This window comes from Halogranum gelatinilyticum, assembly GCF_900103715.1.
GTDB classification, from domain to species: Archaea; Halobacteriota; Halobacteria; order Halobacteriales; family Haloferacaceae; genus Halogranum; species Halogranum gelatinilyticum.
The window spans coordinates 55,163-110,850 of the sequence record NZ_FNHL01000002.1; the positions used below are offsets into that span (position 1 = coordinate 55,163).

Sequence of the window (55,688 nt, forward strand, 5' to 3'; positions counted from 1 at the left end):
GGCCATCGAGGGCGTCCCGGAGGAGACCCGCGGTGCCAACGACGACGCGACGACGCGCTACCTCCGACCGCTGCCCGGCGCGGCGCGGATGTATCCCGAGACGGACGTGCCGCCCGTCGAACCCGACCCCTCGGAGGTCGAGATTCCGGAACTCCTCACCGAGCGCGTCGAGCGGTATCAAGAGGAGTTCGGTCTCGGTGCCGGTCTGGCGGAGCAGGTCGCCTTCGGCCGTCGGATGCCGCTGTTCGAGACGGCCGTCGCCGAGGGTATCGACGCGACGCTCGCCGCCGGAACCCTGGAGTCGACGACGACGGAACTCCGCCGGGACGACGTGGCCGTCGAGAACCTCACCGACGACCATCTGCTCGGCGTGCTGCGACTCGTCGATGACGGCGACCTCGCAAAGGAGGGCGTCGTCGACGTGCTGACCGTCCTCGCGGAGAACCCCGGCCTGACAGCCGAGGAAGCCGTCGAGGAGGCCGGTCTCTCCGGCGTCGACGAGGCCGAGGTCCGCGCTGCGGTCCAGGAGGTCGTCGACCGCAACGAGGAACAGGTCGAAGAACAGGGCATGGGCGCGTTCTCGGCACTCATGGGCGAGGCGATGGGCGCGCTCCGCGGGAAGGCCGACGGCGAGATCGTCAGTTCGACCCTCCGCGAAGAGATCCAGAAGCGCGCCTGAGTAGCGGCGAGGAATTTTCTTCACCCCTGCGCCCGACTGCCCAGCCATGGCAATCTTCTACGAGGACCTGGCGGTCGGAGAGGTCGAGGAGTTCGGCGCGTACGACGTCACCGAAGCGGAGTTACTGGCGTTCGCCGAACAGTACGACCCCCAGTGGTTCCACGTCGACAAGGAGCGCGCCGAGGCGGAGTCGATGTACGGCGGTCTCATCACGAGCGGCTGGCACACTGCGTCGATGACGATGCGGATGCTCGTCGACCACCACTTCTCGGAGGCCGTCTCGCTCGGTGCGAAGGGCATACACGAAATCCGTTGGCGTGTGCCGGTCCGCGCTGGCGACACGCTCTCCGTCCGCACCGAGATTCTGGAGAAAGAAGTCGAGACACCGAGTCGCGGTGTGGTCGTCACCAAGGCGGAGACGCTGAATCAGGCCGACGAGGTCGTGATGCGACAGGTCTCGGAAGTGATGTACGCCCGGCGCGACGGGGAGTGACCGGGAGCAAAGAAGGGGCGGGATACGACGGAGAACCAGACTGGACCGGACTGGACCGGACCGCGTCAGTGGTTCCAGCGGTCCTCTCGGTCCAGTTCGTCCAGCAGTTCGCCGCGCTCTTCCAGCTGCTCGTTCGCCCGGCGGAACAGTCCGAGCAGGGTGTTGATCTCGCGGTCGGTCGGATGCGCGCGGCCGACGAGCCGACGCATCATCAGCCTCGTCCGGTCGCGCTGGTGCTCGGGGAAATGTGAGTTCTCGAGGAACTGCTCGAAGAAGTCGTAGAACCGTTCGATGTCTTGCTCCGGTGCGCGAGCGTGCTCGACGTCTGGCAGCTGCGTCTCCTCGACGGTCAGGTCACGGAGTTCGTAGAGGGTGACTGTCGCGGCCTGTCCGAGATTGAGAATCGGATACCGGCCGTCGGCGGGAATCGAGGCTACCTCGTCCAGTCGGCGGAGTTCGTCGTTGTTCAGGCCCTTCCCCTCGCGGCCGAAGACGAGTGCCGTCTGCGTGTCGACGCGCTTCAGGTCCTCTTTCAGTTCGACGGGCGTCTTGAACGGGAAGCGGTCGTGGCTGTAGCTCGACTCGTTGGTGATGCCGGTAAAGCCCACCGTGTGGTAGTTCTCGACGACCTCGTCGAACGTGACCGTCTCGGCGTTGGGGAGGACGTCCTCGCGGGCGTGGCCGGCGAAGCCGTAGGCCTCGCCGTCGGGGTCGAACTCCGGGGGGTCGACCAGCTTGAGGTCGTACAGCCCGAAGTTCTTCATCGCCCGAGCGATGGTGCCGACGTTGCCGGGCGTCTCGGGTTCGACAACGACGACGACGGGCTTGTGCTGTCGTGGCCCGTGTCCGTTTTCGTTCTCCGGTTGCTCCTCGTCGCTCATTTCGTCGGATACTCGGTGTCGAGGTCGAGGTCGTCCGTGTCCACCGCTTGGGACTCCTGTCGCATCGCCTCACGTTCCTCTTTCGGGATGATCTCGATGCGCCGCCCCTCGAAGTTCTCGTTCAGCCGCTGGTGGAGTTCGTTCGCGTCCGGCGGCGTCGGGAGCTCGTCGGGGTCGGTCTCGACGTACTCCATGCCGACGTAGTCCTCCGGCGCGCGGCCGCCGTCGGCGAACCACAGATGGAACTCGTCGCGGAACTCCTCTTCACCGGCGAGTTCGTCGCCGCCCTCCTCGCGGAACCAGTAGAGGAAGTGGGGTTCGTGGCGGTCACAGAGGAGCAGTTCGTCGCCCGGTTCGCCGTAGACGATGGTCGCCTGGTTACACCGTTTCTTGTCGGCTTCGCCGTGAACCAGATAGCAGGCGTCACACGGCTCCTCGACGAGATACGAGAGCCGGATCAGTCGCTTCCGCTGATCCTCGGGGATGTCGTCGAGCGGTTTGAACTCGCCCGCCTCGTCGAAGATGTCGGCCTCATCGAACCGCCAGCCGCGGAGCCCGACGCTGACTTTTGCCATACTGCGAGGCTAGCGGGTCGGCGGATAAAAAGAGCGTGTCTTCACTGTCTGTCCGGCCGGGACTGTCGACACCGGCCACACGCGGGGTTCGCCGCCCGATCTCCTCGCCAAACGTTCCGTTTATCGTGGTCTCAAACCGTCTAACCGCCGCCGACGCTGTCGGACGTCTCGTTACCCGGCGTAAAACTATTCGGCGAATCGTCGTCGGTCAGACCGGGATTTCCATGCAGAGTCGCTCAGCCGAGGGGACGCGAGACGGACAGTCGAGCGGTGACCGACAGACGGAGGTCGCCGTCGGCCGACGGACCGCACTGAAACTGACCGGCGTACTCGGTGCCACTGTCGTCGGTGGGCTCGGGACCGGGACCGGGGTGGCGAGTGCTCAGTCCGCGGCGTGGACTGTGGTCGTCGTCCCGGACACACAGAAGTACGCCCGACGTTCGTCGTTAGTCTCCTACGCGCAGGACCAGACCGACTGGATCGCGGCCAACCTCGCGACGGAGAACATCGTCTTCGTGACGCACGAGGGCGACTGGGTCGACGACGGAAGCAACCGCACCGAGTGGGAGCGGATGGATACGGTCTGGAACGCCATCGAGGGCGACGTCCCCTACGCCGCCGCCATCGGCGACCACGACTACGCCGTCGAGGAGGACCGAAGCTCGTCGACCGCGAACTACCGCGAGTTCTTCGGCGAGGCCCGCTACGGGGGCTACAGCTGGTTCGGCGGGTCGGCACCGAACGACCTCAGCCACTACCAGTACTTCTCGGCCGGGGGGTACGACTTCCTCCACATCGACCTGGAGTGGGAGGCTCCGGGCGACCCGACCGACGCGACGTCGGCCGTCGGTTGGGCGCAGGGCGTCCTCGATGCCCACCCCGACACTCCGACCATCATCACGACACACTCCTATCTGTGGGACGAGCCCGGCGAAGAGGGTCGGACCACGTTCGTCCAGGAGAACAGCAACGACGGCAACTCCGGCGAGCAGCTCTTTCGGAAGCTCGTCGAGCCCAACCCACAGGTGTTCATGACCTTCAACGGTAACTTCCACGAGGCCGGGGGCAGCGACAACGGCGAGTGGACACAGGTCTCGCAGAACGCTGCGGGCCGTGACGTGTACGAACTGCTGGCGTGTTACCAGGACTATCCCAACGGCGGCGACGGCTGGCTACGACTCGTCCGCTTCGTCCCCGGCGGCGGCACCGACGGGCTCGACCGTATCGCGGTCCAGACGTACTCTCCCTCGCTCGACGCGTTTCAGACCGACGGCCGCAGCGAGTTCTCGTTCGACCTCGACTTCACCGAACGGTTCGGCGCGTCGGACGGCGGGACCGAGACGGTGACGTTCGAGACCGGCCTCGACGGCTACGACGGGACCGTCGACACCTACCTGCAGGAGGCACAGCCCGACGCGGACAACGCGACTGCACCGACACTGAACGTCGACACGAACGACCCGCAGGGGACGGGGCAGGCCGTCCAGGCACTTCTCCGGTTCGATGGCGTCGTCGGGACCGATGGTGGGATCCCCCTCGGGGCGACGGTGACCTCGGCCACTCTCACGCTGCAGACGACGGGCGACGGCGACGGCGCAGGGCTCTACCCCATGCTCGTCGGCTGGAGCGACCACGACAGTTGGGACTCGCTCGGCGGCGGGGTACAGGTCGACGGGGCTCAGGCGGCCGCCACGCCCGACGTGACCACGGGTTCGGTGGCACTCGGTACGACGACGGTCGACGTCACGGCCAGTGTCGAGCGGTGGGTCGGCGGCGACCCGAACTACGGCTGGCTGTTCCGCGCCACGGGCAGCGACGGCTGGGACTTCTCGTCGGCGGAGGGGACGACGCCACCGAGACTGCGCGTCACGTTCGAGTCCGGGTCGGGCGACCCGACGCTCCTGACGGTCCCGCAGGCGGTGGCGCGGGCGAACCCCGACGACGACGATTCGGTCATCGATCAAATCGAGCTACAGTTGGCCATCAACTGGTGGGCGACGGAGACGGCAGTCCCGAACACCGGCGGACAGACGCTCACCACGGCCGAACTGCAACAGCTCACCAATATGTGGGCGACCGGGGCGACGGTCGCGTAGCACTGCCTTCTCAGACGGCCGCTTCCGGTCGGCATTTGTATACTCCGTCCTCAGAGTAGCGCATGCGAAACGTGGACGCCGCCGGTCTCGGCATCGGCGACGACTATCCCCCGCGAATCATGGGCGTACTGAACGTCTCGAAAGAGTCGCCGTACAAGCCGAGCGTCTTCAACGACCCCGGCGAGGCGGCCGAGTACGTCGACCGCGAACTCATCGACGAGGGGGCCGACATCGTCGACGTCGGTCTCGAATCCGCCAACAAGAAGTTCGAGGTCCTCTCCGCGGAGGACGAACTCGACCGACTCGAAACCGCAATCGAGGTCGTCGAGAGCGTCTCCGGCGACGCGGTCTTCTCCATCGAGACGCGCTACCACGAGGTCGCGGAGGCCGCCCTCGACGCCAACTTCGACATGGTCAACGACATCTGTGGCTTCGCCGACCCGAAGATGCCGGAGGTCTGTGACGCTCGCGACGCCGCCGTCGCCAAGATGGCTTCCCCACCGGACCTCGAACGGCCCGGCGCGGTCGAGGAGGTCGACGACATCTACGAGGCACTCTCGCTCAACGGGCTGACGGACAAGACCATCGTCGACCCGGCCTTCGGCGGCTGGAGCGAGGCCAAGACGCTGGAACACGACCGCGAGACCTTCCACCGGCTGCGGGAGTTCCGCGGCTACGGCCAGCCCATCCTCGTCTCCATCAACCGCAAGAACTTCCTCCGCTCCGTCGCCGACCGCGACACCGAGGGCGCGCTGCCCGTCAGCCTCGCGGCGACGTCGATGGCGGTCGAACGCGGTGCCCACGTCGTCCGCACCCACGACGTCGCCGAGACGCGCGACGCGGCACTCATCGGCACGGAGTTCGCCCGCCGTCGCGTTCGTGAAGCAGGCGACGTCGACGTCGAAGAACTGGACGTGACGACTGTCCGCGAGGCCCAGCGACACGTCGACCGCATCGGCGGCGACACGGATGCTGCTCGACAGGCCGTCGTCCACGTCTTCGAACTCACCGGTCTCGGTCCCGAGGAGCGCGGCGCGCTCCGGGCCGCCGCGACCGAGACGGGATTGGCACTCGTCGAGGGCGACGACGGGACGAACGTCCTGCTGGTCGGGACGCCCGTCGCCTTCGAGAACGCAGCCGCCGCAGCCGGTGGCGTCTCCGGCGCGCTGGACGCCGCGCTGGAACGCCTCGCCGGCGTCGTACAATAAGTCAACGGCCGATACGTCGAAGAGAAAACTTATGGCACCACAGAAGGAACCGGACACGTGGACGCCGGAAGGGCACACGGGTAGGGGTACTTGGTGCCATTCCGGCCCATACAGTTACAATCGCCAGCGACAGCTATGAACTTCACAGAATGGGAACCCGTCTACGAGGCCATCCTCGCCGACTTCGGTTTCGGCCGCGAGGCCGACGAGAACGCCCGTGACGTGCTCTCTCCGTTCGCGACGCCCTTCGATCTGACCCGCTTCGATTCTTTCTCCGATGCGACCGTCGCCGTCGCCGGTGCCGGTCCCTCGCTCGATGCTGACCTCGACCGCGCGGCCGCCGCCGACGTCGTCGTCGCCGCCTCGACCGCCGCCGACGTGCTTCGCGATGCCGACATCGCTGTCGACCTGATGGTCACGGATTTGGACAAGAACCCCGAGACGGCGGTCGAGCTGACCCACGAGGGCGTCCCGGTCGCGGCCCACGCCCACGGCGACAACGTCCCCGCCGTCCGCGAGTGGCTCCCGCGGTTCGATGCCGACCACGTGCTCGCGACGACGCAGGCAGCTCCCGTCGACGCCGTCGTCAACTACGGCGGCTTCACCGACGGCGACCGGGCTGCGTTCCTCGCCGACGAGTTCGGCGCGGGCGAACTAGTCTTCGTCGGCTGGGACTTCGACGACCCGCAGGTCGACGAAATGAAAGCACAGAAACTGCGCTGGGCGGAGCGGCTGCTCCGGTGGCTGGAAGTCAGACGAGAAGAGCAGTTCGACGTGCTGGACGGGCGACGCGACGGGATTCCGCCGCTGCCCTGAGTCCCCTATTTTCGGCTCACGCTGTCGACGACGAGTCAGTCGTCGGCTCGGACGTCGAGGTCTGAGTCGGTTCCGGGGTTGGTTCCGGCGTCGGCTCCGGCGTTGGCTCTGGAGTTGGCTCCGGTGTTGGCTCCGGTGTTGGTTCCGCGGTGGTCGTCGGCTCTGATGTCGTTGTCGCAGTCGGCTCCGCAGTCGTCTCACTGTCAGCGGTCGTTGTCGGTTCTGAGGCCGTTGTTGTCGGTTCCGCTGTCGTGATTGGCTCCGATGTCGTTGTCTCGTCTGCCGCCTCCGGAGTCGTCTCATCGTCAGTCGCCGTGGTAATCTCGTCGACCGGCTCCGATGTCGTCGTCTCACCGTCAGCCGTGGTGGTCTCGTCGGACGGCTCCGTGGTTGTTGTTTCATCGCCAGCGGTCGAGGTCGGCTCGGTAGTTGTTGTCCCGTCGGTCGACTCCGTAGTCGCCTTCTCACCGTCAGTCGACGTGGTGGTCTCGTCGGTCGGCTCCGATATCGTCGTCTCACCGTCAGTCGACGTGGTGGTCTCGTCGGAGGAGTCGGGTAACTTCGTCCCGTCGGTAGGCTCGTCACCGCTCGTCGACTCGTTGCCGTCGGTCAGGGTTTCGTTTCCGGTCGCGCTGGTCGCGAACGTGGTGTTGTTCCCGGCGAAGCCCGCGGCCGCGATGGGAATCACTTCGGGCTGGTAGGCCGCTTCGTCCCACTGGTCGGCACCGAAACTCCCGGCGACGCTCTCGTCGTCGAAGATGACGGCGAGCGTGCCCGAGGTTCCCACGACGACCGAGAGGGTGAGGACGGCCACGACGGCCATCGCGAGATACTGGTGGTAGTTACCGCCGAGCATCAGTGCTCACCTCCCTCGTCGACGCCGCCGTCGGTCGCGGCCGCGGCCGGTTCGGACTCCGACGAGCGGAAGCCGAACAGCCGCACGCCGAGACCGAGCAGGAGTGCCGTCACCGTTGCGACGGCGACACCGAGCGTCAACGTTCCGCGGTAGGTGTAGGCGACGTAAGCCGCGTAGCCTGCAAACAGCGCGAACGAGAGCAGCGCGAGGTTCAGGTCGTTTGCCGTCAACACGAACCCCTCGGGTTCGTCCGTCTCGGCCGTCTCGGCCGACCCGGCTGCATTCGTCGTCTCGGCTGCGGTCGGGACCGCTGCCGCCGACGCGGCGGCCGTCTCGCCCTCGTCGCCGCGACCGCTGCGGACGAACGCCGCGATCTCCGTGAGGATAAGCAGTGCGAACGGGGTGACGACGAGCAGCAGGAAGCCGTTCGTCGAGTTACCGAACTCGATGACGTGACCGATGTACGGGAACGTCACGAGCACGCGGCCGACGAGTTGGTTCGGGTAGACGAGCGAGGTGTCGGGGTCCTCGTTGGCGTCACCCTTCGTCACGTAGGCCGGGCCGTTCTCGGTCTGGACCACCTCGATGACGCGGTGGGTCACGGGTGGGTTGTTCGCCGCGCGCTCGAACGTGACGACGTCGCCGACGGCGATGGTGGCCGGGTCGACGCTGTCGACGATGACCACGTCACCCGGCGCGATGGCGGGCGTCATGCTCCCGGTGAGGACGACGTAGCTCTGGTCCGCGCCAGCGAGGTCCGGCACCGCGTAGACGGCGAACGGGACCACGAGCGCGATGAGGAGCGCGATACCGACGACGTTGAGCACGGTTCGGCCGAGCGAGCGCTTCGGAGCGGCTGGCTCCGTCGCCGTCGCCGTCGCTCCAGCGGCTGCTGGCGACCGCGCCGTCTCCTGGCTGTCGTCGTCGGTGTCCGCCGATTCACCGAAGACGTCCGCAGAGGGGACGACGGCGGCACGCTCGCCACCGTCGGTCGCCGGGGTAGGAGCCGAGGCCGTTGTCGACTCGCGTCGGCTGTCCACGGACTGTTGGGGTTCGGCCGCGTCGCTCGTTCGAGTCGTACGTGCCTGTCGGCGCGCTTTGGCCGCCCGGCGGAGTGCGAGTCGGTTCGAGAGCTTCCCGCGGAGCGTCACCTTCGCGTGGGGCGCGCCGCTCCGGCGAGCCTCGCGGGCGTTCCGGCGGGCCTTCGCGGCACGACGGAGAGCCAACCGGTTCGCGAGCTTACCCCGCGTGCTGTTCGTCTGCTTCGATGGAGGTAGTGTCATTGTTGGCCCCTGTTGTCGTTCTGGCCGTTCGTACTGCCGCCGCCGTTCGGTCCGACTCGTCCGGCCGCGTTACATTCGATGGCACCGAACTGGAAGCTGAACTCGACGCTGTCGGTCTGTAGCTCGTTGCCGCCGTCGGGAATCGACCACGCGATGCCGATACAGCGGCTCACACCCGCCGGGAGGCAGGCTTCCCCGCCGTCACCGAGGCTGAGCCGCAGGCCGTGGTCGGGGTCGACCTCGGTGTCCGCGTAGTCGCCCGCGGGAACCAGTGAGGCGAGCGAGCCGGTGAACACGAGCGGTTCGGCGATGCCGAGGACGTCGGTTCGCGTCCCGTCACACCGGCCGACTCCGCCGACACCGCTGTCGTGAAACACCTCGACCGCGACGGCGTCGGCGAGTTCGCCGCCGTTACCGTCGCTGTTCGCGTCGGTCGTCGTGTCGCCTGCGGCGACCTCGGGTTCGGTGAGACCGTTCTCGAGCGACGACGTGAGCGTCGGCTTCAGCCACACGGCGAGGTCGCGCTGGACCGCGGAGAGACCGACGACGATGGCTCCGGTGTCGCCGGGCTGTACGTCGGGGAGGGTCACGACCGGTCCGGCGAAGCTCGTGTACGACTCGAGGTCGTCGGGGTTCCACTCCTCCGGTGTCGTCGTCGTCGAGTCGCCGAGGTTGCTCTCTTGGAACTCGCCGTTGTAGGTCTCGAACCACGCGACGCGGAGGGCGGTACCTCCCGGTGTCGCGGCGTACGTGTAGCGTGTGTACGGTGGCTCTCTGGCGAGGACTCGCCGTCCGAGCCCGGCCCCCAGTGTGAGGGCCCCCACACCGGCGAGAAGTTGCCGACGCGAGGGAGCAGGAGTGGATGTCATGGCTTTAGTGAAGGTAAACGGTCCCGCTATCCACGGGACCCGAAACTAACCGGTGCTTAGCCGGTTGTCACGGGAGAGGTAAGGGGACAAACGGGCATAGGTATGCGCGGGATACGGGAATCGCTCTGAACCGTTGCGCACCGAGAACGGGCGGTATGGTGTGCTTACCCCCCATTTTAGCGTCGAATCACTCACCTCAGACTGACCGTGATTTCCACGGCCGCCTGCCGGTACGCTTGGCTTGCCGAACCCCTCTCTCTCGCGTCTCTCTGGCCCACCAGCGACGCCCTGATTTGTGTGTGTGTATGTGTGAGTGGGTCACTCACACTCTGTCGACGTCTGCCCGGACGCGACGCCGACGCAGCCGCGAGATGTGAGAGGTCAGGGCCGGCGGTGCCAACATGGACCGTCGCGTCGGAGATGAGGCCGAGAGAACTGGAATGGAACGCGGGCCGTCACGACGTGGCGACTGTGTTGAGACGGCCCGACCGCCTGCGCCGAACTGCCGAGGTCGTCGAACGAGACCGCCGCGACGACGCTGGCTTCGTGGCGGACCGACCGCCACGACGACCTGCCTTCGCGACGAACCGTCCGTCACGACGTGGCGACCACACTGTCGAGGGACTAGGATCGGAGCGGGGACACCGAGCAGTCGCTCGGTTGAACAGAGGGAGAAAAAGAGAGACCCACCGACGGAGTCGAACCGTCGTCTCACGACCGGCGTGGGTGCGTGGCATATCGTCCGGACCGTCACATGGCGTCGGGGTTGTGCCGACACTGGACGGCCTGGAAGCCGAGGGTGAAGTGGACGCCGTCGGTCTGGATGACGTTGGCTCCGAGCGGGACCTGGTGTCCGTCGTCGAGGACGGGCTGGCCGCTGCCGTCGCGCTCGACGAGGCCCGCCGCGATGAGTTCGTCGGCCAGCGTCAGTTCGCCGTCACCGTCGAGGTCGGCCGTCGCGGCGTCCGAGGGGAGGTCGCTGAAGCCGAGGTTCTGCGTGTCGTCGTCCATGCAGGGTAGATACCAGCGGAACGCCCAGCACTTGGTGCCCCGGACGCAGACGCCCGTCTCCTGCGTGCCGCCGCCACCGTTGCCGCCGGTGTCGTCGCCAACGTCGTAGCAGAAGCGGACGTTGCTGATACCCTTGAGCGTCGCCGTCGCCGGGTCGTCCGGGACGGTCAAACCGGTCGCGCTCGTCGCCTCCTCGTAGTAGTAGGCGCGGACGCCGCCGTCGTAGACGCCGTTGCCGTCGTTGTCCTGTGGGCGGCCGTCCTTCAGGAGGACGGCTTCGATGCCGAGGGCCGGGTCGCTCGAGTCGTCCGAGGCGATGGTCCAGTCGAGCTTCGTCGCTTGCGCGCCGTCGCGCTGGGTGACGGTCACGGTGAGCGTGTAGTCGACGCCGTTCGCCGACACCGGAAACTCGTATACGTCGTTGCCGCCGCGGAGGTCCTGTTCCTCCTCGATCTTCAGCAGCTCGACGAGGTTCGCATCGAGGTCGGTGCAGTCGATGTTGGTGTTGACGGCGAAGTCCTCGAACGTGCCTGCCGGGAGGGTCGCGTCGTCCGAGTCGGCATTGCCATGCTGGCTCCCGCCGCCGACAGCCCCGTCGATGCCGTCGAAAGGAATCGGGTAGTCGTCGCCGACGAGGTCGAAGAACCCTGCGAGCGAGCCCTGATAGAAGGGCGTCTCGTCGCCGTTCAGGAGGTTGTCGCAGTCGTCAGCCCAGGCTTCGACCCAGAGATAGTTCTGGAGTTCCCCGGCCATGCCGGTCGGGCTGCCGTTGTCGTCGGTCTCGTCGCCGGAGCCGTCCTCGGGGTCGATGAGACCGTTCTCGGGCGTGCCGAGCACGTCGGCTCGCATCGAGACGACGACGGGGTTGCCACAGAGGTGGAGACTGAACGTCGTCTCGCCTTCGTCGTAGGGTTTGATGTCCATCAGGTCGACGAAGACCTCGGTGTCGCCGTCGACGAGCCTCTCACCGATGTAGTCCTCGCCGTCCTCGTCGCAGGCGTTGGCCGCGAGCGTCGCGTCCTTCCACGCGGCGTGGGAGGGTGACTCGCCGTCGGTGACGGTGAAGCCGGTGTCGGTCACGGCTTCCGTCTCGTCGAGTGCCGGGACGGAGCCGATGTGGAGGCTCATCGGGTCGCCAGCCACCGGATAGACCGATCTGGACTGGTTCGCCCGGAAGAACTCGCTGCCGCGAGCGTCGACTTCATCGGCCATGAGCCACGGCGTGTAGGTCGTCCGGTAGTCGACTTTGAGGTCGACGCGGCCCGCCTGCAGCCAGCCGTTCAGTGACTCGGCGTCGCCGAAGAAGGCGGTCGTGCCGAGACCAGCACCCGCAGAGGCGACACCGATGGTGCCGAGGCCTGCGAGGATCTTGCGTCGGGTGACGCGGAACTGTGGTTGTGTCATGGTTGGATACTGCGGCGATGCGCGGGGACCGAGCAGCTCGCCTCTCTGTCTCCCATCGTCCGGTCGAAACTGGACTGGGATGCCCACCGACGGAGTCGAACCGTCGTCTGTGCCACGTGGGTGTGAGGAGTACTGGACGCCTTCGAGTCGTGTCCGGTACGACAGGGCTTGCGTCTCTTCGGGGTCGTCGTGTCGCTTCGTTACACCGGCTGGGATGGCTGGGACGCCTGCGCGAAGGGGTTGAAGTTGTCGGCGTTGTGGCGGCACTGGACCGCGGCGTACGTGATGCCGAACGCCGTCACGTCGGTCTGGACGATGTTGGCGTCGTCGAAGCCGCCGTGGGGCAGTCCCTTCGCGTCGAGTTCGCCGGCGAGCGTGCCGCCGACCGTCGAGGGAAGCTCGGCGAAGCCCATCGCGTCGTTCTGGTAGTCGAAACACGGCAGATACCAGTCGACGGCGACGCACATCACCGAGTCGGCGTCGTAACAGTTGCCGCCCGTCTCCTCCGCGCCGGGGCGGGGAATCGCCAGCCCCGAGGCGGCCGCGGTGAGGAAGGCGTCGAGCGACCCCTCGAAGATCGTGACGTCGTCGCCGTCCTGCTCGCCGTTGCAGTTGAGGTCGGCGTACGCGCGGACCCAGAGATAGTCGTCGAGGTCGCCGTCCGGGGTTCCGTCGCTGCCGTCGTAGCTCCCGTCGACAGCGTCTTCGGGTTCAACGATAGGGTTCGGGTCGTCGACGACGCCGTCGGCGTCCTCGGTCTCGACCGCCTGGAGCCAGAGATACGCGGGGTTGCCGCAGAGGTGGAGACTCATCGAGATGCGGCCGCTGTCCTTCGGCTTGACGTCGTCGAGTGCGAACATCGTCGTCTCGTCGCCGTCGACGAGGTCGAACTGCTCGTTCGCACAGGGAAGCAGGCGGAGCGTCGCGCCCCACTGGTCGTCGCTCGCCGGGCGGCCATCGAGTCGGAAGTCCGGCATCTGGGCGATGACGTAGGCGTCGTCGATGTTGTCGCCGTCGAGGTCGGAGTCCGGCAGCAGGTCGCGTTGCCGGGTCGCGAAGTCGCCGCGGCTGTGCGGGACGTAGGTCGCACGGTAGTCGAGGAGGAGGTCGACGCGACCGGCTTCGAGGCTGGCGTCGACGGCTTCGGTGTCGTTGAAGAAGGCGGTCGTTCCGAGCCCGGCACCGGCCGAGGCGATACCGATGGTACCGAGGCCTGCGAGGACGGAGCGTCGGGAGATACCTACGCGTTGGTTTGTCATGGTTGTGATGTCTCTCCCCTGCGTGGGGAACGACCCACCGACGGAGTCGAACCGTCGAGATCACCGGAGTGGGTCAGCTGGTCAGCGTGCGATTCGGGGTATCAGCCCTGTACGGAGCTTAGTTGCTGTTGACCGGCGCGGTCGGCAGCGGCGCGTACGGGTTGATGTTGTCGGCGTTGTGGCGGCACTGGACCGCTGCGAACTCGATACCGAAGCTCGTCATGTCGGTCTGGACGATGTTGATGTCCTCGAACGCACCGTGCGGGAGGTTCTTCGCGTCCAGTTCGTCGGCCAGCGTGTCGCCGTTGAAGCCCGAGCCCAGTTCGGCGAAGCCCATGCCGTCGTCCTGGTAGTCGAAGCACGGCAGGTACCAGCGGAGTGCGACGCAGGACATCCCGGCGGGGAAGCAGACTGCCTCGTTCGCGTTGGCGAGCAGGCCGTCGTTTTCGGGTGCCGAGGTGAGCGCCACGCCGTTCGCGAACTGCTCTTTGAACGCGGCGAGCGAGCCCTGGAAGAAGCACAGTTCGCCCAGGATCTCCTGGCCGATGGTCGCGAAGGCGTTCTCCAGGCCGGAGGTGTTGAGTTCCTCGTAGAACTGCCCTTCGCCGCTGGCCTCACCCGGCGTCACGCCGGAGATGGCCATCATGAGCGTCGAGTTCGCACCCGAGCCGAAGGCGACACCGTAGATGGAGGTGCCCGCGGTCTTCGCGTCGTCGGCAGCACCGATTGCGTCACCGGTGGTCTGGTTCCCGTTCGTGAGGACGACCATGACCTTCACCGTGTTCGAGCCGGTCGCGAGTTCGGCCTGGGCCGTGTCGATACCGGCCTCGATGTTGGTGCTCCCGTTGGCGACGAGGCTGTCGATCGCGGTGTCGACGTCCGTCTTCGTGGTGGTCAGCCCCTGGTTGAGCGACGCGCTCCCTGCGTAGCTGGCGACACCGACGCTGACGTTGCCAGCGTTCATGCCGGGCTCGAGGATGGAGACGAGCGTCTTCGCCGAGGACTTTGCAGCGGCGAGCTTCGTGCCACCGCCCTGTGCCGCGTTGTCCATCGAGCCGGAACGGTCGAGGACGATCATGACGTCGGTCGTGTCGGTCGAGCCGCCGTCCTTGCGGTTGTCACAGTCGGCGTCGTACCACGCCTGGACCCAGGTGTAGTCGTCGAGTTCGCCAGCGTTGACGTCGGCTCCAGCGTCGGAGGCCTTGGTCTCGATGTCGCCTTCGGGTTCGACGACACCGTTGTCGTCGTCGGTTCCTGCGTCGACCTTCATCCAGACGTAGCCTGGGTTGTCACACAGGTGGATACTCAGCGAGATCTCACCCTCGTCCTTGGGCTTGACGTCGTCGAGTTCGAACATCGTCACTTCGTCGCCGTTGACGAGCTGGTTGAAGTTCGCGTCGTCACATTGGATGCCCTGGATCGTGGCGGCCCACTCGTCTTCGCTCACCGGGCGGTCGTCGTTGCTCGGGTCGCGGAGGTCGGGGCGCTGGTCGAGCACGTAGACGTCGTCGACGTTGTCGCCGTCTCTGTCGGTGTCGGGGATCAGGTCGATCTGTCTGTCGGCGAAGTCAGCGCGGGTGCCCGGCACGTAGGTCGCACGGTAGTCGATAGCCAGGTCGAGGCGGCCTGCCTCCAAGCTGGCGTTGACGGCTTCAGTGTCGCTGAAGAAGGCGGTTGTGCCGAGTCCGGCACCCGCGGAGGCGATACCGATGGTCCCGAGGCCTGCGAGCACTTTGCGCCGTGAGATGCTGAATTGTGTGTTGTTGGTCATGGTTCGAGAGTTGTTGTTGATGTTCTCCTCGGGATCAGGCACCTGTGCGAGGACCGTGCCGCCGGACTCGGCCACCGACCGAGTCGAGTACCCCGATGGGGACAGCAACCTCTCTGTCTGATAACACCTTAGGTACGCACCGATGGCCACTCGGCTAACCCCATCGTAGCACTCTCTAAGCACCGATTTTGGCGTTTCATAGACAGAACGGTCGGTCGGCATTCTCCCATTGCTGTCATTCGGTTGAATATATTTGCTCGGAAATCTAAGCGACGCAGATGGCACTCATCAGCCGCAACACAGGCAAAAACGACCGATGAACGGAAACGCTCGCCGGACAACACGGTGGCTCACTCGCGTTGCAACGTGACAAAATTCAGCCAGGACAGCCACGGACAGCACTCGGAGACCATACTGTCGAACGGGTGACTGGTATGGGGTACGTTGTGCACTCACGGCCGCGTTTTGACCGTGAACAGTGGCTGCACTCCGGGCCGTTGTGCAGTCTCCCGACAGCGATGTTTATCTCTCTCCGCGCCCTCTAGGTATGGTTCCTGTGAGCGGTCGCTGCCGACGCTCTGTTGTCGCTGCTCTCGTTGCGCTCTTTGCGCTCTCTGCGCTCTCTGCGCTCCCCACAGCCCCGTCCCGAGCGGTGGGTAGGAACATGAGAACAAAAACGAAAACGAAGCGCGACGGCCGCTCGCGGCTCAGGTCGGCGTCTGACCGTCGTCCATCGGCATCGCGTCGGGGTTGTGGCGGCACTGGACCGCGTCGAAGTGCAGCGTGAAGTGGACGCCGTCGGTCTGGACGACGTTGACGCCCAGCGGAATCGGGTTGTCGTCGTCGTCGAGGACGGGCTGGCCGCTGCCGTCGCGCTCGACGAGACCCGCCGCGATGAGTTCGTCGGCCAGCGTCAGTTCGCCGTCGCCGTCGAGGTCGGCGGGCGCGGCGTCCGAGGGGAGGTCGCTGAAGCCGAGGTTCGTCGCGTCGTCGTCCTTGCACGGGAGATACCAGCGGAACGCCCAGCAGCGGACGCCCTGGAGACATTGGGGAGTCTCTTGGGTACCGCCGCCACCGTTGCCGTCGCCGTTACCGTCGTCGTCGTAGCAGAAGCGGATGTTGCTGATACCCTTGAGCTTGTTCGTGTCCGGGTCGTCCGGAACGGTCAGGCCGGTCCCGCTCGTCGCGTCCTCGTAGTAGTACACCCGGACGCCACCGTCGAAGACATCGTCGTCGGCTCCTTCTACTTCTGCGCTGCCGTCTTTGAGGATGACTGTCTCGATACCGAGGTCGGGGTCGTTCGGGTCGACCGGCTCGATCTCCCAGTCGATGCTCGTCGCCTGACCGCCGTCGGTCGTGACGACGGTGATGGTGACACGGTAGTCGACGCCGTTAATCTGAGAGATGAAGTCGAAAGACGGTCCCGTCCCACGGAGTTCCGGATCCTCGTCGACTTTGAGAACCTCCATCAGGTTGACGCCGTGCATCGCGTTGATGTCCTCGCACGTGACGTTGGTGTTGACCGCGATGTCCTCGAACGTCCCTGCCGGGAGGTCCGCGTCGCCGCCGTTGCCGTCGTTGTCGTCGTGGTCGCCGTTGTCACCGTCCTGAATCCCGCCACCGTTGCCGTCGAAGGGGATCTGGTAGTCGTCGCCGACGAGGTCGACGAAGCCCGCGAGCGAACCCTGGTAGAAGGGCGTCTCTTCGTTGTTCAGGAGGTTGTCGCAGTCGTCGGCCCAGGCTTCGATCCAGAGATAGTTCTGCAGTTCGCCAGCGTCGGTCTCGGGCGTGTCGTCGCCAGACCCTTCCTCCGGCTCGATTCGCGTGTTTTCGGGCGTCTCGACGCCGTCGACCCGCATCGAGACGAGCGAGGGGTTGCCACAGAGATGGAGGCTGAACGTCGTCTCGCCCTCGTCGTAGGGTTTGATGTCCATCAAGTCGACGAAGACACCAGCGTCGCCGTCGACGAGCGTGTCGCCGATGTAGTCCTCGCCCTCGTCGTCACAGACGTTGGCCGTTCGCGTCGCCGCGCCCCACGCCTCGTGGGAGGGCGCGTTGTCACCGACGGCTTCGAAGCCGGTCGTGCCGACCGGCGGTGCCGACCCGACGTGGAGGCTCATCTCGTCGCCCTCGACGGGATAGATCGTCCGTCCCGACCCGTTCTTGAAGAACTCGTCGGCCCGCTCTTGGATCTCTGTGGCGGAGAGCCACGGCTTGTACGTCGTGCGGTAGTCGACCTTGAGGTCGACCCGGCCCGCTTGCAGCCAGCCGTCCAGCGACTCGGTGTCGCTGAAGAAGGCCGTCGTGCCGAGACCGGCACCCGCGGACGCGACACCGATGGTGCCGAGGCCAGCGAGAATCGTGCGTCGTGAGACGCGGAACTGTGGTTGTGTCATAGTCTTCTGGGAGGGCGGTGACGCACGGGAACCGGGCATTCCGCCGCTCTGTCTTCCGCTGTCTACTGTGGCGTCTACCACGTGCGGACGCGGATGCCCACCGACGGAGTCGAACCGTCGTGATCGCCACTGTGGGTGAGGCTCGTGAGTCGGCTAGACGACGCTGTTCTCCTCGGTCGGCTGCGGCTCGCAGTCACATTTCAGACTGCCGCAGATCAGCAGCCCCGTCGGGTTGGGGTTGTTCGCGTCGAAGCCTTCGGACTCACCGTCGTTTCTGACCGTGGCGACTAGGGTGTGCGGCCCCTCGCTCTCCAGATCGATCGTGAAGGCGACCGCTTCCTGCCAGTTGTCGTCCGGCTCTTGTTGGTTGTTGAAGCTTCCCTGAGTCGGCGTCACCGTGTCGCCGTTGTAGGTCACTTCGAGGTCTCCCTCGTCGTCCACTGCGGCCATGAGGTCGAGGTAGCACGCGCTCCGGGTCGCCGTGGATGGGACGGTGAACTCCAGCTCGTAGACGTACTCGCCTTCCGGCGCGAGTCGGCCGTCGTTGCTGTCGAACTCGGGGTCCGGAACGAGCCAGCGGCAGTCCGCCGGAGCATCGCCGATAGCGGCGGGGTCTTGCCACGCCAGCACGTCCCCGGTGAACACGGGGGCACTGACACCGTCACCGGCAGTGATCGGAGCCGGTGCCGAGGTCAGCTGCCAGTCCGCCACGCCGGTGCTCACGTCGACCTCCGCCGCACACTCGCGGTGGCGGCACTGCTCGGCGCGGTAGGTCAACTCGAAGCCGACCGAGTCCGACTGTACACGGTTGGCGTCCAAGGGAAGCCCTTCGAACTCGAGTTCCTCTCTCATGTCGTTCAGACGCGTGGGTTCGAGTTCTCCCTCGGAGTTCTCGACCATGACCACCCGCGTCGACGGCTGTGCTTCGAACTCCGCTGCGTCGCAGCCGAGCGCCCACTCCAGGCCGTAGCAGTAGACGCCGGGGTCGAAACAGTTCCCCTTGGGGACCGTCAGGCCGTCTCGCTGCGTGTTCAGTTGCAGCCCGTACTCGTCTCGCGACGTGAGTTCGAGGAAGCCGTGGAGCGAGCCCTGGTACAGGAAGTTCTCGGGGGCCTCGTCGGGGTCGTTCTCGCAGTCCTCGTCGTACCAGAAGCGGACGTGGACGTACTTCGCGAGGTCGCTGGCTTCGTCTTCGGCGAATCCCTCGAAGACTTCCGGCTCGTAGACGGTGTTTTCGCCCGTTCGAGATTCGTCGGTTTCCGAGTGGACGAAGAGATAGACCGGGTTGCCACAGAGATGGAGACTGAACGTCGTCTCGCCCCTGTCTTTCGGTTTGATGTCGGCCAGGTCGACGAAGACACCGGCGTCGCCGTCGACGAAGTCGGTCGCCCCCAGAGACCCGTTGCCACTGTGTAGTCGGACGTCTTCGGGGAGGTCGCCCGCGTCGAGTCCGTCCGCACAGACGGCAGCGTTGAACGCCGAGTCGCTGAAGAGGTCGCCCCACGCCGCACGTGACAGGACGCTCCCGTCGTCTTCGCCGCCGTCGACGCGTACATCGGGGGCTTGGCCGATGACGTAGGTCATCGGCTCGTCGGGGAGCGGTGCCGCGTTGCCGCTCATCCCGCTGCCAATGAGTCGGCTCCGCTCGTCTGCGTCGGAGAGGTCGAGCCACGGCATATACGTCGTGCGGTAGTCGACGAGAAGGTCGACGCGGCCCGCCTGCAGCCAGCCGTTCACCGACTCGGTGTCGCTGAAGAACGCGGTCGTGCCGAGTCCGGCACCCGCGGACGCGACACCGATGGTGCCGAGACCCGCGAGAACCTTTCGTCGTGAGATACGGAAGTTGGTGTTGGTGGTCATGGTTGCCTTGGGTGGGAGTCGTCTCGGGGCAACCGACGTCCCCGTCTCTCTCCCGTGGTTGCCCCGTCCGGTCTTCCGGACAGGAGGACCCACCGACGGAGTCGAACCGTCAGGTGCCGAGGGATGCTCGGCGACACCGGTGTGGGTCGGAGGTGGTCAGGAGCGGTTCAGCTACTCGACGACGACGTCGAAGGCCACGCCTTCCTCGGCAGAGGCGTCGTAGTCGTTCTGCAGCGTGACCGTCACATCGCCCTTGAGGACGAACGGCATCGACGCCATGGCTCCGGTGGTGTCGATGTTCAGGTACTGAAGGTTGCGGTTCGAACCACCGTAGGCCCCGTCGTCGTTCGACGCGGTGACGCTGGTGCTGTCGAGGTTCACCGGCATCCCGTCGATGCTCAGCATGACGTTCTCGACGTCGATGGTGGCCTCGTCGGCCTTCGTCTGGATACCGATGCGGCCGGTCGGAGTGCCGACAGTGTCGGAGACGACCACGCCGTCGAGGGTGAACGTCGCCCCGCCGGAGCCGTCGTACTCGTACATCCACGGCACGGTCGCGCCGGAGACCCACGCGTAGTCTGCCTCTTGGAAGCTGCCCGGGATCGCGCTCCCGACGGCGACTTCCCAGGTGTTCGCACCACCGAAGCGGCCACGCGACTGGCCGGTGACCTGTGCGTAGTTCTCCTCGACGTTGACGAAGCCCTCACCGCTCGTCGTGCCGACGGGGGTGTTGTGGCGGCACTGCTCGGCGTCGAAGGCGACGCTGAAGTGGATGCTGTCCGTCTGCGTGACGTTCACGTCGATGTCTTCGACGTCGATACCACGGCGCGCCGCGATTTCGTCGGCGAGCGAGCCGAAGCCGCCGTCGGTCTCGACGCGGCAGGAGGTCAGTGCCTCGAAGTCCTCGACTTCACACGGGAGCTGCCACTTCAGCCCGTAGCAGTACACACCGGGGTCGAAACATTCGCGGGCGTCCGGCAGCACGCAGTTCTCTTCGAGCGTGAGCGCCGAGAGCGGAATCGTCCCGTCGTTCTCGTCGGCGAGGTCGATGAGACCCTGGAAGGAGCCCTCGTAGAGGCAGATTTCGCCCACGATGGCCTGGCCGATCTCGCTGAAGACCTCGATGATGTCGTCGAAGTCGTCAAGACCGGAAATGAACGCGTTGTCCGGGCTGGACGCGATGCTCTCGAGGATGTCCTGGTTCGCATCGCTCCCGTAGGCGATGGTGTAGAACTCGATACCGTCTGCCTTTGCAGCGTCGGCTGCGTCCTCGGCATCGGCACCGTCGTTCGGGTTGCCGTTCGTCAGGAGGACGACGATCTTGTCACAGTCGTCACGGTCGTTACCGCTGGGGCTGACGTCGTTGTCGGTCACGATGTCGACGCCCGTCAGCTCCTCTCGTGCGACGTTGATGGAGTCGGCGATGTCTGTCGTGCCACCGCTGGAGAGGCTGTCGAGTTCCGTCTGCACGGCTGCCGCGTTCTCGCCGAGGTCCGTGTTCCGGTCTGCGATGTTGTCGTAGGTGATCAGCGAGAACTGGATGTCGCCGCTGCTCGCCTCCAGTTCGTTTGCGAGCGTGCTCACACCGTCGAGCGCGCTGTTCCACTTCACGGAGGTGGCGTCACTACCGGTGTCGTTGTCCATCGACCCGGACTTGTCGAGAATGATTGCGACGTCCGCGCAGGCGTCCTCGCCGCCGTCCTTGAAGTTGTCACAGTCGACGTCGTACCACAGGCTGACGTGGAGATATTCGGCGAGTTCGCCGACGCTCGGGGACGTGTCGCCTGCGGTGGTTTCCGGTTCGTAGCGCATGTTCTCGAGGCTCTCGTCGAGAATCGGACGCATATCGAGATACGACGGGTTGCCACAGAGATGGAGACTGAACGTCGTCTCGCCCTCGTCTTTCGGTTTGACATCGATGAGGTCGACGAAGACCTCCTCGTCGCCGTCAACGAAGTCGGTCGTACCGAGACTGGGTTCGCCGTTCGTCGGCAGCCGAACGCCCTCGGGAAGGTCGTTCTCCTGGAACCCGTCTTCACACACGCGAGCGTTGAACGCGGGGTCGCGGAAGACGTCTCCCCAGCGTTGACGCGAGAGGACGCCGCCGTCCATGTCGCGGACGTCGGGTGCCTGGCCGATGACGTAGGTCATGTCGTCGTCGGGAAGCGGCACCGCGTTGCGGGTCATCATCTCGCCGATGACGCGCTCGCGCTCGCCCTCGATGGAGAGGTCGAGCCACGGCATATACGTCGTGCGGTAGTCGAGAAGGAGGTCGACGCGGCCCGCCTGCAGCCAGCCGCTCACCGACTCGGTGTCGCTGAAGAACGCCGTCGTCCCGAGTCCTGCGCCCGCGGACGCGACACCGATTGTCCCGAGCCCGCCGAGTACTTTACGCCGTGAGATTCTGAATTGGTTGTCGTTGGTCATGGTTCCGTTGCTGTTGTCTGGTTCGTCTCGCCCCGACCCGTCGGCGCTCGTGCGAGGACCTCCATTGGTCGAATGCAGCCGTCGAAATCGGTCGTAAACCGAGTCGAGCGCCCGTTGGGGACAGCAATATGTCCCGGCGGTGTCACCTTAGGTAAGAGTACTGTGCGGCGGTGCTAACCAGCCGGTAGAGGCATCTAATCGCCGATTAGCACCGGAACGGCGCGCGTACCGGATCCGGTTTAATCGTCCTAAAAGCCGGGTATTCTCACCCTACCGACAGTCCTTTCGACGAACAGGACTCCATACCTATACCCCCCGGTCGCTATCAGTCGCTATCCAGTCACTCGCCTCCGCGAGTGGGAGAGCGTTATCAATGTTTACTCAGACACAAAGCCGACTGCCGGAGTGCGAAATTCACACTATCCTCTCGAACCCCCGTCGCCGGGCCGCGATCAAAGAGCTCTGCTCGTCGCCGGGGACCATCAGCGTCCGCGACCTCTCGGAGGTCATCGCCGCCACCGAGACCGGCCAGACGCCCGCGCCGCGGAACGTCCGCGAGTCGGTCTACATCTCGCTGCACCAGACACACCTCCCGAAGCTCCACGAACTCGGCGTCATCGAGTACGACCGCGAACTGAAGGAGGTCTACCTCCTCGACGCGGCGAAGGACCTCGACCGCTACATGGACGTCGTCACCGCCTTCGGTATCACGTGGGGCGGCTACTACCGCAGCCTCGGCGTCTTCGGTCTCGCCGTCGTCGTCGCCGCGCTCGCTGGCGTCCCCGGTCTCGCGGCCGTCGACCCGCTGCTCTGGGCCAGCGGCTTCCTCGGGGCGTTCTCGCTCTCGACGGCCTACCAGCTCTGGACCGACCGCTGGAACGTCCTCCGCAACCTCCGACGGTAAGACGCGGACACGAACACGCTCTCTCTGACTCTTTCTTCGGTACGCTCACGCTCATGTTCATGCTCACCAGCCGCTAGCTTCTGGCCATCTCGGCCGATCACTTGTGACCGTCACCGCACCACCGACGCGGTAGCGACGCTGTAGACGACGCGGTAGCGACACTCCACACGACGCAGTAGCGACGCCGCACACGACGTGGTAGACGACGCCGGACGAATCCGTACCGACATCGAGAACCGACGCGAGACAGCGTCAGCGACGCGTCGCGTCGGCACTCACCGAGCGAAGGGATTACCGAAAAACAGCGCGTTCAGACGGTCGCTTCCGCCGACTCTTCCTCGTCGTCTGCGAGCGTCGAGTCGTAGAACTCGACTTCGAAGAGTCGTGCGTTGCAGTCGTTGCAGGTCGCGGCGACGACGTCGTAGCTCCGGCAGCACGAGGAGACGACGTGTTGGTCGAGAGCGACGTGGCCCTCACAGGCCGGACAGCGCTCGATGCAGAGCCGCAGGCCGCCGAGGATCTGGCTCCGGTAGGCCATCGGGAGATACTCCCAGTCGTCGTACCGGGTCGCGAGGACCTCGCTGGCGGCGATGTCGGCGACGAACGCCGCCCGTGACTCCCACTGGCCGACCCACTCGGAGTCGAGGTAGGCGACGAAGGCGTCGCCGTGCCAGCTGATGGCGATGCGGTCGGCGTCGACATCGAGCAGCGCGGCGAGTTCGTCGCGGTCGGTCTCGCTGTCGTCCATCCGGGCCATCCGTTCGTACCACGCCGTCTCGAAGTCGTCGGCGACGACCACGTCGCCCGTCGCCTCGTCGTCGACGATGGCACCCGCCTCGCGGAGGACGGATTCGGCGTCGATGCTGTCGAGGTCGATGCGGGCGCGGGGGTCCTTGTCGAACTTCCGGAGCAGCCAGTCCGGGAAGTAGCGCTTCGTCAGCTCGGGCGTGCCGGGGACGAGATAGCCGCGGAGATAGATTGCGGCCAGTGACGCGCCGAACAGGCCGACACCGAGCGGCGGCGACGCGACGGCGACGGCCGTCGACGCGACGGCCGCGATGGCGACGTTGGTGATCGTGCAGGGGATACAGCGGTTCTCGCCGGTGTACTCCGGCTGGCGAAGGCGGTCGAGGTAAGTGATGTTCATAGAGACTCCCGACTGCTCGGTCTCTCCCGTGCAGTCGCTTCCATCTCGTAGGCTCCCACGAGACGTAGGTATGGAGCCAATACCGGCCGACGGGGGGACAACAACGGTCCCCATCGGGAGCGTTCAGCGGTCCGTCCGGACGCGCCGGTGGTCACCCCGGCCATCGGCGGTCAGCCGAGCCGGCCCGCTGCTCACGGCCGCCACGACGAGAGCGACTGGAGTCGGAGCACCGCGCGCGGAAAGCCCGCGAGGAGGGCGACGACGACCGTCAGCGTCACGGCGACGCCGACCCACCACCGCGGCAGCACCGTCCGCGCGGCCACGCCGAGCCACGTCCCGCCGCCGATTGCGAGTCCGTAGTACGCCGAGCGGAAGGGCATCGTCACGAAGTCGCTGGCCATCGGCCACCGCCCGACGTCGACGTACTCGCCGCGGAAGGAGGCGACGGCGACGGTCGCCGCGCCGAGCGCGGTCAGAGCCGACAGCGACACGGCATCCTGGTTCGGCGCGCCGGTGAGCACGAGCAAGACCGGCAGCGGGAGGACGCTCACCTCCAAAAGCGCGAAGAAGACGTAGTCCAGCCACCGCTCCAGGCGGGCGTTCAGCGAGTGTCGCGACGACTCGGGCACGTCACGTTTCTAGGGGTGGAGCGGCTAAACGGTTGTTCCCACAAGACTTGTTACGGAAGCTACACTCTTGCCAATGTGACCATGTCGTCCCTCTCGGCGGTCTGTCGCCGCTCTCCTGCGGTGGCACTCGAAGCCCTCCTCGCAGCCACCGTCGTCGCGACGTTCGGCGTCGGTCTCTGGCTCTTCGCGGACCCCGCGACGCCCGTCGGGAGTACCATCGACCTGTTCTTGCTCTCTCCGGCACTCGGCGGTCTCCTGACCGTCGTCGTCTGCTGTCGCGGGCTGTGGTCCGTCGGCACGTGGCTCCGCGCCGACGCTGCCGACGAGCGCGACAGCTACGGACTCGTCTCGCTCGTCCTCCGCGGTGTCCAGACGCTCGTCGCGCTCGCGCTCGTCGGCTTCGCCGTCGCTGGCGTGTGGTTCGTCTCCGGTCTCACTGTCGACCCCACCGTCGGCACCGGCGGCTTCGTGATGACCTCGTTTCTCGTCCTCACGGCCGGGTCGCTCGCGCTCGCCGTCGTGACGCTCGCAGTCGCCGGAATCCGACTGACTGGTCACGCTGCGTCGGTCTGATATTTCCGCTACTGCATCCGGTAGCGGAGGACCGCCGCGATGCCGCCGAGGTTCTTCAGTTGCTCGCCGGGAGCGAACTCCGCGGAGAAGACCGTCACCTCGCCGCCCTTCTGCTCGACGGACTCGATGATCTCGTTGGCGTCGACGCTCCAGTCGCCCTGGCCCTGTCGCTCGTCGCGGAGGCGTTCGTCGAGCACCAGCAGGGTCTCGACGGCTCCGAACTCGGCCGCCTCGGCGACCTGCTCGACGCCGTAGGCCGCCTTCGCGCCCTGGGCGATGTTCTCCATCAGCTCGTCGATGAGTTCGGCCTCTTTCGAGATGCGGGTCTGCGTCTGGACCTCGTCGACGGCCCCGCGTTTCAGGACCTCGTGGACGCCGCGGTCGCCGACGCCGGAGGTGTCGACGACGGTCATCTTCTCGGCGACGTCCGGGTAATTTTCCTCGATGTAGTCGCGGGCGTCCTGTTTCGTGAACCCCGGTCCCGCCAGGATGACGGCGTCGACGTCGAGATGCGAGAGCGCGCTGCCGAGTTCCGCAAAGAGTTCCGACCGCGGGCGGGCGTACTCGCCCTTGCCGGTCGGGCGGGTGAACGAGCCGTACTCCTTCGTCCCGTACTGCTGGACGGTGTGGATGTAGGCCGCGCCCTCCTCGACGGTGGCGATGGCGACGTCGGGGTTTTCGGTGGCCTGTTCGGCTTCTTCGAGACGGTCCTTCTGGTCCTTCTTGAAGTGCTTCTCGATGGTGATCTCGCTGCGCTCCTCGACGTTGAGCGTGTGATGGAGACCGAGTTGGTCCTCGCGAGAACAGCTGGCGATGATGCCGCCGACGCGGAGGCGGTTGGCGAAGCGGGCGAACTCCACGTCTTCGACTTCGATGGTGACGTGGAGATGTTCGCGTTCGCCGCCGGTGTCACGCATCTGGTCGTCAGCGCGCTGGATACGGCGGGTCGTGTCGCCGGAGACGAGGTCGCCGGGTTCGAGGACGTAGGAGAGATGCCAGAGGTCGTCGACGTTCTCGGGGACGAGCGACATCCGCTCGCGCCCCTCCTCGCCACGACCACGGCTTACGATTCGCATGGCCGAGCGAACGGCCCGCGGACTAACAACCCTTGCCTTCTCAGAGCGTCGACGTGGTCGCCGAACCGCCACCAGTCCGGCCGAGACCCTTCGCGAACCCGCGGCCGAACATGTAGTAGACCGCGACCTGCACGTAGAACAGCACGAAGATGCCGACGAGGACGAAGCTGAGCGCCGCTCCGACGAGGCCGCCGACGAGACCGACGACGAGCGCGAGCACCCACGCCGTCGCGTAGTCACTCGTGAACGCGCCGTCCTTGATCGTCCCGAAGTCGAAGGCGGCACCGAAGTCGCCCTCGATGGCGAAGTTGGTGAACGCCGCCGGGATGAAGAAGCCGACGACGAGCGCGAGCACGAACACGACCAGTCCGAGAACGGCCGCCAGCGCGCCCGGTCCGTTGTTGCCTCCGAGACCGACGGCGAAGATGAGCGCGAAGTACGGGATGATGAGGATCAACGAGTACGCGATGTTGACGACGAACAACTTCAGCCCGTCGACGAGCAGCTCTCCCCAGTCGGTGAAGGAGGGAGCTTCGGTCTCGCCGTTCGCCGCGGCGCGGAGGACGCGGAGGAAGTAGCCCTGTACGAGGAAGACGGGGATGACGAGGACGCCGAGGACGGTCAGCACGCCGCCGATGAGCAGCGTCGGTATCCAATCATCGCCCGAGCGGGGGAACGATAGTGCTTGGCCTATCATGTTCGTTCCCTCTCTCGTCTCCGAGAAAAGAGTTGTCCCTGCAACACGTCCGGACGGTGTCACTCTCCGTCTCGACAGTGTCACTCAGTGTCTCGTCCGTCCCCACTCCCGTCGGTGTCGACCCAGCGGAACGGGGTCGACGGGGTGGAGTCCGCTGACTCGTCTCCCACCGCATCTCCACGCTGGCTCTCCGCGTCCGCGTCGCTCGCCCCTTCTTCGCCACGTCCGTCGCCAGCGACGGCGACCGACGATGCGATGTGGCCCTCGCTGGCCACGGCTGCGACCGTCCGTCCCGTCTGGACGGCGGGTGCGACCTCCGCGGGTGGGCGGTCGTCGAGTGACTCCTCGCTCGACTGCTCGTCGTCCGTCGCCAGCGCGTCACTCGCGCCACGCCCGTACAGGACCCCCGCGACGACGCGGGCGTAGAACAGCACGACGACGCCGACGAGCGTGGCCGTCGTCGGGAGACCGACCGCGATGCCGACCGCGAGCGTGGCGACTGCGAGCAGCCATCCCTTCACGTAGCCGCCGCTGCCCGCGACGCCGAGGACGGTTCGGACGGCGAGCGCGTCGCGCAGTCGGCCTTCGGACGCGAACACGGCCACTGCGGCGGGTCGGAGATAGAGATAGAGGACGCCGTAGCCGACCGTGCCGACGGCGGCGACGACGAGAGCGAGCGCGACACCGACGCCGACGGCCGTGTTCGGGGAGACGACGCCGGACCCGAGCAACAGCACGGAGCCGCCACCGACGGCGAGTAACCCCGCGAGCGGGAGCGCGTAGACGACGCCGAGTGCGGTCGCCTGCACCCCGTCGCGGACGAGACGGCTCCAGTCGACGAACGAGGGGGTCGCCCGGTCGCCAGCGAGACCCGTCCGGACGACGCGGACGTCGTAGCCCCGAAGCACGAGCGGCGGAACGACGAAAAGCGGCGTCAGGAGCAGCCCCAGCGGGGTCGTTGCCACCGCCAACAGCCAGACGACCGGCGCGGCCAGCGTGACGAGCGTGAGTACGCCGCCCATGAACACCGTCGTCGCCGCGTCCTGCGTCCTCGTCGGCGCGGCCAGCGCGTCTCGCAACATCTACCGGGAGGTAGGGGTGGGCGCACATAACGGTACCTCAGGCGTCCACCGTCGCCGGTAGCTGACGGGCGCGGTCGACGGCCACCCGAACTCGGCGGCCACGTGACGGCCGTCGACGACGAGGGACGGAGAGTTCACGGACGAGAGACGGACGTTCGGCGTAGTCACTCGGCGGGTGGAAAACACGAAATCGGGGACGTAGCAGTCGGCGGCTTAGACGGCTGCCTGTTCGTCCGGGCTGTCGTCGCCGCGCATCTCGACGTGGTGGATGTCGCCCCACGCCGTGCCGACGATGTAGTACGCCGCGACGAGGGCGTAGAACGTGATGAACGCGCTCAGGATGGCACCGACGCCGGTCGCACCGAGCAGCCCGGAGACGATACCCGAGACGACGATGACGGCGAAGGCGTAGAGCCACGCCGTGGCGTACTTGCCGCTGAAGAGCACCGGGCGGAGGTCGCTGTACGAGAACGCCGCCCCGAGGCGGTCGGTCTCAGCGTAGTTCGACAGGGCCGCGGGCGTGATGTACGCCGCGAAGATGGTGAGGACGAAGCCCACCAGCGCGCCGACGAGGGCGACGAGGCTGCCGAAGATGCCTGCCGCGTCCGAGCCACCACCGGCGATCGCGCCAGCGACGCCGAGGAAGACGGCGACGGCGACGACGATACCGGGGATGAGGAAGTAGACGAAGCCGATGACGAAGCCCTTCAGCCCGTCGATTGCGAGGTCTCCCCAGTCGTCGAAGACCGGGGGTTCCTCGTCACCTCTCATCGTCGCGCGCAGGACGCGCAGCAGATAACCGACGACGAGGAACGTCGGAATTACAAGGGCACTCAGCAGGCTGAGCACGCCACCGATGAGGACCGTCTTGAGCCAGTCCTCGCTGTTCCGCAGGTATTCGATTGATTGGGTAATCATGGTCGTGTCGAGAACGGCAGTCTCTCGACTCACCAATTCTCTTGCCACTGATACAACAGATTAGATGATAAGCGTTTCTCGCGTCGTGTCTCTGTAATTGGACATTAATCGGCCGAACGGACGAAAGCCGTGCGAAATACTGTCTAACTGTTCACCTCGGTCCCCCGTCGGCCGAACTCAGTTGCCGTCGCCGTCGACGATGTCGCTGCCGCCCGGCGGGAGGAACTCCCCGATCAGGTCGGGGCTTGCGACCTTCCGCACGAACGAGGTGTCGGCGAACCGCTCGCGGAACTGCCGGTAGATCATCTTCGCCATGTCGTTCTGGGCGTAGCGGCCGGGCTGGAGCCGGACGCTCGTCTCCGTGTCCGCCTCGATGGCCGACGGCGGGCCGCCGACGACGCGCGTGTCCGGTTCACAGCGGAGGCCGACGGCGACCTCCGCGGCGACGTCGTCGTAGTACGTCCGGTCGCCGCGGATGACGAACGACCCCTTCTCGACGTATTCGCCGCTCTCGGGCGTCTTCGACACCTGGTCGGCACTGACCATGTAGGCGTCGTCGGCGAAGCGGCCTTCCTTCCAGATGGAGGAGTACGCGACGGCGAACTGCGCGGCTTCCTTCCGACTCTGCTCGGGAATGTCCACGTCGCGGGCGGGTTCGGAGGGGCCGGTGGCCTTCAGGACCGTCACCGGGCCGCCGTGGGCCTGCGTGTGGAAGAAGAGGTCGTGCTTGTTGAGATACTTCTTGACGATCTCCTCGTTCTGGTCGGCGTTGCGGCCGCCGATGACGAGAAAGCCGTCCGACGTCTCGAACCAGCGGAACCGGTCGTACCACTTGTCCTGTTTACGGACCGGTACGGAACTCCGCGCGAGCCAGTCGATGTCGGGCTTCTCCTCGTCGTCGTCGTCCGCCTCGTCCTCGTCGTCGTCGTCCGCTTCCCACTCCTCGCGTCGCTTCTCGATAGCCGCCAGCCGTTCGCGGGTGTCCTCGATAGCCTCCAGCGCGCCCTCTTTCTTCTCCTCGACGCGCTTGGCCTCTTTGTAGATGCGGTCGGCGTTCTTCTCGACGCCCATCGAGACCTCGAGGTCCATCTGCGTCCCGTCGATTTCGACTGTGACCGTGCCCGTGGAGCCGTCGACGCCTTTGACGGCCTCGGCGGCGGGGATGCCGCGCTCCGCGCCCTCGTCGAGCGTCTCGGCGATGTCGTCCCACGGGACGCCCTCCTCGCGGGCACCGCGGACCGTCGACAGCACCTCGTCGGCGAGTTCGTAGTTGGCGTAGAGCGTCTCGGCCTTCTCGCGCTCGGTCTCGGCCTGTTCGTCGAAACCCTCGATGGCGCCTTCCTGTTGCTGGATGATGCGCTTCTGTTTCTCGATCTCCTCCTCGAAGTCCGGCCGGTTGGCCTCCGCGCCGCCGCCCTTCTCGGCGTCGTCGCTCAGGTCGAGCCGGAAGAAGTAGTCGTCCAGCGCGGCGTTGAACGAGTCGAAGGCGACCTCGTCGAGATGTTCGTACTCCTCCAGCGGGAAGGGTGTCACGTCGACGACGCGACCCTCTTCCTCGTAGACGCGGGGGTCGAACTCGCCGGTCTGGAGGGGCTGTTTCAGCCGCTCGATGGCGTCGAACAGCCGCTTGTACTCTTCTTCGCCGGCGTCGGTGATGTCCATCGTCTTCTCGACACCGGCGCGGGTACACAGCTCCTCGGCGTAGAGCCCGCCGAGGTTGAGCTGCGTCGCCAGCGTCCGCACGACGTCGGTGTCCGACTCGTCCATCTTGTGCTCCAGTACATCGTAGGAGACGTCGAGCGGGTTGATGCGCGACTGGGGGAACTCGTACTGCGCGCCGGGGGCGACCGTCCGCGATTTCAGGCGGACGGTCTCCAGGCTGGCAACAACGTCGCGGTTCTCGTCGAGGACGGCGAGATTGCCCTGTCCGAACAGTTCGGCGACGATTTCGGTGTCCTCGTCGCCCCGTTCGAACTTGAAGACGAGGATGCGGTCGAACTCGTACTGTTCGACGCCCGCGAAGTCCGCGCCGTTGAGGCGGTTGCGCAGCATCATCGCGAAGTTCGGCGGCCGACCGGGTGCGTCGGGGACGTGCTCCGGTGCGACGACGTGGGCGCGCTTTGTGTCGCCGACTTCGATGAAGAGGTCGACCCGGCCGCGGTCGAAGTCCCGCATCTTCAGCCGCAGGAGGTCGTCACCGTAGAGATACGCCTTGTCGACCTTCGCGCCTTCGTAACGGCCCAACTCCGTCACGAGGGCGGCGAGGTCGATGCTCGAAAGCTCCTGCTTCGGTTCCATGCCCATCGGTTCAGACGGGACAGGAAAAGGGGTGTCGTTCGAGCTTTTGCCGAGTGAGCGAGCACTGCGAGCGAACGCAGAGCAAAAGCTCGACCAAAAGCACTCCTCGTTCGCTTCAGCGCTTCGCGCTTCCACTCACTCGTCGGCCCGCTCACTCCCTTTGGTCGCTCACGGTACAGAGAGGTGAGTCCATCATACACTGTCACGTCGTCTTTACAACTCCCGCTCGCGCAGTCGCTCGCGGGCCACCCGCTCCTCGGCGTCTTCGAGCGTCTCCGTCTCCAAGAGCCGCTCCAGCTTCCGCTCGAACTGCTCGTCGGTCAACTCGCCGGCCGCGTAGCGTCGCCGCAGGGTTTCCAGGGGCGTCTCGCTCACCTCGTCGGGCTCGTCGTCCATCTCGTCGGTGGTCCCGACGACGACGTTGCTGTCCCACAGATCGTCCCACCAGTCGCGCTCGGTCTCGCTGTCGCCAAACAACAGCGAGACGATAGGCACGACGACGACGTAGCCGACGATAAGCGCGCCAAGCCACCAACTCTGGCCCGTGAGGAGGGCGGCGAGCCAGAACCCCGTGACCAGAAGTGAAGCGATCTCGGTCGCGTTGTCACGGAGGCGTTCGGAGGGCGTCTGTTCGTCCATAGGTGACAGAGGTGAGCGAGGCCTAAAAGTCGATACCACGGGAGAGTCAGTTCACCTGTCCCGACAGCTCCGAACCGGCGTTGAACGTCACAGCGTCGTTGCGGCCGCATTCGCTCGTGCTCGGTCGTGTTCGGCCGCGTTCGGTCGTTCTCTGCCGTTCTCAGCCGTGCTCGGCCGTTCTCAATCGTTAAACGACTCGGGCCGTTCGACGGCTTCTTCCGAGCGGTTGACGCGGAAGCCGTTGCTCTCTTCGCGAGCGACCAGTTCGCGCTGTGGGTAGGGAATCTTGATGCCCTCGCGGTCGAACGCGCGCTTGATGGCGCGGACGACCGCTGCGTTCGTCCGCATCCGGCGCGGCGCGGAGGGGTTCTTGATCCAGTAGCGGAGTCGGAGACCGATGGCCGAGTCGCCGAACGTCGTCGGGACGACGACCGGCGCGGGGACGTCGTTCACCTCATCGACGGCCTCCAGCGTCTCCTGGGCGACCGCTTCGGCGTGGTCGAGGTCGACGTCGTAGTCGACGCCGACGTCGAGGCTGAGCCGGAGCTGGCCGCGTCGCGTCCGGTTCGTCACCGTCGCGTTCGAGACGCGGTCGTTGGGGAAGACGATGGTCTCGCCGTCGAAGTTCCGCAGCCGAGTGTTGATGATGGTGATGTCGCTGACGATACCCTCCTCGCCGTCGATCTCGACCCAGTCGCCGATTTCGAAGGGGCGCGAGAACATCAGCACGAAGCCAGCGATGAGCGAGCCGAGCGTCTGGCGGGCGGCCATACCCACGACGATACCGAGGAAACCCGCACCGACGAGGAGACCGTCGAGGTTCTGCCCCCAGACCGTCAGCGTCGCCAGCCCGATAGCGACGAGCACGACGACCTGGAGGACGCGAAAGACGACGCCCTGCTGGTGTTGGTTGATGTGGTCGGAACCGGCTGCGTAGTCCGACAGCCTGTCTTCGAGGAGCCGGGTCCCGACGACGCCACCGGCGAGGAGTGCGACCGTCGCCCCGAACCGCCCGGCGAGCGGCACGGCAGCACTGAGTACCGTGACGACAAAGAGTGCGAGGTCTTCGCGCCCCCAGACGACGAGGACCGCAAGGCCGACGAGCACGACGATGCTCGTCTGGAACAGGCGGATGACCGGCGTCGGCGAGAGCAGCCACGAGACCTCGTCGACGGCGTCGGGGACACGCCGGTTCCCGAGGACGCGTTGCTTGAACAGCCGGAGTCCGCGCTCGACGACGCGCGGAGCGACCACGAACGTCGTCGCGGCCGCCGCGACGAGCAACAGGAGGCTGACGCCGAGACGCGCCTCCGTCGACGTGACCTGGGTCAGTATCGACCGGAGCGTCGAGAGCAATTCGTTGACACCGACCATGTCAGCCACCGGTGTACGGGACACCACTCATCGGAAACATTCGTTGGACCGTTACGATATCATGTAGATAAAGCACACGTTCTCTCCGACACTCACGTCACCGAGATTCTCAAAAACCCGCTACAGCCGCTTCGACACGTACGGGCCGTCCTGGTGGTAGCCGAGTTTGTCGCGGTAATACTGTCGGACGCCGATACCGGAGATGACCGAGACCTTCTCGAACCCGGCGTCGGCGGCGAGGTCCTCGGCCTTCCGCAGCAGCTTCTTGCCGTAGCCCTTGTGCTGCCAGTCGCCGTCGGCACCGATGCCCGCCTCGCTGCCGTAGACGTGGAGTTCGCGGACGAGCGCGGCGTCTTTCAGCTCGCGGCGGACCGTGTCACCCTCCTGCATCGGGCCGGGCGCGGCGTGGGAGTAGGAGGGGAACCGCAGGCGACAGAAGCCGACGAGGAGGTCCTTCTCGACGTCCTCGAACGAGATGAAGTGCTCTTTGCCGCCACCGGCCTCGTACTCCATCACGTCGAGTTCGATGTTCTCGGGGTCGGGGTCTGCCTCGTTCATCCCCACCTCGCGGGCGCGGATGTCGCGAATCTCGATACCCTTCTCCTCGGCGCGCTGGCTGGCGAGTTGGCGGAGGTTCGACTTCCAGACGCCGGCGTCGATGAAGTCCGCGGGGATGTCACGCTGGACGCGCTGGAGGCGGGTGTACTTCGGAATCATGCCCATCACCTCGGCGACGACGTCGGCGGCCTCCTCGTTGGTGAGGGGGTCGTACTCCTCGCGCCGCCACATGTCGTAGGTGACCGTGTCGCGGACGACGAGCGTCGGATAGATTTTGAGGTAGTCGGGTCGCCAGTCGCTGTTCTCGAACAGCTGGCGGAAGTCCTCGACGCACATCTCCTTCGTCATCCCGGGCTGGCCGGGCATCATGTGGAAGCCGACCTTGAACGCCGAATCTCTCAATCTTCTGTTGGCGTCGACGGAGGCCTGATTGCCGTGGCCGCGGTGCATCTCGCGGTTGATGCGCTCGTAGGTCGTCTGGACGCCGACCTCGACCTTCGTCGCGCCAAGGTCGAGCATCCGGTCGATCTGCTCGGGGTCACACCAGTCGGGCTTCGTCTCGAACGTCGTTCCTATATTCCTGATATCCGCTGTCTCGTTCTCGGCGATGACGTCTTCGAGATATTTGAACTCCACCTCCTGCGGGTCGGGCTTGAACGACTGGTCCTCGGCAGGCTCGGGCTTCTTGTCCACGTCGTAGTCGTTGAGGGCTTCCAGCGCGCGCTTGACGAACCACTCCTGGTAGTCGTGGCTCCGGGCGGTCATCGTCCCGCCCATCAGGATGAGTTCGACCTTGTCGACGGGGTGGCCGATGTGCCGCAGCTGTTCGAGCCGGAGCGTCACCTGTCCATATGGGTCGTAGTCGTTCTGCACGCCGCGGGCGGCGGCGGGTTCGTGACCTGTGTACGACTGGGAGGAGGAGAACTCGCTTGCGGGGCCGCCGGGACAGTAGAGACACTTCCCGTGGGGGCACATGTGCGGCGACGTCATGATGGCGACCGGCGAGACACCCGAGGCGGTCCGGACGGGCTTGCGGCGCGTGACCTCCTGGACGTCGTCGCGATGGGCGTCGGGTGCGTGTTCCAGAATCTCGGCGTTCTTGGGGACCTTCGGGGAGGAGTATTCCGAACAGACCTGCAGCTTCTCCTTCTCGAGGTCGTCGCGGTCGATTTCCCCCTCGACGATGCGGCGGGCGAGTTCCTCGCAGGCCTGTCGGAAGGCCTCGGACTCCTGCCCGTCGGTGTCGGTACTCACGACGGTGTCACCTCCGGCGGGGCGGCGGTGTGGCTCATTAGGTGTGTTTCGGCCGGTTTTCGGGTTAAGGGTGTCGCTAGTAACTGCTGATAGCCTCGAACACTCGGATTCGGATGCTATCCAGACTACTGAGAACAGTCCGAAAGCCCACGCGCTCTGAACTCCCGCGGCTCGCCGCGCTCCTCGTCGCTCCGCTCCTGCGGTGCTTACGTCGCCGGGGTTCGTTCAGAGCACGTCCCCTTTCAGTCCCACCGGCAGAGCAAGCTCTTCCAAGCCCTCGTTCACTCCGTTCACGAGGACACCCTGACAGCACGGCCACACCCTCACCAACCGACTGCGATGCTCGGTCGCTTCGCTCCCTGCGCTTCTCATCCCTCGCACGAGTGTTTCGCGGCATGAAAGCCGCGAAGCCACGCGCCAGGATGGTCAGCCCAACTCGTAGCGTTCGACGGTCTCGAACGTCGGATACGCTTCTCGGAGGTCGATATCGACCAGCTTGAAGGCGTCGACAATGACGCGTCCGGCGTCGACCTTGCGGTTCGCCTCGGTCCACTCGACAGCGCGCCTGAAGCCCGCCTCCGTGTCGAAGTGTGCCAGCGAGACGTGCGGCGTGTAGTCGTCGCCGTCGTAGCGGTAGCGCGGCATTCCGTCGAGACCGAGCAGACGGTCGTGAACCGCTCCGAGCACGCCATCATCGTGGACCTCACAGAAGACGACCGATGGGAAGACGTTGAGCCGCGGGAGCCGTAGCTCGAACGGGTCGATATCGTCGACTGCATCGCTCGCTTCCGCGGCGAGTCGGGCTGCAGTCTCGCGGCTCACTTCGTCTTCGCCGGTCGGGTCGGAGACGACGAAGCCAAGCATCTTCACCGTCGCGTGGAGGTACTCGCGGGATGCGCCTTCGACGCCGTCGAGGTCGTCGAGTGCGTCGGCTGCTGCGCCCAACGCGTCCAGTACGGTTTCGTCCTCGATGTCGACCAGAAAGACGTAGTCGTGCGGTCGCTCTCGACCGCGGTCCCGCACGTCGTCGAACTCCTGCAACACTGGGTCGGCTGCGTGCCGTCGCTCCCAGTGTGCTGCGAACGAGTCTGTCATACCGTCGCCATCACTCGGCTGTGGCTTAGGCGTTGGCCGCAGTGCAGTCTCCCGACTGGGTGACGCCCCGTATCTCCGAGCCGCCGTCGTGGAGTCGAATCGTCGTCACCGACGTGGAGCACTCGTCCCAGTCGCGGTCGACCGAGGCCTGCGCGCCGTAGTCCGAGCCGGTCACCTCGACGGTGTAGGCGTCGGCCGTCTGAAAGGCAAAGTCGAGATGGTCGCCGGGCGTGACGTCGAGCGTCTCGTCGAACTGGACGCCCGTCTCCTCGCCGGTGATGCGGACCGTCAGCCGCCGCGCGTTCTCGCCGTCGTTCCAGAGTTGGACGACGTGCGTGCCGGGCGTCGCCGTCGCGGTCCCGGTCTGCGCGCCCACAGCGACCGTCGCCATCGGCTCGGCACGCATCCCGCGGAACGGCGGGTCCGGCAGGTCGTAGGTCGGTTCCATCGCGGAGCCGTCGCTGGTGGCGGGTTCTCGGTCGCCCGTGTCGCTGCCGCTTCCGGACGAGGGGTCAGAGGCCTCGACGGAGCCGGACTGTCCCCGGCTGAGACAGCCGGCGAGACCGACACTCGCGGCACTGGCGAGGCTCGCGAGCGAGAGGAGGGCGTGACGGCGGTTCATGCCCCAGAGACGCGGTCAGGCGGCTAATCTCTTCCTCCGGACCGTCCGGTGGGCGAGGAGAGAACGAGAGAACGCGGTTCGGTTCGACGCTGTTCGCGGCGGGTCGCGAGTCGGCGGCTTACGAGAGCTGCTCGACGACGGCGTCGACGACGGCTTCCGTCACGTCGTCACGGACGCCCGAGAGGAACTCGATGCGGCCCTCGCGGACACCCTTCGCGGTGATGCCAGCGTTCGGCACCTGTTCGCGGGCGGCGGCGGCGACGGCGCGGACGTCGACATCCTCCGTGCTGCGGAGGTAGAGTTCGTCCATGCCGAGACCGAGCGTGACGAACGCGCTGCCGTTGCGGTTGCGGCGGTGGAGTTCCTCGACGAGCATCGTCGACGGCGGGAAGTCGAAGCGGTGGGTGAAGGCGTCGGTGTCGATGACGGCGAACTCGACGTCCTCCTCCTCACGCTCTTCGAGGTTGGCTTCGGCCGTCTCGACCTCGTCGTCCAGCTTGATGCGGAACTGCTCTGCGACGTGGTTGGCGAGTCCGGTGTCGTGGCCCGCCTCGTCGCCGAACAGCAGGTCCGTGATGAGCTCGCGCTTGTCCTGGTAGGACTGGTAGTAGGCTTCGAGCGCGACTGCCTCGCGGAGGCTGGTCACGCGCTCTGCGTCGTAGCCTGCCTCGTCTGCGAGGTCGAGGTAGTCCTGCGGGGCACCCTCCCAGTAGCTGACGGCGGGGAGGTGCGCGAGGTCGTCGCGGACCTCGTCGTTGACGGCCGCAGCGAGGTTCGCCGCGAGCGCGCCCGTCGAGAGGTCCGAGGCGTCCGCCCCGGCACGCGCCGGGTTGACGAGCACTTCCGTGTCGTCTTCGACGTCCTCGTCGGCGACGGCGGCGTCGACGACGACGCGCTCCGCGCCGTAGACACCGAGCAGGCCGAGTCCGTCACTGGACTCGACGGTGCTGCCAGTACCAAGGAGAAGCACGAGGGGGAGCTTCTCGTCGTGTCGGTCCTTGTCCTGGAGCATCCGCGTGACGTCGTTCGTCGCGGCGTCCATACCGTAGACGGCGTCGTCGAGCGGGCGACGGGTGAAGTAGTGGTATTCGGCGTCGCTCTTGGCGTACTCCTCGCGGATGAGCGGGAGGACGGCGCGCTCGACGGCGGCACCGGCGACGTAGCCGTCGGCGGTGGCGGCGTGGCGGACGACGATGGGATGCGATTCGAGGACTGCGCGGCGGATGGCCTCCGCGGCGTCGAGCAGCTGGTCGGAGACGGCTTCCACGGAGTCGTGGGCCGCGAGCGGCATGACGGCCTCGGGGCGGGCGCGGGCGGTCAGGGCGTCGGCGAGCCGACGCTGGACTGCTTCGGCGTCCTCGTCTTCGAGGACGACGAGTGCCTCGGTCTCGACCTGAATCTCGTTGCGGCGGAGTTCGACCTCGCCGTCCAGACGGACGACGTCGCCGACCTCGACCTCGGGGTAGGCGCGGACGCCCGCCTCGACGAAGGCTGCGGCGTCGACGACGCCGGTCTCGTCGCGGAGTTCGAAGACGGTCGGGCCGCCGGTCTGGCGGGCACCGACGACTTCGCCCTCGATGCGGACTTCCTGGCCGACGCGGTCCGAGAGCGTGCCGATCTCGACGCGCTCTGCCTCGCCTGCCGGCTCGGGTTCGTCGTAGTCGCGCGCTTCGGCGTCGGCAGCCTCCGTCTCGGCGGCGTCGGCGTCTGCGGACTCGGTGGCTTCGACGGACTCGGTCTCAGCGACCTCGTGCTCGTCGACAGCCGCGGTCTCCGGCTCGGGCTCGGGCTCCGGCTCGGGTTCCGGCTCTGCCTGCTGTTCGTTGTTCTGTTCGTCGTCATCGTCGTCGCCGTCGACGTCGTGGTCGCCGTCAGCGTCCTGGACGAGGACGCCGCGGAACTCGCGCTCGGACTGGCGGATGGACCAGCCGAGGTCGATGTTTCCGTTGTCGCGGACGTTCTTCACCTGGACGAAGACGGTGTCACCCGGCTCCCAGCTGAGGCTCTCCAGCCGCTTCTTCAGTTCGCTGCGGTGGAGGAGACCGGTCACGCCGGGGGCGATGTCGACGAAGACGCCGAAGTCGGCGTAGCCGTCGACCGTGCCGCTGTAGAAGCGACCGGACACCAGCTGGTTGGCATGGTTGCCACGGAAGTGAAACACGACGTCTTCCTGATGGCTGTCACAGATTCGACCGTCGACGGGCGTACCACAGATAATACACGTACCCATTTGAGCAGAGAGAAACACCGCGGCCTAAAACTGTTGTCGAAAGTCCGCTATCAGAACTCGCGGCCGATTCACCCCGAAAACAGCCGTCGACGACCGCCTGTCGAATCGGCGACATTCGACTGCTGTCGGGGGATTTCGTCCGGTAGACGATGACAGTCTCCCGCGGTGAGTCCGGTTTCGACCCCGCAGAACGGCCCTGTTTTTCGTCACCCGCCGTCCCGCTGTGCGGAACGGTGCTGCGCGCCCGCTCAGAGCAGGCCGAGTGCCCCCGCCAGCGTCGTCGCGGCGGCCACCCCACCGAAGACGTAGCCGAAGAGCACGAGTGCCGGGACCGCGCCGGCGACAGCAGCACGAAGAAGGCTCGTCCGGTGGACGACGCTGAGGCCGACGACGAACAGGCCCGCGCCGTAGAGCGCGCAGGCGAGTCGGAGCGTCGGCGACGGCACTCCGGCGAGGACGCAGGGTGCGGTGGCGTAGGCGATGGTCTGGACGGTCTCGCTCACACCGGCGCGGTCGCGGACGGTGAGCATCAGGAGGACCGTCTGGAGCGCGCCGAGGAGATGCATCGTCGCGGGCGCGAGAAACAGCGTGACGGCCACAAGGAGGAGGAGACTCGTCGCCGACGCACTACCGGCTAAGAGCGGGACGTAGTCGGTTCCGAGCACGCGGTCGGGCGTGAACGCCAGCAGGCCGCCGACGTAACAGAGCGCGACGAGCACGCCGAAGACGAGGCCGGGTGCCTGGTCGCCGGGGGCGACGCCATTGCGGAAGAACCGTCGCGGGCGGACGAGCACCTCGGCCCACGCGCGGACGATGCCGCGCGGGCCGCGGTCGCGGCCGCCGCGGGGGTTTTCGACCCAGGTAGTCACGGTCGTACTAGTCGGTGCGGAGGGTATGACAGTTGCGACACCGGGCCTCGTAGGACTCCTCCGCGCCGACGAGGATGGTCGGGTCGTCGACGTGGGCTGGTTCGCCGTCGATGAGCCGCTGGTTACGCGTGGCGGGCTCGCCGCAGACGGTACAGATGGCCTGGAGCTTATCGACGTACTCCGCGAGCGCGAGAAGTTGGGGGAGCGGCTCGAACGGCTCGCCGCGGAAGGTCTGGTCCGTCCCGGAGACGATGACGCGACGGCCGTCGGCGGCCAGTGCCTCGCAGACGTCGACCAGCTCGGTCGAGAAGAAGTTGGCCTCGTCGATGGCGACGACTTTCTCGCCGTTGAGCTGGTCGAGCATCGTCCAGAGACCGTCGCCCTCGCTGTCGACGACGGTGGCCTCCCACTGCCGACCGTTGTGCGAGCCGATGGTGGCCTCGCCGTAGCGGTCGTCGACGGCGGGCTTGAACACGGCGACCTCTTGGCCCGCGATCTCGGCGCGGCGGAGCCGACGGAGCAGTTCCTCGGTCTTCCCGGAGAACATCGAGCCCGAGATGACCTCGACCCATCCGCTCTGGGTGATGGCGTGCATAGGCCAACACGGCACCTCCTATTTCAAATGCGTATTCATTCTGCGGGCGGAGACTGTCCGCCGAGTCGTCGACCGCGTACCCGGCTCAGTCCCCTGCGCCCTTGTTCTGGCGACTCTCGAACGTCGCGGGGTCGGCCTCGATGTTCGCGAACTGAACGGCTCGCCGACCCAAGACGAGGACGCGCTCTTCGAGTCCCTCGTCGCGGAACGCGCCGTCATCGTCGAAGGCAGCGTGTGCGCGCGGCACCGCTGCTTGGTGGGGGATGACCCACGCGTCGAGCGCGCGGCAGACGGAGCGGAGATGTTCGAGCGCGGTCACGGGAAACGCGCCGCCAGAGACGGCGAGGAGACCGACGGTCTTGCCCGCGAACTCGTCGAACCCGCAGTAGTCGAGCGCGTTCTTCAGGACGCCCGAGTACGAGCCGTGGAACATCGGCGTGCCGAGGAGGACGGCGTCGGCTCCTCGGATCCGGTCGACCAGTTTCGCGCTGTCGCCCTGTGCGTCCTGGTCGGCGTCGAGCGTCGGCAGGTCGTAGTCGCGCAGGTCGACGAACTCTCCGGTCCCGCCAGCCTCCTCGACGCCACGGAGGGCGTGCTCGAGGGCTAGTCGGGTGTAACTCCGGTCGCGGAGGCTGCCGCCGAGCGCGACGACGTGCGGCTGTGACATACCGACACACACGACGAGGGGTGGCAAAACCGTACCGCCGATCCGGCCGCCTGTCGGTCGCGGTCACGCGTTCCGCGGACGTGGTGGTTATCAGTGCGCGGGGCTTCCGGCCGACTATGAACCTCGACGACACGGCGGACGCGGCCGACGACGGCGTCACCGAACCTCTCCCTGGGCAGATGGTGCAACACGGAACCGGCGTCAACTCCAACCGGGCGTTTCCGACGAACGGCTACCCCGCCAATCTCGACCCGTTCGTCCTCTTCGAGCGGTTCTACATCGACCCGGACAAGGGCTTCCCGATGCATCCCCACCGCGGCTTCGAGATCGTCTCGTACATGATCGACGGCGGGATGGAACACGAGGACTCGCTGGGCGTGAGCCACACGGCCTACGAGGGCGACACCATGCGCATCACCACCGGCGGCGGCATCCGCCACTCGGAGTTCCCCGCCGACGGCGCGGCCTGCAACGGTCTCCAGCTCTGGGTCAACCTCCCGCGCGAGAAGAAGGAGATAGACGCGGACTACGTCGACGCGAACGGCGAGGACCTACCGGTCGCCGACGTCGGCGGCGCGACGGTCAAGACGGTCGTCGGCGACGGCTCGCCCATCGAACTCCACACGCCGATGGAGTATCTGGACGTCCGCGTCGACGACGCGTGGACGTGGAGCGTCGACGAGGGCTGGTCGGGCTTCCTCTACGGCGTCTCGGGCAGCGGGACGGTGGACGGCAACGAGTTCGGCGAGGGCGACGTGTTACCGCTCACGGAGGGACGGGACGTCACCGTCGAGACCGAGAGCGGACTCCGCGTCGTCGCCGTGAGCGGAGAACCGCACGACGAGCCGATCCGCCAGCGCGGCCCGTTCGTGCTCTAACCGCTCGACTCAGTTGACTGCCTTCGAGAGTTCCGCGCCGGCTTTGAACTTGACGACGTTCTTCGCAGCGATCTGGATCTCCTTTCCTGTCTGCGGATTTCGCCCCGTTCGCGCCGACCGCTTCGAGATGCTAAACGAACCGAAGCCGATGAGCGCGATACGGTCGCCCTTCTTGAGCGCGCCTTTCGCCTCCGTGACGAACGCGTCCAGTGCTGCGAGTGCCCGCTTCGCGTCGGCCTTCGACAGCCCTGCTTCCCGTTCGAGGTAGTCGCCGTCGACGACGATTCCGCTCTCACGGCGGCGGTGTCGCATCCGAACCCGTCGCTTTCGACGGCTGTCACCCTCGCCCGGAATCAGGTCGAGTTCGTCTGCGAGCGCGTCGCTCGGGGAGAACGTGACGACGTTGACCGCGCCACGCTCGGTCCCGTCGCCGAGGCCGTCGCCGTCGCTGTCGGCGTCGAGATAGTCGTCGGACCGGAGGCTCCGTCGGACGACGGCGAACGTGCCGAAGTCGGGAACCGTGACGTCTTTGCCCGATTCGAGTTCCTTCCGCAGCGTGGCGACGAGGACGTCGAGAGCCCCGTCGTGGTCGAGATCGCCGTGCTTGCCGCGCTCGTCCGCCGCCGCGACTCCCGACAGTCCCGTCACGCCGAGACCGAGACCGACCGCCCCGAGGAGACTCCCCCTCAGCACTGCGCGTCGCCCGACCGCCGTGTGCATCCTGTCTGTTTCCCTCATACTCTGTCTAGACAGGACGTCTACGGGGATAAGCATGCACTCGTTCAGTGGGACGCTCGCGGCCGCAACGAGTGGTTATCGGCCGAGTTCCGTCACCGTCGGAGTCGGACGACGGTCTCCGCCTCGCGCTCGTCGACGTCGACCAATCCGTCGGAGTCGAGGTCGTCGACCAGTTCACGTAGCCACTCGCGGCCGTACTCGCCGCCGTAGTCGACACGGACTCTGGGACCCAACGTGTCCAGCGCGAGTTCGTCGTACTCGCCGAGGATGCGGACGACGCGGCCGCGCATCTGTCGCCGAGAGCCTTCGAAACTCGGCTGGGTCGGGACGTCGGGGGCGGTGAAGTCGCCCGTCTCGTAGGCGTGACACCACGCGCGCCACGGACAGCCCGCCTCGTCGCACTGGGGGGTCTTCCCGCAGGCGACGCCGCCGAGTTCCATGATCGCGTTGTTCCAGACGCGCGACTCGCCATCGGGCATGACGTACTGTGCAACCGTCTCGAAGGCCGCGTCGTCGTCCGGCACGTCGAACGCGCGGTGCAGCACGCGCTTGACGTTGGTGTCGACGACGGCGTCGCCGTTGTTGAACGCGAAGGAGGCGACCGCGTTCGCGGTGTACGGGCCGACGCCCATCAGCTCCTGCAGCTCGTCGGGCGACTCGGGGAACGTGCCTCCGTACTCTTCTTCGACCTGTCGTGCGGCCTCGTGGAGATACTTCGCGCGGTTGTTGTAGCCGAGGCTGTGACTCGTCCAGAAGCCGACGACGTCGCTTCGGTCGGCGTCAGCGAGGTCGGCGGCCGTCGGCCAGCGGTCGAGGAAGGCCTCCCAGGCCTCGACGACTCGGCCGAGTTGTGTCTGCTGGCTCATCACTTCGGAGACGAGAATCTCGTAGGCGTCGTCGGTCCGTCGCCACGGGAAGTTGCGGTGGTCGGCCTCGTACCACTCGACGAGCGCGCGTTGGACCTCGTCGACACCCTCGGCGTCTTCTGGGAGTGCGGGGGCGACGTCGCGGACCTCCTCGGGCACGGACGCGGCGTCAGTCATTGTCGGGAGGTGGGAAAGCGACGGCTTAGGGGTAGTGGTCTGGAGCGCGCGACGACGCGCCACGCGCCGCGTTCGTGGCGGGCAGAAGACATTTGCCGGTCGCGTCGGACGGCCGAGATATGGGTCTCGCGTCCGTGCTCAAACCCCTCGCGGCAATCGGCTGTTTCGTCGTCGCGTTCGCGATGGTGATCCTCCTCGGGCCGCCCGGCATCGTCGCCGCGGCCGTCTTCGGGGCTGTCGTCTGGGCAGTCTGGCGGGCGACGACTTACTCCTCGGAGTCGACGACGCCCGAGCGGACGAACTGTCCGTCGTGCGGCGCGCGCAACGACGTCTCTGCAGAGGTCTGCGGCTACTGCGGTGACCCGCTCTGACTCTCGGGAACGAAACGCGTATCCGACACCACCGTCTCCCTCCGGCCATGAGCCTCGACGACCTCAACGACGACGTACAGGCGTTCTACTCGGACCTCGACGACGACCTCGCGGTCGAACTGGACCGCGAGACGAAGAACGAGCTGGCGACGCTAGCGGCGGTCTTCGAGACCGACGACACCAGCGAACTGGTCCGCCGGGCGGTCCATATGCTCTTTCGCTCCTCCGTGGAGTCGGGTGACCTCGACTTCCAGCTGCGCCGCAGCTACGACGTCACCTACGACGAGTATCTCGCGGGGATGACCTACGACGAGATGACGGGTCAGGACCAGTATCCCCAGCGGGACGACGAACGTCGCTACCAGATGTAGAAAGCCCTCGGCACGCGCCCGGTTGTGGCGCGTGCCTCGCCCTTTTCATGTCCACCGGGAGAGCGAACTCTCCCGAGCCCCCCCACTTGTTTTACTCGCGGGAACACCAGGGCAGCAGCGCGAGTCGCGCACGTCGACCCGGCACGCTCATAAGCCACGTCCTCCCCAACCGATTCGCTCACTCACTCCGTTCGCTCGCTCATCCCTCGCACGGTGTCGGCGACGCCGTCGCGTCGCCAGCGCGCGCCACGGCGGAATCTCAGCTATCGTAAAAGCAGTCCTCTGCCAACCGATTTGCTCGATTACGCCACGTCAGCAATCGCCTTCAGCAGGAGGTCGGCACCGAGGTCGATCTCGCGCTCGGTCACGTCGAGCGGCGGGAGGATTCTGAGGACCTTGTGACCGCACGAGAGCGTCAGCAGGCCGCGTTGGAGCGCGGCTTCCTGCACGGCGTCGCGGCGTTCTTTGGTGTCGAACTCCAGTGCGAGCATCAGGCCCTTGCCGCGGATGTCGACGACGCCCTCGGGGTCGGCGTCGCGGGCCGTCTCTTTGAACTGGCGGCCGCGGACGGTCGCGTTGTCGAGCAGGTCGTACTCCTCGATAGCGTCCATCGTGAGCGCGCCCTGCAGCGAGGCGACGATGTCGCCCGCGCCCCACGTCGAGGAGATGCGGCCCGTCTCCTCGGGGAAGACGTCCGAGCGGGAGATGGTCGCGCCGACGCGCAGCCCCTTCGCGGCGGCGATGACGTCGGGTTCGATGCTGTAGTGGTCCGCGCCCCACATCTTTCCGGTCCGACCCATCCCGCTCTGAATCTCGTCGGCGACGAGCGTGATGTCGTGTTCCGTCGCGAGCGCGGCCACCTCGTCCATGAACTCGTCGCTCGGGATGCGGTAGCCCCCCTCGCCCTGGATGGGTTCGAGGATGATGTAGGCGACCTCGTCGGGGTCGACGTGGCCGCGCTCGGGGTCGAGCTTCTTCCGCAGCCGCGAGACCTGCTCGGCGGGGTCGTCGCCCACGAAGAAGCCACAGTCACAGGAGGCGGGCGTGCAGGCGCGGTCGTCACAGTAGGGGACGTCGTGGACGCCCGAGATCTCGGGGAACTCCCTGCGGTATTTCGACTTCGAGCGGTTGAGCGAGAGCGCGCCGAGCGTCCGCCCGTGGAAGGCACCCTCGAAGGTGATGGCGTACTTCGCGCCGTCGGCGTGGTCGTAGGCGATCTTGATGCCGTTCTCGACCGCCTCTGCCCCGGAGTTCGAGAGGAAGACGGTGTCCATCCCGTAGTGTTCGGTGGCGTCGGTGAGCCGGTCCATCAGCCCCGCGGGACCGGGGAACTGGCTGTCCTCAGGTCGCTCGGTGTCGCCCGCCGAGACGTAGAAGTCCTGGCCCGCGATCTTCAGCGGGTCGACGAGGTCGAACTCCCGAAGCGGCTCCATGATCTTCGGGTTGTTGTAGCCGAGGGGCGCGGCCGCGACGTGGCTCGTGAAGTCCATGAGGACGTTGCCGTCGACGTCGGTACAGAACGGGCCCTCCGCGTCCCCCGAGAGGTCCCAGACGAAGTCGTAGACGTAGGTGCTCGGTGCGGCGTTCTGGTGGTGGTATTCGACCCACTCGCGCGCTTTGTCGCCGGGCATCGACGTGACCTGCGGTTCGGCGGTTTCGCGGTCCATGGAGACTGGTCGCACACTGATCTGTTAAGACATTCGTTACGGTCTAGCCAAATAGTGCCACCAGGGCGGTGACGACACCGGTCGCCGTCAGCAGGACGGCACTCCACACGGCCACCCGTCGGGCGAACGCGCGCGGTCCGGCGGTGGCGATCAGGACCGCCTTCACCCCGACCGAACTCGCCGTCGCGAGCAGGATACCCACGACGGCCGTCGACCCGTCGATGGTGCCGCCACGGTAGAGCAGGACGGCCGAGGTGGTCGCACCGCCTGACGAGACCAGCCCCGAGACGAGCGCGCTCACGTAGAAGCCGACGTTGCCGAACTGGTCCTGGGCGACCGTCCCGACGACGAGGACGAGGAGGAACACCGCCCCGAACGCGAGGACGTTCTTCAGCGAGAAGGGACTCACGAGGTCCAACTCGACGTTCTCGCGCCAGTCGCTGGTGAACCGGGCGACGACGACGCTCCCGACGACGAGTGCCCCGAGGGGAATCGTGACCTCCCAGAGGAGTGGCTGGGCCGCCGTGGCGGTGAAGACGAGCGCGATACCGAGGTTCCGGAGTGCCATCGCGGCGTCCGCGAGCAGGACGCCCGCGACGGCGAAGTTGACCGAGTTGTCGTCCCGGCGGACCTGGTCGAGCATCGTCCCGACCACGGCCGTCGACGACGCCAGTCCGCCGAAGAACCCCGTGATGGCGATGCCGCGGCCGCCGTAGGTCTGGATGAGCGCGTAGTTGACGATGCCGATGCCGGCGACCGTCACCACCATCAGCCACGCGACGCGCGGTTCGAGCGTGTAGCCGAAGAGCTGCTCTTCGGCGGGCAGCAGCGGAAAGACGACGAACGCGAGGATGGCGAACTCGACGGTCGCCCGCAGCTCCGGACGGCTCAACCCCCCCGCGAAGTCATGGAGTTCCCGCTTGAGCACGAGTAGTGCCGACGAGAGGACGGCGACGGCGACGCCGGTGACGAAGAAGCCCGACGCGACGAGGACGCCGACGCCGTAGGCGACGAGCAGCGAGACCGACGTCGTCAGCGACAGTCCGTCGTCCTCGTCGCGGCGGAGTCCCTCGACGGCCAGCAGGATTCCCTGGACGACGACGAGGAGCCCCCCGACGGCGAGGAGCGTGACGCCGAGCGGCGACTCCTCGGCGACGATGGTGAACACCGCGCCGCCGAGACTCGTCAGTGCGAAGGTACGGATACCCGCGGACTTCTTCGACCACTCGCGCTCGAGACCGAGAAACAGGCCGAGCGCGGCGGCGATGACCACACGGACGACCGGGTCGTCGAGCGGGACCGCGGCGAAATCGGCTTGGACGACCGCCAGCCACGACGGGCCGAGAGGAGACGGAGAGAAAACCATCCGGAACGGTACGACTGTCTGATACATAATTGCACGGATTCGAAAGCAGCGGATGTCGGCCGCAGACGGCTCCGGTGCAGCCGCGGGACGTCCGAAGCCCGCGATACGCTTTTGTCAGTGGGGCAAGGGCAGTAGGGTATGTCGTTCCTCCAGTTCGACCGCGGCCGCGCGGCGTGGTGGTCGCTCGGTTTCACCCTCTCGGCGGCCCTCCTGTACGTCGTCTACTCGTTTATCGGGACGTTCGTCTTCGGCATCTTCATCTACTACGCGACGCGGCCCATCTACCGGCGACTCAAGACCCGCATCTATCCGTCCAGTCTCGCCGCCGCCGTCTCCATCTTCGCCTTGGCGTTACCGGCGATACTCCTCGCGCTGTACTCGCTGCTCGTCGTTCTCGGTGAAGTTTCGAAGCTCACGAACAACACGGAACTCGACCTCAGCCCGTATCTCACCTCGTATCTCGGCTTCGACCCGACGAGCGTCGACGGACTCAACCGTATCGATCCGGCGACGCTCTACGAGTCGGGACTCGAGGAGTACGTCACCTTCGACGTCATCGACACCCTCGTCGCGAACCTCGCCAGCGCCGTGGACACTGCCGCGTTCGTCGGCGTCGGTCTCGTCCATCTGTTCGTCATGGTCGCGATGGCGTTTTACCTGCTGCGCGACGACGGGAAAGTTGGGAGCTGGCTCCTGCGGCGCTTCTCCGACGACGAGGGTGTCCTCGACGCCTATCTCGCTGCCGTCGACTCCGACCTGAAAAGTATCTTCTTCGGCAACATCCTCAACGCCATCCTCACGGGGACCATCGGCGTCATCGCCTTCTCGATTCTCAACGTTTTCGCGCCGGCCGGCGTCAGAATCCCCGCGCCTGCCCTCGTCGGACTGCTCGCCGGTGTCGCCAGTCTCATCCCCGTCGTCGGGATGAAACTCGTCTACGTGCCGGTCGCAGGCTACATGGGCGTACAGGCCGGTCTCTTCGTCGGCCCGGAGTCGCTGTGGTTCGTCGTCGTCTTCGCCGCCATCTCCTTCGTCGTCGTCGACACCATCCCGGATCTCGTGCTCCGGCCGTACGTCTCGGGGCGGCGACTCCACGTCGGCAGCGTCATGCTGGCCTACACGCTCGGACCGCTGCTGTTCGGCTGGTACGGCATCTTCCTCCTCCCGATGCTGCTGGTCTTTCTCGTCCACTTCGCGCGTATCGTCCTACCGGAACTGGTCGCTGGCAAGCCGATCCGCCCCTACGTCGTCGACCCGGTCTATCTGTCGGACACGCAGGTCGCTGTCGGTGCAAGCGAGACGGACGGAGGACGAGAATCCGCCGGGGACACGGACGTCGAATCGGCGGTCCACTCGGAGTCTGCTTCGGAGTCGGCGGCCAATTCGGACACGGCTTCCGAGTCGGTAGCCAACGCGGAATCGGCTTCGGAGTCGGCGGCCGACGGTAGCCCGGATACGTCGACGACTCCGTCCCAGCGAGACGAGCGGTAACCCGGCTACTCCTCGATGTACTGTGCTTCCCACTCGGTGCGGGCTTCGATCTCACGACGCCCGCGGCGTGTCAGGGTGTAGTAGTTGGTTCGACGGTCACGCTGGCCCTTCTCGACGAGGCCCTTGTCGACGAGCGTGTCGAGGTTGGGATAGAGCCGTCCGTGGTGAATCTCCTTCTCGTAGTACTCTTCGAGTTCCTCTTTGATTGCAAGCCCGTGTGGTTCGTCGAGCCCGGCGATAACGTACAGCAGATCTCGCTGAAAGCCTGTCAAGTCGTACATCGGTAATATCCGCCTATGAATTCTTGTCGGATTACAATAAATATATCGGCCATATCGACTACTCTCGGGGGTAGGAACCTGCTACCTCGACTCTCCGCCCGAGGTCGAAGATTAATAGACGTGATTTGTTCTCTCGTGAACTGGTGACCGCAAAGCTACATATTTGTGGTCTGATGTGTGGCACGATTCAAGTCCACGTGTGGCGTACCCACCAGTATGCCGGAAGAAGTCCTGTTCAAATCGGAATCGCGTCAGAGCCGTGCTGCCGTCGCCGACTACCTCCGCTCTATCGCGGACAAACTCGACGCGGGTGAGCCTGTCTCCCTGATCGCTGGCGACCAGTCGATCACCCTCGACGTGCCCGCCCAGCCGACCTTCGAGGTCAAAGCCGAACGCGAGACGTCGAAGAGCGGTGGCTCGCCGGAGCTGAGTCTCGAACTCGAACTGGAGTGGGACGAGGGCGCGCCTGACGGCGATACGTCGCTCTCGGTAGAATAGCACGACCGACAGCACCGTCGCTCTCGGTTTTGGTATCTGAAAAGGAAAGCAAGCCACGCGAAAATCGCGTGTATGCTTGCCGCCCTGAATTGGTCCCCGCTGACGCTTCGGCCCTCCAAAGCGAAGCGTCACCTGTTCATACCCTCCGTTTGGTCTTAAAGGTACCGACGTCTTTCCCGGACGCCGGTCTGTCCGGTCTGTGAGACCGTCTACAGATGCTCCTCTTCGAGCACCCAGCCGATGGCGCGTTTGTAGTACGTGAACATCTGTCTGACGCCCTCGTGGCGCATCTCCTCGCTGTCGAGCTGTTCTTGGAGGAACTCGTACTGCTCGCGGATCTCCGCTTCGTCGCGCATACGGGACGTTGGGGGGTTGGGTACTTGGCGATGGCGGGCTAGCTGTTGTGAGAATACCGTCTGTTGTCTTTCGTTCGCTTGTTGACGAGGCTTCGAGGGACATCTCGAAAGCCCACGCGCTCTGAACTCCCACCGCTCGCCGCGCTCCTCGTCGCTCGTTTCACTCGCTCCTGCGGTGCTCGCGTCGCGGGGGTTCGTTCAGAGCGCGTCCCCTTTCAGTCCCACTGGAAGAGCAAGCTCTTCCAAGCCCTCGTTCGCTATGCTCACGAGGACACCCGAACAGCACGGCCACGACCTCCCCAACCGATTCGCTCACTCGCTATCGCTCGTTCACTCACCCCTCGCGTGCGTGTCTCGCGGCGACGCAAGAGCTTCGCTCTTGCTGGCTTCCGCTCGGTTCCCTCGCGGAAACGACGAGACGCCTCGAAGCCACGCGCCAGTCCTACTTTCGGTCCAAGCGCGACAGGCCGTGCCAGATGGCGTCGACCATGCGGTCTTCGCCCTCGCCGTCGGCGGCGTCCCAGCCGCGTGAGAGCGCGTCCTCGATGACCGCGAGCGAGTGGTTCTCGAAGTTGTTCAGCCCGCGGAAGTCCTCCAGTGCCTCGCGCTCGTCGTTGCCGAACTCGGTGTCCGGTTGGGCGTCGTAGAAGCCGAGGTCCGCGAGCGTCCCGAGAACTTCTTGGGCCGTCTCGCCGTCGAGGTCGCGAAGGTCGTCGGGCTCCTCGCGGGCTAAGAGCGTCACGTCGTAGAGTTTGAACACGCGTTCCAGTTCGTCGATCGGGTGGTCGTGGTCGTCGACGCGGACGTCGACCCAGCGGTCGTTGCCGCCGTCGTAGCCGCCCTCGGGTTTGACGATGTAGAGTGCCGCCCCCTGCTCGCCGCGGCTGTCGCCGCCGGCGTCGTTGCCCGCGTGGAGTGCCGCGATGAGCTTCTCGGGCAGGCCACCCTCGGTCGCCTCAAAGGCGTCGGCCATCGCGGGCAGCGTCGCCTCGTTTTCGAGGATGTTGCCCTGGACGGTGTAGTGCTCGCCCTGAATGTCGTCCGCGACGTCGAAACAGTCGTCGCCGGTGAACGCCGCAATCGACCCGTCCTGCCCGACGACGCCGACCTGTCTGGTGGCCGCTTCGTCGTCCGCGTCGGTCAGTCGTTCGACGACCTCCTCGGCGGTGTGGCCTTCACGCAGGAGGTCGAGTCCGTCCGGCCCGTAGGCGACGTTGGCGAAGCTCTGTGTGGCGACTGCGCCCGCGTCGGCCGCGGCGAACGGCACCACGGAGCCGACGCTGACGAACTTCGACTGGACGGCGACGCCGACGGCGTCGGTCTCGGGGTCTCGTGCGACGATAGAGAACGTCATACCGCGAGCCACGGTATCTCGTGGCAAAAGCGTTCAGTCTGCGGCCATCGGCTGCTCCGTTTCGTTCTCGGTGTCCTGTTTTCGTGCGGTCAACGGCTGGCGGCTGACCAACTCGCAGTCGAACGCTGGATGCTCCGCGAGATGCCGGACGAGCAAATGCCGTCGGCCGCCGGTCAGTCCGGTCCGCCCGACGTCGGCGGCGGCGAACTCGTCCGGCAGACGGCCGTAGAGCCTCTCCAACTCCTCGAAGCTCTCGAAGACTTTGCTGTGGCCCGCCGAGGTCGCGCCGCGCCGGGAGACGACGTAACTGCCGTCCTCGCGGTGTTCGCCCGCGGTGCGGAAGAACTCCTGTCGCTGGCTGAGTGCCTCGCCGAGCTGGTCGCGCAGGGCGGCCGCGTCGCTCCGCGAGAGTCGGAACTCGTCGCCGTCGAGCGTCAGGAGGAGTTCGGCACCGTCCGCCGTGACTTCGGTCTCGGTGTCCGAGACGCGGGTTTCACGCCGGGAGAATTTCTCGATCAGGAGCGTGGGTACTCCGTGTCATGTACGAGAGAGTGAGTCGTTCTCGTACTTAAGCGTGGGTGGTCGTGCAGATCAGGTGTCTTACCCGAGATGCTTCTGCAACAGGTCGCGGTCGCGGAACCCCGACGGCAGCTCGGCCGGCTCGAACCAGTCGATGTCGGCGACTTCTTCGGGCGTCTCGACGATGTCGGGCGTGAGAACGGTTCCTTCGTCGGGTTCGCCGGTGAAGACGAACACCGGAATCGGGAGCGTCTCGTCGTAGCCGAAGTCGAGTTCCATCGTCAGCGTGTAGAGCGGCCGGTCGAGAAACGGGACGACGCCCGTCTCCTCGCGGACCTCGCGTCGCGCCGTCGCCTCCGGCGGCTCCATGATTTCACCGGCACCGCCGGGGCTTTCCCATGTCTCGCGGGTCGCCGAGCGAATCGCGAGGAGTTTTCCCGTTCCGTCGCGGGTGACACAGCCCGCGGCGTGCGGGTAGAAGCGGTCGTGAAACTCGTCGAGTGTCTCCGGAAACGCGGTGTCCGTCCCGGCCGAGAAGACGAACGTCCCCTCCGACGGAATCCGACCCCAGCGTTCTTCGACGTCGGCGACGAGACCGTCGACGTACTCGACGGCGTCATCGCGGAGCGCCTGCCGAGCGGGTTTGTCCATGACCTGTTTCACTCGGTCCTGCACTAAAACCCCTGCGACACGCTCACACACAGTCGTGGTCCCACGAGAGCGGCCACGGACACCACGACACCTTTGGTTCGGTCGCGTCTACCCTCTCGCATGAAGATTCGGGGCAGCCGCGAGTGCAAAGACTGCGGCCACCAGTGGTCGTACTACGACACGGGGAGCGTCGCCTGTCCGAACTGCGAGAGCCTCCGGAGCGTCGGCATCGACGAACGGACCCGCCACACCGCCGGTGCGGTCACGCTCGACCTCTCGACACACCGCTCCGCGCTCGGCGACGACGTCGACCCGAGCGACATCGCCGACATCGCCGACGACCTCAAATCCGACCTCCGGGCGTATCTCCGACAGCGCGGCTTCATCCACGGCGGCGACCTCCAGCCGCTCGACGACACGTTCCTCGCGGCCCACGAACTGCTGCAGGCGGTCGACATCTACGCTCGGACTCGGGACCCGACCGACGACGAACAGCTCTACGTGCTCTCGCTGCTGCGCAGCGCGGACGTCGGCGAGCGACCCGACGCCGATGCCGTCCCCGAGTCGATGCGCGTCGCCCGCGGGCTGGCCGCCGCGAAGGGCGTCATGGACTACCGACGAGGCCTGACGACGTGGCTCGAGGACCACCCCGACCCCGACGTCCGGACGACGCTCGGCGCGCTCGTCGACCACGTCAAACGTATCGACTCCTTGCAGGGCGACGTCCCGCTGCAAACCAGTGACGGCGTCGTCCGTATCGCTCGCGACCTCGGAACCTATCTGTCTGAGGACGACGAGACCGCGCTGGCGACGGCACAGGACCGGCTGTCGCGGCTGGAGTGAGAGAGAGAGAAGAGTCGAGACGAGAAGAGACCAGAGAGACGCGTGTCGAAGCGGCCGACTCAGGGCAGATTGACGGTGACGTCGCTCTGGATGCCCGCGGCCTTCACGGTGTTGTAGAGGAGCATCGCGCGGGTCATCGGGCCGACGCCGCCGGGGACGGGCGTGATCTTCCCGGCGACCTCTTTCGCCGACTCGAACTCGACGTCGCCGACGAGTTCGTAGCCCTTCTCGGTATCGGCGTCGACGCGGTTGATACCGACGTCGATGACCGTCGACCCCTCCTTGAGCATATCGCCGGTGACGAGTTCGGGGACGCCGGCGGCGGCGACGACGATGTCGGCCTCGCGGAGATGGCCTTCGAGGTCCTGCGTCCGAGAGTGACAGACCGTCGTGGTCGCGTTACCCATCGGGGCCTTCTGGATGAGGAGGTTCGTCATCGGCTTGCCGACGATGTCCGAGCGGCCGACGACGACCGCCTCGGCACCCTCGGTCTCGACGTCGTAGGCTTCGAGGAGCTTCTGGATACCGTGGGGCGTGCAGGGCTTGTAGAGCGCGTTCCCGGCGACCATACGGCCGACGTTCTCGGGGTGGAAGCCGTCGACGTCCTTCACGGGCTTGATGGCGCGGAGGACCCGCCGTTTGTCGACGTGCTTCGGGACGGGCATCTGGACGAGGATGCCGTGGACGTCCTCGTCGGCGTTGAGGTCATCGATGGTGTCGAACAGCTTCTCGGCCGACGCACCGGCGTCGATCTCGACGTGGATGCCGTTGATGCCGACCTCTTCGCAGTCGCGCTGTTTCATCGAGACGTAGGTCTCGCTGGCGGGGTCGTCGCTCATCAGTACCGTTGCGAGGCCGGGCGTCGTGCCCTCGGCCTTGAGCGTCTCGATACCGTCTGCGAGGCCCGCGCGGACCTCGGCGGCGACCTCGTTGCCGTCGATGATGTCAGTCATACCTGAGGGGCGTGCGGCCACGCTCTTGAACCCTCGGGTTCGTGCTCATCTCCCTTCGATTAGCGCGGGATGTGTGCGAATATGTGTATAAATACGTGGGTGCCCCGTCGGCGCGGCCGGGCAGCCGATTCTCGGGCGGTGGGAACGAGTGTGGGTGTTCTCGTCCGTGCACGACCGAGTCTCTCTCATGACGATAGAGACAGCTCACCGTCCACGGACGCAGGCAGAGACGCGGGTCTGGATGGTCGAACGGACGTTCTCGGCCGACTCGCCGCACATCCTCGTCACGGTCTACGCCACCCTCGACGGGGCGCGGTATCTCCAGAAGGAACGGGCGTTCAACCGCTTTGGGACCGACCCCGGCCCCGTCGTCACCGCGGCACTCTCGGTCCCGGACGACCGACTTACCGCTGTCACGGACCCGGACCTCCGCGAGCGGTACGCGAACGAGGCGCGACGGATGCGCGACCGCCACGACCCGGACGACGCCGTCTGAGTCGAGACCTTACCGCCACCGACAGTTATCACTCCGCCACGCGCAGTCGACGTATGGCTCCCTCCCTCCGCGAACTCAAACAGTCCGAGACGGTCGACCGACTCTTCTGGTCGCGCCACGCCAACCCCCGCAGCGGCTGGTCACGCTTTGCGGCGTTTCCGGTCGTGATGTACGCGCTCTACGCCCGTCGCTGGCGACTCGCAGTCGCTGCCATCGCCTTCACCGCCGTCAACCCCTTCCTCTTCGCTCCGCCGGAGGACGTCGACAACTGGATGAGCAAGGTCGTCCTCGGCGAACGGCTCTGGATCCGTCACGGCGAGGAGGACAAGGAATACAACGCCTACAACGTGGCCGGAATGGTCGCGTTCGCCTACGGACTTTATGCCATCTACAGGCAGTACCCCGTGCGTGCCGCCGTCTGCACGCTCGCCGTCGTCGTCCTCAAACTGCTGTTCGTCGACGAGATGGTCGAGTTCTACGAGGCGAACCACGCCGCCCTCGACGACCCACTCTTCGAGTTCGAGGCTGACACCTAATCAGAGACACGTCGGCGACGGCGACCGAGCTTGGCCCCAGACCGCCATGAGACGACCGAGCGGCTGACACGTCCGGCGGCAGGACTATCGTCTCTGCGTGTGAGTTAGTACCATGGTTGCCAGACGGCTCGTCGACTACGTAGTACGGGGTCAGACACGCGACGC

54 protein-coding genes (2 of these 54 running past the window's edge) are annotated in these 55,688 nt (G+C 66.2%); 17 read left to right on the forward strand and 37 right to left on the reverse strand.

Going from position 1 to position 55,688, the window contains the following annotated elements:
* Together gatE and BLR57_RS06770 are read left to right on the forward strand one after the other, a co-directional pair.
* Positions 1-679, forward strand: the 3' portion of a protein-coding gene (gene gatE, locus BLR57_RS06765) for a Glu-tRNA(Gln) amidotransferase subunit GatE (protein WP_089695746.1). It extends 1,187 nt beyond the left edge of the window; 679 of the gene's 1,866 nt are visible here — the last part of the coding sequence; its start codon lies off the left edge, out of view; it ends in the stop codon at positions 677-679.
* Between the two features lie 46 nt (positions 680-725).
* On the forward strand, positions 726-1,172 hold the full coding sequence (locus tag BLR57_RS06770; RefSeq protein WP_089695748.1) for a MaoC family dehydratase: 447 nt from the start codon (positions 726-728) through the stop codon (positions 1,170-1,172).
* A 65-nt stretch (positions 1,173-1,237) separates the two neighbouring features.
* Here the strand turns inward: BLR57_RS06770 and BLR57_RS06775 are convergent, their stop codons facing one another.
* Together BLR57_RS06775 and BLR57_RS06780 are read right to left on the reverse strand one after the other, a co-directional pair.
* A complete protein-coding gene (locus BLR57_RS06775) occupies positions 1,238-2,053 on the reverse strand; it encodes an RNA methyltransferase (protein WP_089695751.1) in 816 nt (271 codons plus the stop codon).
* Entirely contained in the window at positions 2,050-2,628 is a 579-nt protein-coding gene (locus BLR57_RS06780) for a DUF8114 family protein (RefSeq protein ID WP_089695753.1), read from the reverse strand. The genes BLR57_RS06775 and BLR57_RS06780 overlap by 4 nt, the downstream gene beginning before the upstream one ends.
* Positions 2,629-2,852: 224 nt before the next feature.
* Here BLR57_RS06780 and BLR57_RS06785 point away from each other — a divergent pair, with 224 nt between their 5' ends.
* From BLR57_RS06785 to BLR57_RS06795, 3 genes are all read left to right on the forward strand, one after another.
* Positions 2,853-4,724: a DNRLRE domain-containing protein gene (locus tag BLR57_RS06785; protein WP_089695755.1), complete on the forward strand. Its 1,872-nt coding sequence runs from the start codon at positions 2,853-2,855 to the stop codon at positions 4,722-4,724.
* A gap of 62 nt (positions 4,725-4,786) precedes the next feature.
* Entirely contained in the window at positions 4,787-5,932 is a 1,146-nt protein-coding gene (locus BLR57_RS06790; RefSeq protein ID WP_089695757.1) for a dihydropteroate synthase, read from the forward strand.
* 135 nt (positions 5,933-6,067) lie between these two features.
* Entirely contained in the window at positions 6,068-6,748 is a 681-nt protein-coding gene (locus BLR57_RS06795; RefSeq protein WP_089695761.1) for a 6-hydroxymethylpterin diphosphokinase MptE-like protein, read from the forward strand.
* Positions 6,749-6,764: 16 nt separating this feature from the next.
* On the opposite strand, the gene BLR57_RS18865 is transcribed toward BLR57_RS06795, so the two are convergent.
* From BLR57_RS18865 to BLR57_RS06840, 9 genes are all read right to left on the reverse strand, one after another.
* Positions 6,765-7,604, reverse strand: a complete 840-nt coding sequence (locus BLR57_RS18865; protein ID WP_139173285.1) for a hypothetical protein — start codon at positions 7,602-7,604, stop codon at positions 6,765-6,767.
* Positions 7,604-8,887 carry a signal peptidase I gene (locus BLR57_RS06805; RefSeq protein ID WP_089695763.1) on the reverse strand — a complete coding sequence of 428 codons (1,284 nt, stop codon included), beginning with the start codon at positions 8,885-8,887 and terminating at the stop codon, positions 7,604-7,606. Before BLR57_RS06805 ends, BLR57_RS18865 begins: the two co-directional genes overlap by 1 nt.
* The gene (locus tag BLR57_RS06810) at positions 8,884-9,756 is read right to left on the reverse strand and encodes a hypothetical protein (RefSeq protein WP_170830583.1); all 873 of its coding nucleotides are present in this window, start codon (positions 9,754-9,756) and stop codon (positions 8,884-8,886) included. The genes BLR57_RS06805 and BLR57_RS06810 overlap by 4 nt, the downstream gene beginning before the upstream one ends.
* A gap of 750 nt (positions 9,757-10,506) precedes the next feature.
* The gene (locus BLR57_RS06815; RefSeq protein ID WP_089695768.1) at positions 10,507-12,171 is read right to left on the reverse strand and encodes a hypothetical protein; all 1,665 of its coding nucleotides are present in this window, start codon (positions 12,169-12,171) and stop codon (positions 10,507-10,509) included.
* Positions 12,172-12,371: 200 nt separating this feature from the next.
* On the reverse strand, positions 12,372-13,430 hold the full coding sequence (locus BLR57_RS19600) for a SipW-dependent-type signal peptide-containing protein (RefSeq protein WP_089695770.1): 1,059 nt from the start codon (positions 13,428-13,430) through the stop codon (positions 12,372-12,374).
* A 118-nt stretch (positions 13,431-13,548) separates the two neighbouring features.
* On the reverse strand, positions 13,549-15,276 hold the full coding sequence (locus BLR57_RS06825) for a vWA domain-containing protein (protein WP_089695772.1): 1,728 nt from the start codon (positions 15,274-15,276) through the stop codon (positions 13,549-13,551).
* A 632-nt stretch (positions 15,277-15,908) separates the two neighbouring features.
* Positions 15,909-17,597: a hypothetical protein gene (locus BLR57_RS06830; RefSeq protein WP_089695774.1), complete on the reverse strand. Its 1,689-nt coding sequence runs from the start codon at positions 17,595-17,597 to the stop codon at positions 15,909-15,911.
* Positions 17,598-17,750: 153 nt separating this feature from the next.
* Positions 17,751-19,457 (reverse strand): SipW-dependent-type signal peptide-containing protein, encoded by a 1,707-nt coding sequence (locus BLR57_RS19690; RefSeq protein ID WP_244509946.1) that lies wholly within the window; start codon positions 19,455-19,457, stop codon positions 17,751-17,753.
* A gap of 171 nt (positions 19,458-19,628) precedes the next feature.
* Positions 19,629-21,884, reverse strand: a complete 2,256-nt coding sequence (locus BLR57_RS06840; RefSeq protein WP_089695776.1) for a vWA domain-containing protein — start codon at positions 21,882-21,884, stop codon at positions 19,629-19,631.
* Positions 21,885-22,257: 373 nt separating this feature from the next.
* Here BLR57_RS06840 and BLR57_RS06845 point away from each other — a divergent pair, with 373 nt between their 5' ends.
* Positions 22,258-22,788 carry a DUF7344 domain-containing protein gene (locus tag BLR57_RS06845; RefSeq protein ID WP_089695779.1) on the forward strand — a complete coding sequence of 177 codons (531 nt, stop codon included), beginning with the start codon at positions 22,258-22,260 and terminating at the stop codon, positions 22,786-22,788.
* A gap of 310 nt (positions 22,789-23,098) precedes the next feature.
* Here the strand turns inward: BLR57_RS06845 and BLR57_RS06850 are convergent, their stop codons facing one another.
* On the reverse strand, positions 23,099-23,935 hold the full coding sequence (locus tag BLR57_RS06850) for a DUF8054 domain-containing protein (protein WP_170830584.1): 837 nt from the start codon (positions 23,933-23,935) through the stop codon (positions 23,099-23,101).
* Positions 23,936-24,126: 191 nt separating this feature from the next.
* Positions 24,127-24,564: a DUF8215 family protein gene (locus BLR57_RS06855; RefSeq protein ID WP_089695781.1), complete on the reverse strand. Its 438-nt coding sequence runs from the start codon at positions 24,562-24,564 to the stop codon at positions 24,127-24,129.
* A gap of 75 nt (positions 24,565-24,639) precedes the next feature.
* Between BLR57_RS06855 and BLR57_RS06860 the strand changes: the two genes are divergently transcribed.
* Positions 24,640-25,137: a hypothetical protein gene (locus BLR57_RS06860; protein ID WP_139173289.1), complete on the forward strand. Its 498-nt coding sequence runs from the start codon at positions 24,640-24,642 to the stop codon at positions 25,135-25,137.
* Between the two features lie 8 nt (positions 25,138-25,145).
* Here BLR57_RS06860 and BLR57_RS06865 read toward each other — a convergent pair whose 3' ends face one another.
* The 14 genes from BLR57_RS06865 to BLR57_RS06930 all read right to left on the reverse strand — a co-directional run bounded on the left by BLR57_RS06865 (position 25,146) and on the right by BLR57_RS06930 (position 41,111).
* Positions 25,146-26,213, reverse strand: coding sequence for an mRNA surveillance protein pelota (locus tag BLR57_RS06865; protein ID WP_089695785.1), 1,068 nt, complete (start codon positions 26,211-26,213; stop codon positions 25,146-25,148).
* A gap of 40 nt (positions 26,214-26,253) precedes the next feature.
* Positions 26,254-26,910, reverse strand: coding sequence for a DUF4013 domain-containing protein (locus BLR57_RS06870; RefSeq protein WP_089695788.1), 657 nt, complete (start codon positions 26,908-26,910; stop codon positions 26,254-26,256).
* A gap of 80 nt (positions 26,911-26,990) precedes the next feature.
* Positions 26,991-27,992 carry a DUF4013 domain-containing protein gene (locus BLR57_RS06875; RefSeq protein ID WP_089695790.1) on the reverse strand — a complete coding sequence of 334 codons (1,002 nt, stop codon included), beginning with the start codon at positions 27,990-27,992 and terminating at the stop codon, positions 26,991-26,993.
* Between the two features lie 213 nt (positions 27,993-28,205).
* Positions 28,206-28,910 carry a DUF4013 domain-containing protein gene (locus BLR57_RS06880; protein ID WP_089697617.1) on the reverse strand — a complete coding sequence of 235 codons (705 nt, stop codon included), beginning with the start codon at positions 28,908-28,910 and terminating at the stop codon, positions 28,206-28,208.
* Positions 28,911-29,087: 177 nt separating this feature from the next.
* Positions 29,088-31,208: a ribosome rescue protein RqcH gene (rqcH, locus tag BLR57_RS06885; protein WP_089695793.1), complete on the reverse strand. Its 2,121-nt coding sequence runs from the start codon at positions 31,206-31,208 to the stop codon at positions 29,088-29,090.
* A 213-nt stretch (positions 31,209-31,421) separates the two neighbouring features.
* Positions 31,422-31,847, reverse strand: coding sequence for an SHOCT domain-containing protein (locus BLR57_RS06890; RefSeq protein WP_089695795.1), 426 nt, complete (start codon positions 31,845-31,847; stop codon positions 31,422-31,424).
* Positions 31,848-32,027: 180 nt separating this feature from the next.
* On the reverse strand, positions 32,028-33,221 hold the full coding sequence (locus BLR57_RS06895; RefSeq protein WP_089695797.1) for a mechanosensitive ion channel family protein: 1,194 nt from the start codon (positions 33,219-33,221) through the stop codon (positions 32,028-32,030).
* A 120-nt stretch (positions 33,222-33,341) separates the two neighbouring features.
* Complete coding sequence (locus BLR57_RS06900) at positions 33,342-35,033, reverse strand: tRNA uridine(34) 5-carboxymethylaminomethyl modification radical SAM/GNAT enzyme Elp3 (RefSeq protein WP_089695799.1); 1,692 nt, start codon at positions 35,031-35,033, stop codon at positions 33,342-33,344.
* Positions 35,034-35,459: 426 nt separating this feature from the next.
* Positions 35,460-36,128, reverse strand: coding sequence for a 2'-5' RNA ligase family protein (locus tag BLR57_RS06905; RefSeq protein ID WP_089695803.1), 669 nt, complete (start codon positions 36,126-36,128; stop codon positions 35,460-35,462).
* A gap of 25 nt (positions 36,129-36,153) precedes the next feature.
* Complete coding sequence (locus tag BLR57_RS06910) at positions 36,154-36,750, reverse strand: hypothetical protein (RefSeq protein WP_089695806.1); 597 nt, start codon at positions 36,748-36,750, stop codon at positions 36,154-36,156.
* 118 nt (positions 36,751-36,868) lie between these two features.
* Positions 36,869-38,980, reverse strand: a complete 2,112-nt coding sequence (locus BLR57_RS06915) for a DHH family phosphoesterase (RefSeq protein WP_089695808.1) — start codon at positions 38,978-38,980, stop codon at positions 36,869-36,871.
* 248 nt (positions 38,981-39,228) lie between these two features.
* A complete protein-coding gene (locus tag BLR57_RS06920; RefSeq protein ID WP_089695810.1) occupies positions 39,229-39,849 on the reverse strand; it encodes a YIP1 family protein in 621 nt (206 codons plus the stop codon).
* A gap of 7 nt (positions 39,850-39,856) precedes the next feature.
* Positions 39,857-40,444, reverse strand: a complete 588-nt coding sequence (locus BLR57_RS06925; RefSeq protein WP_089695813.1) for a thymidine kinase — start codon at positions 40,442-40,444, stop codon at positions 39,857-39,859.
* 85 nt (positions 40,445-40,529) lie between these two features.
* The gene (locus BLR57_RS06930; protein ID WP_089695815.1) at positions 40,530-41,111 is read right to left on the reverse strand and encodes an NADPH-dependent FMN reductase; all 582 of its coding nucleotides are present in this window, start codon (positions 41,109-41,111) and stop codon (positions 40,530-40,532) included.
* Positions 41,112-41,290: 179 nt separating this feature from the next.
* Here BLR57_RS06930 and BLR57_RS06935 point away from each other — a divergent pair, with 179 nt between their 5' ends.
* A complete protein-coding gene (locus BLR57_RS06935) occupies positions 41,291-41,989 on the forward strand; it encodes a pirin family protein (RefSeq protein WP_394327573.1) in 699 nt (232 codons plus the stop codon).
* A 9-nt stretch (positions 41,990-41,998) separates the two neighbouring features.
* Here BLR57_RS06935 and BLR57_RS20025 read toward each other — a convergent pair whose 3' ends face one another.
* A complete protein-coding gene (locus tag BLR57_RS20025; protein WP_280140445.1) occupies positions 41,999-42,727 on the reverse strand; it encodes an HU family DNA-binding protein in 729 nt (242 codons plus the stop codon).
* 92 nt (positions 42,728-42,819) lie between these two features.
* Positions 42,820-43,770: an HhH-GPD family protein gene (locus BLR57_RS06945; protein ID WP_089695819.1), complete on the reverse strand. Its 951-nt coding sequence runs from the start codon at positions 43,768-43,770 to the stop codon at positions 42,820-42,822.
* A gap of 119 nt (positions 43,771-43,889) precedes the next feature.
* Between BLR57_RS06945 and BLR57_RS06950 the strand changes: the two genes are divergently transcribed.
* Both BLR57_RS06950 and BLR57_RS06955 read left to right on the forward strand, forming a co-directional pair.
* A complete protein-coding gene (locus BLR57_RS06950; protein WP_089695821.1) occupies positions 43,890-44,141 on the forward strand; it encodes a zinc ribbon domain-containing protein in 252 nt (83 codons plus the stop codon).
* A gap of 47 nt (positions 44,142-44,188) precedes the next feature.
* Positions 44,189-44,512 carry a ribbon-helix-helix protein gene (locus tag BLR57_RS06955; RefSeq protein WP_089695823.1) on the forward strand — a complete coding sequence of 108 codons (324 nt, stop codon included), beginning with the start codon at positions 44,189-44,191 and terminating at the stop codon, positions 44,510-44,512.
* 302 nt (positions 44,513-44,814) lie between these two features.
* Here BLR57_RS06955 and BLR57_RS06960 read toward each other — a convergent pair whose 3' ends face one another.
* Positions 44,815-46,179: an aminotransferase class III-fold pyridoxal phosphate-dependent enzyme gene (locus tag BLR57_RS06960; RefSeq protein ID WP_089695825.1), complete on the reverse strand. Its 1,365-nt coding sequence runs from the start codon at positions 46,177-46,179 to the stop codon at positions 44,815-44,817.
* A 43-nt stretch (positions 46,180-46,222) separates the two neighbouring features.
* Complete coding sequence (locus BLR57_RS06965; protein ID WP_089697619.1) at positions 46,223-47,545, reverse strand: MgtC/SapB family protein; 1,323 nt, start codon at positions 47,543-47,545, stop codon at positions 46,223-46,225.
* Positions 47,546-47,683: 138 nt separating this feature from the next.
* On the opposite strand from BLR57_RS06965, the gene BLR57_RS06970 reads away from it, so the two are divergent.
* Positions 47,684-49,036, forward strand: coding sequence for an AI-2E family transporter (locus BLR57_RS06970; RefSeq protein ID WP_089695827.1), 1,353 nt, complete (start codon positions 47,684-47,686; stop codon positions 49,034-49,036).
* A 5-nt stretch (positions 49,037-49,041) separates the two neighbouring features.
* Here the strand turns inward: BLR57_RS06970 and BLR57_RS06975 are convergent, their stop codons facing one another.
* Entirely contained in the window at positions 49,042-49,317 is a 276-nt protein-coding gene (locus tag BLR57_RS06975) for a PadR family transcriptional regulator (protein ID WP_089695829.1), read from the reverse strand.
* A gap of 216 nt (positions 49,318-49,533) precedes the next feature.
* On the opposite strand from BLR57_RS06975, the gene BLR57_RS06980 reads away from it, so the two are divergent.
* Positions 49,534-49,815: an amphi-Trp domain-containing protein gene (locus BLR57_RS06980; RefSeq protein ID WP_089695831.1), complete on the forward strand. Its 282-nt coding sequence runs from the start codon at positions 49,534-49,536 to the stop codon at positions 49,813-49,815.
* 209 nt (positions 49,816-50,024) lie between these two features.
* Here the strand turns inward: BLR57_RS06980 and BLR57_RS19310 are convergent, their stop codons facing one another.
* The 3 genes from BLR57_RS19310 to BLR57_RS06990 form a co-directional block, all read right to left on the reverse strand.
* Complete coding sequence (locus tag BLR57_RS19310) at positions 50,025-50,171, reverse strand: hypothetical protein (RefSeq protein WP_170830585.1); 147 nt, start codon at positions 50,169-50,171, stop codon at positions 50,025-50,027.
* 442 nt (positions 50,172-50,613) lie between these two features.
* A complete protein-coding gene (locus BLR57_RS06985; protein WP_089695833.1) occupies positions 50,614-51,525 on the reverse strand; it encodes a DUF1028 domain-containing protein in 912 nt (303 codons plus the stop codon).
* A gap of 33 nt (positions 51,526-51,558) precedes the next feature.
* The gene (locus BLR57_RS06990) at positions 51,559-51,912 is read right to left on the reverse strand and encodes a DUF7528 family protein (RefSeq protein ID WP_244509991.1); all 354 of its coding nucleotides are present in this window, start codon (positions 51,910-51,912) and stop codon (positions 51,559-51,561) included.
* On the opposite strand from BLR57_RS06990, the gene BLR57_RS19695 reads away from it, so the two are divergent.
* Positions 51,793-52,080: a hypothetical protein gene (locus BLR57_RS19695; RefSeq protein ID WP_244509948.1), complete on the forward strand. Its 288-nt coding sequence runs from the start codon at positions 51,793-51,795 to the stop codon at positions 52,078-52,080. The two genes, BLR57_RS06990 and BLR57_RS19695, sit on opposite strands and share 120 nt — an antisense overlap.
* A gap of 45 nt (positions 52,081-52,125) precedes the next feature.
* On the opposite strand, the gene BLR57_RS06995 is transcribed toward BLR57_RS19695, so the two are convergent.
* On the reverse strand, positions 52,126-52,695 hold the full coding sequence (locus BLR57_RS06995; RefSeq protein ID WP_089695837.1) for an NUDIX hydrolase: 570 nt from the start codon (positions 52,693-52,695) through the stop codon (positions 52,126-52,128).
* A gap of 120 nt (positions 52,696-52,815) precedes the next feature.
* Here BLR57_RS06995 and BLR57_RS07000 point away from each other — a divergent pair, with 120 nt between their 5' ends.
* Positions 52,816-53,538 carry a DUF7117 family protein gene (locus tag BLR57_RS07000; protein ID WP_089695840.1) on the forward strand — a complete coding sequence of 241 codons (723 nt, stop codon included), beginning with the start codon at positions 52,816-52,818 and terminating at the stop codon, positions 53,536-53,538.
* Positions 53,539-53,597: 59 nt separating this feature from the next.
* On the opposite strand, the gene BLR57_RS07005 is transcribed toward BLR57_RS07000, so the two are convergent.
* Complete coding sequence (locus BLR57_RS07005; RefSeq protein WP_089695842.1) at positions 53,598-54,491, reverse strand: bifunctional methylenetetrahydrofolate dehydrogenase/methenyltetrahydrofolate cyclohydrolase; 894 nt, start codon at positions 54,489-54,491, stop codon at positions 53,598-53,600.
* A gap of 187 nt (positions 54,492-54,678) precedes the next feature.
* Here BLR57_RS07005 and BLR57_RS07010 point away from each other — a divergent pair, with 187 nt between their 5' ends.
* The 3 genes from BLR57_RS07010 to BLR57_RS07020 all read left to right on the forward strand — a co-directional run.
* Positions 54,679-54,987 carry a DUF7967 family protein gene (locus tag BLR57_RS07010; RefSeq protein ID WP_089695844.1) on the forward strand — a complete coding sequence of 103 codons (309 nt, stop codon included), beginning with the start codon at positions 54,679-54,681 and terminating at the stop codon, positions 54,985-54,987.
* 53 nt (positions 54,988-55,040) lie between these two features.
* The gene (locus BLR57_RS07015; protein WP_089695846.1) at positions 55,041-55,523 is read left to right on the forward strand and encodes a DUF6653 family protein; all 483 of its coding nucleotides are present in this window, start codon (positions 55,041-55,043) and stop codon (positions 55,521-55,523) included.
* A gap of 112 nt (positions 55,524-55,635) precedes the next feature.
* Positions 55,636-55,688, forward strand: partial view of a hypothetical protein gene (locus tag BLR57_RS07020; protein ID WP_089695848.1) — the beginning only. Its footprint extends 292 nt past the window's final position; only the first 53 of its 345 coding nucleotides appear in the window; its start codon is at positions 55,636-55,638; its stop codon lies off the right edge, out of view.

What these genes read in the sequence shown, in the direction of transcription:
- BLR57_RS06975 (WP_089695829.1), bottom strand. Translation starts at nt 49,317, where the DNA reads ATGTACGACTTGACAGGCTTTCAGCGAGATCTGCTGTACGTTATCGCC.
- BLR57_RS06830 (WP_089695774.1), bottom strand. Translation starts at nt 17,597, where the DNA reads ATGACACAACCACAGTTCCGCGTCTCACGACGCACGATTCTCGCTGGC.
- BLR57_RS06785 (WP_089695755.1), top strand. Translation starts at nt 2,853, where the DNA reads ATGCAGAGTCGCTCAGCCGAGGGGACGCGAGACGGACAGTCGAGCGGT.
- BLR57_RS06935 (WP_394327573.1), top strand. Translation starts at nt 41,291, where the DNA reads ATGGTGCAACACGGAACCGGCGTCAACTCCAACCGGGCGTTTCCGACG.
- BLR57_RS06805 (WP_089695763.1), bottom strand. Translation starts at nt 8,887, where the DNA reads ATGACACTACCTCCATCGAAGCAGACGAACAGCACGCGGGGTAAGCTC.
- BLR57_RS06970 (WP_089695827.1), top strand. Translation starts at nt 47,684, where the DNA reads ATGTCGTTCCTCCAGTTCGACCGCGGCCGCGCGGCGTGGTGGTCGCTC.
- BLR57_RS06955 (WP_089695823.1), top strand. Translation starts at nt 44,189, where the DNA reads ATGAGCCTCGACGACCTCAACGACGACGTACAGGCGTTCTACTCGGAC.
- BLR57_RS06985 (WP_089695833.1), bottom strand. Translation starts at nt 51,525, where the DNA reads ATGACGTTCTCTATCGTCGCACGAGACCCCGAGACCGACGCCGTCGGC.
- BLR57_RS19310 (WP_170830585.1), bottom strand. Translation starts at nt 50,171, where the DNA reads ATGCGCGACGAAGCGGAGATCCGCGAGCAGTACGAGTTCCTCCAAGAA.
- BLR57_RS06910 (WP_089695806.1), bottom strand. Translation starts at nt 36,750, where the DNA reads ATGAACCGCCGTCACGCCCTCCTCTCGCTCGCGAGCCTCGCCAGTGCC.
- BLR57_RS19690 (WP_244509946.1), bottom strand. Translation starts at nt 19,457, where the DNA reads ATGACCACCAACACCAACTTCCGTATCTCACGACGAAAGGTTCTCGCG.
- BLR57_RS18865 (WP_139173285.1), bottom strand. Translation starts at nt 7,604, where the DNA reads ATGCTCGGCGGTAACTACCACCAGTATCTCGCGATGGCCGTCGTGGCC.
- BLR57_RS06890 (WP_089695795.1), bottom strand. Translation starts at nt 31,847, where the DNA reads ATGGACGAACAGACGCCCTCCGAACGCCTCCGTGACAACGCGACCGAG.
- BLR57_RS06775 (WP_089695751.1), bottom strand. Translation starts at nt 2,053, where the DNA reads ATGAGCGACGAGGAGCAACCGGAGAACGAAAACGGACACGGGCCACGA.
- BLR57_RS06810 (WP_170830583.1), bottom strand. Translation starts at nt 9,756, where the DNA reads ATGACATCCACTCCTGCTCCCTCGCGTCGGCAACTTCTCGCCGGTGTG.
- BLR57_RS06850 (WP_170830584.1), bottom strand. Translation starts at nt 23,935, where the DNA reads ATGAACATCACTTACCTCGACCGCCTTCGCCAGCCGGAGTACACCGGC.
- BLR57_RS06795 (WP_089695761.1), top strand. Translation starts at nt 6,068, where the DNA reads ATGAACTTCACAGAATGGGAACCCGTCTACGAGGCCATCCTCGCCGAC.
- BLR57_RS06960 (WP_089695825.1), bottom strand. Translation starts at nt 46,179, where the DNA reads ATGGACCGCGAAACCGCCGAACCGCAGGTCACGTCGATGCCCGGCGAC.
- BLR57_RS19600 (WP_089695770.1), bottom strand. Translation starts at nt 13,430, where the DNA reads ATGACAAACCAACGCGTAGGTATCTCCCGACGCTCCGTCCTCGCAGGC.
- BLR57_RS06995 (WP_089695837.1), bottom strand. Translation starts at nt 52,695, where the DNA reads ATGGACAAACCCGCTCGGCAGGCGCTCCGCGATGACGCCGTCGAGTAC.
- BLR57_RS20025 (WP_280140445.1), bottom strand. Translation starts at nt 42,727, where the DNA reads ATGAGGGAAACAGACAGGATGCACACGGCGGTCGGGCGACGCGCAGTG.
- BLR57_RS06925 (WP_089695813.1), bottom strand. Translation starts at nt 40,444, where the DNA reads ATGCACGCCATCACCCAGAGCGGATGGGTCGAGGTCATCTCGGGCTCG.
- BLR57_RS06865 (WP_089695785.1), bottom strand. Translation starts at nt 26,213, where the DNA reads ATGCGAATCGTAAGCCGTGGTCGTGGCGAGGAGGGGCGCGAGCGGATG.
- BLR57_RS06770 (WP_089695748.1), top strand. Translation starts at nt 726, where the DNA reads ATGGCAATCTTCTACGAGGACCTGGCGGTCGGAGAGGTCGAGGAGTTC.
- BLR57_RS06880 (WP_089697617.1), bottom strand. Translation starts at nt 28,910, where the DNA reads ATGATTACCCAATCAATCGAATACCTGCGGAACAGCGAGGACTGGCTC.
- BLR57_RS07000 (WP_089695840.1), top strand. Translation starts at nt 52,816, where the DNA reads ATGAAGATTCGGGGCAGCCGCGAGTGCAAAGACTGCGGCCACCAGTGG.
- BLR57_RS06950 (WP_089695821.1), top strand. Translation starts at nt 43,890, where the DNA reads ATGGGTCTCGCGTCCGTGCTCAAACCCCTCGCGGCAATCGGCTGTTTC.
- BLR57_RS06870 (WP_089695788.1), bottom strand. Translation starts at nt 26,910, where the DNA reads ATGATAGGCCAAGCACTATCGTTCCCCCGCTCGGGCGATGATTGGATA.
- BLR57_RS06980 (WP_089695831.1), top strand. Translation starts at nt 49,534, where the DNA reads ATGCCGGAAGAAGTCCTGTTCAAATCGGAATCGCGTCAGAGCCGTGCT.
- BLR57_RS06905 (WP_089695803.1), bottom strand. Translation starts at nt 36,128, where the DNA reads ATGACAGACTCGTTCGCAGCACACTGGGAGCGACGGCACGCAGCCGAC.
- BLR57_RS07015 (WP_089695846.1), top strand. Translation starts at nt 55,041, where the DNA reads ATGGCTCCCTCCCTCCGCGAACTCAAACAGTCCGAGACGGTCGACCGA.
- BLR57_RS06845 (WP_089695779.1), top strand. Translation starts at nt 22,258, where the DNA reads ATGTTTACTCAGACACAAAGCCGACTGCCGGAGTGCGAAATTCACACT.
- BLR57_RS07010 (WP_089695844.1), top strand. Translation starts at nt 54,679, where the DNA reads ATGACGATAGAGACAGCTCACCGTCCACGGACGCAGGCAGAGACGCGG.
- BLR57_RS06895 (WP_089695797.1), bottom strand. Translation starts at nt 33,221, where the DNA reads ATGGTCGGTGTCAACGAATTGCTCTCGACGCTCCGGTCGATACTGACC.
- BLR57_RS06840 (WP_089695776.1), bottom strand. Translation starts at nt 21,884, where the DNA reads ATGACCAACGACAACCAATTCAGAATCTCACGGCGTAAAGTACTCGGC.
- rqcH (WP_089695793.1), bottom strand. Translation starts at nt 31,208, where the DNA reads ATGGAACCGAAGCAGGAGCTTTCGAGCATCGACCTCGCCGCCCTCGTG.
- BLR57_RS06875 (WP_089695790.1), bottom strand. Translation starts at nt 27,992, where the DNA reads ATGTTGCGAGACGCGCTGGCCGCGCCGACGAGGACGCAGGACGCGGCG.
- BLR57_RS06945 (WP_089695819.1), bottom strand. Translation starts at nt 43,770, where the DNA reads ATGACTGACGCCGCGTCCGTGCCCGAGGAGGTCCGCGACGTCGCCCCC.
- BLR57_RS07005 (WP_089695842.1), bottom strand. Translation starts at nt 54,491, where the DNA reads ATGACTGACATCATCGACGGCAACGAGGTCGCCGCCGAGGTCCGCGCG.
- BLR57_RS06915 (WP_089695808.1), bottom strand. Translation starts at nt 38,980, where the DNA reads ATGGGTACGTGTATTATCTGTGGTACGCCCGTCGACGGTCGAATCTGT.
- BLR57_RS06965 (WP_089697619.1), bottom strand. Translation starts at nt 47,545, where the DNA reads ATGGTTTTCTCTCCGTCTCCTCTCGGCCCGTCGTGGCTGGCGGTCGTC.
- BLR57_RS06815 (WP_089695768.1), bottom strand. Translation starts at nt 12,171, where the DNA reads ATGACACAACCACAGTTCCGCGTCACCCGACGCAAGATCCTCGCAGGC.
- BLR57_RS06790 (WP_089695757.1), top strand. Translation starts at nt 4,787, where the DNA reads ATGCGAAACGTGGACGCCGCCGGTCTCGGCATCGGCGACGACTATCCC.
- BLR57_RS06780 (WP_089695753.1), bottom strand. Translation starts at nt 2,628, where the DNA reads ATGGCAAAAGTCAGCGTCGGGCTCCGCGGCTGGCGGTTCGATGAGGCC.
- BLR57_RS06930 (WP_089695815.1), bottom strand. Translation starts at nt 41,111, where the DNA reads ATGTCACAGCCGCACGTCGTCGCGCTCGGCGGCAGCCTCCGCGACCGG.